This window comes from Clostridium massiliamazoniense (genome assembly GCF_001403635.1).
GTDB lineage: Bacteria > Bacillota > Clostridia > Clostridiales > Clostridiaceae > Sarcina > Sarcina massiliamazoniense.
In genome coordinates this window covers 922,743-980,413 of the sequence record NZ_LN879468.1, presented here as the reverse complement: position 1 = coordinate 980,413, position 57,671 = coordinate 922,743, and the positions used below count along the sequence as shown (strand labels likewise).

Annotated in this window: 60 protein-coding genes, 1 tRNA gene and 1 pseudogene (2 of these 62 cut by a window edge); 57 read left to right on the top strand and 5 right to left on the bottom strand. The window is 27.7% G+C overall.

Annotated features, from left to right (window positions below):
• Together ARA19_RS11550 and ARA19_RS11545 are read right to left on the bottom strand one after the other, a co-directional pair.
• Positions 1 to 383: the 5' portion of a hypothetical protein gene (locus ARA19_RS11550; RefSeq protein ID WP_055071122.1), read on the bottom strand. The gene continues 574 nt to the left of window position 1, outside the view; 383 of the gene's 957 nt are visible here — the first part of the coding sequence; it begins with the start codon at positions 381 to 383; its stop codon lies beyond the left edge, outside the window.
• 802 nt (positions 384 to 1,185) lie between these two features.
• Entirely contained in the window at positions 1,186 to 2,235 is a 1,050-nt protein-coding gene (locus ARA19_RS11545; RefSeq protein WP_055071121.1) for a helix-turn-helix domain-containing protein, read from the bottom strand.
• 232 nt (positions 2,236 to 2,467) lie between these two features.
• Here ARA19_RS11545 and ARA19_RS11540 point away from each other — a divergent pair, with 232 nt between their 5' ends.
• The 7 genes from ARA19_RS11540 (at position 2,468) to ARA19_RS11510 (ending at position 9,977) form a co-directional block, all read left to right on the top strand.
• Positions 2,468 to 3,199 (top strand): HAD-IB family hydrolase, encoded by a 732-nt coding sequence (locus tag ARA19_RS11540; RefSeq protein ID WP_055071120.1) that lies wholly within the window; start codon positions 2,468 to 2,470, stop codon positions 3,197 to 3,199.
• Positions 3,200 to 3,454: 255 nt separating this feature from the next.
• Entirely contained in the window at positions 3,455 to 4,027 is a 573-nt protein-coding gene (locus ARA19_RS11535) for a 50S ribosomal protein L25 (RefSeq protein WP_055071119.1), read from the top strand.
• A 352-nt stretch (positions 4,028 to 4,379) separates the two neighbouring features.
• On the top strand, positions 4,380 to 6,107 hold the full coding sequence (locus ARA19_RS11530) for a phospho-sugar mutase (RefSeq protein WP_055071118.1): 1,728 nt from the start codon (positions 4,380 to 4,382) through the stop codon (positions 6,105 to 6,107).
• A gap of 65 nt (positions 6,108 to 6,172) precedes the next feature.
• Positions 6,173 to 7,261 carry a tetratricopeptide repeat protein gene (locus ARA19_RS11525; RefSeq protein WP_055071117.1) on the top strand — a complete coding sequence of 363 codons (1,089 nt, stop codon included), beginning with the start codon at positions 6,173 to 6,175 and terminating at the stop codon, positions 7,259 to 7,261.
• A gap of 90 nt (positions 7,262 to 7,351) precedes the next feature.
• Positions 7,352 to 8,068, top strand: a complete 717-nt coding sequence (locus ARA19_RS11520; RefSeq protein WP_055071116.1) for a WecB/TagA/CpsF family glycosyltransferase — start codon at positions 7,352 to 7,354, stop codon at positions 8,066 to 8,068.
• A complete protein-coding gene (locus tag ARA19_RS11515) occupies positions 8,065 to 9,318 on the top strand; it encodes a glycosyltransferase (RefSeq protein ID WP_055071115.1) in 1,254 nt (417 codons plus the stop codon). Before ARA19_RS11520 ends, ARA19_RS11515 begins: the two co-directional genes overlap by 4 nt.
• A gap of 26 nt (positions 9,319 to 9,344) precedes the next feature.
• A complete protein-coding gene (locus tag ARA19_RS11510; RefSeq protein ID WP_055071114.1) occupies positions 9,345 to 9,977 on the top strand; it encodes a cyclodeaminase/cyclohydrolase family protein in 633 nt (210 codons plus the stop codon).
• Between the two features lie 492 nt (positions 9,978 to 10,469).
• Here the strand turns inward: ARA19_RS11510 and ARA19_RS11505 are convergent, their stop codons facing one another.
• The gene (locus ARA19_RS11505) at positions 10,470 to 11,300 is read right to left on the bottom strand and encodes a polysaccharide deacetylase family protein (protein WP_084764475.1); all 831 of its coding nucleotides are present in this window, start codon (positions 11,298 to 11,300) and stop codon (positions 10,470 to 10,472) included.
• A 224-nt stretch (positions 11,301 to 11,524) separates the two neighbouring features.
• Between ARA19_RS11505 and ychF the strand changes: the two genes are divergently transcribed.
• Positions 11,525 to 12,622 carry a redox-regulated ATPase YchF gene (gene ychF / locus ARA19_RS11500; RefSeq protein WP_055071112.1) on the top strand — a complete coding sequence of 366 codons (1,098 nt, stop codon included), beginning with the start codon at positions 11,525 to 11,527 and terminating at the stop codon, positions 12,620 to 12,622.
• Between the two features lie 187 nt (positions 12,623 to 12,809).
• Here the strand turns inward: ychF and ARA19_RS17630 are convergent.
• Positions 12,810 to 12,906 (bottom strand) — tRNA-Sec (locus tag ARA19_RS17630).
• A gap of 415 nt (positions 12,907 to 13,321) precedes the next feature.
• On the opposite strand from ARA19_RS17630, the gene rsmH reads away from it, so the two are divergent.
• From rsmH to ARA19_RS11420, 16 genes and pseudogenes are all read left to right on the top strand, one after another.
• Positions 13,322 to 14,254 carry a 16S rRNA (cytosine(1402)-N(4))-methyltransferase RsmH gene (gene rsmH / locus ARA19_RS11495; protein ID WP_055071111.1) on the top strand — a complete coding sequence of 311 codons (933 nt, stop codon included), beginning with the start codon at positions 13,322 to 13,324 and terminating at the stop codon, positions 14,252 to 14,254.
• Positions 14,255 to 14,286: 32 nt separating this feature from the next.
• Positions 14,287 to 14,715: a septum formation initiator family protein gene (locus tag ARA19_RS11490; RefSeq protein WP_055071110.1), complete on the top strand. Its 429-nt coding sequence runs from the start codon at positions 14,287 to 14,289 to the stop codon at positions 14,713 to 14,715.
• A 134-nt stretch (positions 14,716 to 14,849) separates the two neighbouring features.
• Positions 14,850 to 17,087 (top strand): stage V sporulation protein D, encoded by a 2,238-nt coding sequence (locus ARA19_RS11485; protein ID WP_055071109.1) that lies wholly within the window; start codon positions 14,850 to 14,852, stop codon positions 17,085 to 17,087.
• Positions 17,088 to 17,180: 93 nt separating this feature from the next.
• On the top strand, positions 17,181 to 19,361 hold the full coding sequence (locus tag ARA19_RS11480; RefSeq protein ID WP_055071108.1) for a stage V sporulation protein D: 2,181 nt from the start codon (positions 17,181 to 17,183) through the stop codon (positions 19,359 to 19,361).
• 96 nt (positions 19,362 to 19,457) lie between these two features.
• Positions 19,458 to 20,906 (top strand): UDP-N-acetylmuramoyl-L-alanyl-D-glutamate--2,6-diaminopimelate ligase, encoded by a 1,449-nt coding sequence (locus ARA19_RS11475; protein WP_055071107.1) that lies wholly within the window; start codon positions 19,458 to 19,460, stop codon positions 20,904 to 20,906.
• 12 nt (positions 20,907 to 20,918) lie between these two features.
• Complete coding sequence (locus ARA19_RS11470) at positions 20,919 to 22,274, top strand: UDP-N-acetylmuramoyl-tripeptide--D-alanyl-D-alanine ligase (protein ID WP_055071106.1); 1,356 nt, start codon at positions 20,919 to 20,921, stop codon at positions 22,272 to 22,274.
• Positions 22,275 to 22,332: 58 nt separating this feature from the next.
• On the top strand, positions 22,333 to 23,310 hold the full coding sequence (gene mraY / locus ARA19_RS11465; protein WP_055071105.1) for a phospho-N-acetylmuramoyl-pentapeptide-transferase: 978 nt from the start codon (positions 22,333 to 22,335) through the stop codon (positions 23,308 to 23,310).
• 21 nt (positions 23,311 to 23,331) lie between these two features.
• The gene (gene ftsW / locus ARA19_RS11460; RefSeq protein ID WP_055071104.1) at positions 23,332 to 24,513 is read left to right on the top strand and encodes a putative lipid II flippase FtsW; all 1,182 of its coding nucleotides are present in this window, start codon (positions 23,332 to 23,334) and stop codon (positions 24,511 to 24,513) included.
• A gap of 188 nt (positions 24,514 to 24,701) precedes the next feature.
• The gene (locus ARA19_RS11455) at positions 24,702 to 25,487 is read left to right on the top strand and encodes a cell division protein FtsQ/DivIB (protein ID WP_055071103.1); all 786 of its coding nucleotides are present in this window, start codon (positions 24,702 to 24,704) and stop codon (positions 25,485 to 25,487) included.
• A gap of 112 nt (positions 25,488 to 25,599) precedes the next feature.
• Positions 25,600 to 26,268 carry a YggS family pyridoxal phosphate-dependent enzyme gene (locus ARA19_RS11450; protein WP_055071102.1) on the top strand — a complete coding sequence of 223 codons (669 nt, stop codon included), beginning with the start codon at positions 25,600 to 25,602 and terminating at the stop codon, positions 26,266 to 26,268.
• A gap of 17 nt (positions 26,269 to 26,285) precedes the next feature.
• The gene (locus tag ARA19_RS11445; protein ID WP_055072112.1) at positions 26,286 to 26,747 is read left to right on the top strand and encodes a cell division protein SepF; all 462 of its coding nucleotides are present in this window, start codon (positions 26,286 to 26,288) and stop codon (positions 26,745 to 26,747) included.
• A gap of 6 nt (positions 26,748 to 26,753) precedes the next feature.
• Positions 26,754 to 27,521, top strand: a complete 768-nt coding sequence (locus tag ARA19_RS11440; protein WP_055071101.1) for a YlmH family RNA-binding protein — start codon at positions 26,754 to 26,756, stop codon at positions 27,519 to 27,521.
• 12 nt (positions 27,522 to 27,533) lie between these two features.
• Positions 27,534 to 28,040: pseudogene (locus ARA19_RS18005) on the top strand (DivIVA domain-containing protein); the annotation flags it as partial.
• 351 nt (positions 28,041 to 28,391) lie between these two features.
• Complete coding sequence (locus tag ARA19_RS11430) at positions 28,392 to 29,312, top strand: RluA family pseudouridine synthase (RefSeq protein WP_055071099.1); 921 nt, start codon at positions 28,392 to 28,394, stop codon at positions 29,310 to 29,312.
• A complete protein-coding gene (gene pyrR / locus ARA19_RS11425) occupies positions 29,302 to 29,838 on the top strand; it encodes a bifunctional pyr operon transcriptional regulator/uracil phosphoribosyltransferase PyrR (RefSeq protein ID WP_055071098.1) in 537 nt (178 codons plus the stop codon). Before ARA19_RS11430 ends, pyrR begins: the two co-directional genes overlap by 11 nt.
• Positions 29,839 to 29,856: 18 nt before the next feature.
• Entirely contained in the window at positions 29,857 to 30,972 is a 1,116-nt protein-coding gene (locus ARA19_RS11420) for a THUMP domain-containing class I SAM-dependent RNA methyltransferase (protein WP_055071097.1), read from the top strand.
• A gap of 104 nt (positions 30,973 to 31,076) precedes the next feature.
• Here ARA19_RS11420 and ARA19_RS11415 read toward each other — a convergent pair whose 3' ends face one another.
• Positions 31,077 to 32,798: an Rqc2 family fibronectin-binding protein gene (locus ARA19_RS11415; RefSeq protein WP_055071096.1), complete on the bottom strand. Its 1,722-nt coding sequence runs from the start codon at positions 32,796 to 32,798 to the stop codon at positions 31,077 to 31,079.
• Positions 32,799 to 33,036: 238 nt separating this feature from the next.
• Here ARA19_RS11415 and ARA19_RS11410 point away from each other — a divergent pair, with 238 nt between their 5' ends.
• The 33 genes from ARA19_RS11410 to spo0A form a co-directional block, all read left to right on the top strand.
• On the top strand, positions 33,037 to 34,080 hold the full coding sequence (locus ARA19_RS11410) for a hypothetical protein (protein ID WP_055071095.1): 1,044 nt from the start codon (positions 33,037 to 33,039) through the stop codon (positions 34,078 to 34,080).
• 108 nt (positions 34,081 to 34,188) lie between these two features.
• Complete coding sequence (locus ARA19_RS11405) at positions 34,189 to 35,547, top strand: GspE/PulE family protein (RefSeq protein WP_055071094.1); 1,359 nt, start codon at positions 34,189 to 34,191, stop codon at positions 35,545 to 35,547.
• Positions 35,528 to 36,559: a type II secretion system F family protein gene (locus tag ARA19_RS11400; RefSeq protein WP_055071093.1), complete on the top strand. Its 1,032-nt coding sequence runs from the start codon at positions 35,528 to 35,530 to the stop codon at positions 36,557 to 36,559. The genes ARA19_RS11405 and ARA19_RS11400 overlap by 20 nt, the downstream gene beginning before the upstream one ends.
• Positions 36,552 to 36,950, top strand: coding sequence for a hypothetical protein (locus tag ARA19_RS11395; RefSeq protein WP_055071092.1), 399 nt, complete (start codon positions 36,552 to 36,554; stop codon positions 36,948 to 36,950). The genes ARA19_RS11400 and ARA19_RS11395 overlap by 8 nt, the downstream gene beginning before the upstream one ends.
• 12 nt (positions 36,951 to 36,962) lie before the next feature.
• A complete protein-coding gene (locus ARA19_RS11390; RefSeq protein WP_055071091.1) occupies positions 36,963 to 37,352 on the top strand; it encodes a hypothetical protein in 390 nt (129 codons plus the stop codon).
• Entirely contained in the window at positions 37,352 to 37,813 is a 462-nt protein-coding gene (locus tag ARA19_RS11385) for a hypothetical protein (RefSeq protein WP_055071090.1), read from the top strand. Before ARA19_RS11390 ends, ARA19_RS11385 begins: the two co-directional genes overlap by 1 nt.
• Positions 37,797 to 38,228, top strand: a complete 432-nt coding sequence (locus tag ARA19_RS11380) for a hypothetical protein (RefSeq protein WP_055071089.1) — start codon at positions 37,797 to 37,799, stop codon at positions 38,226 to 38,228. Before ARA19_RS11385 ends, ARA19_RS11380 begins: the two co-directional genes overlap by 17 nt.
• Positions 38,212 to 38,757 (top strand): hypothetical protein, encoded by a 546-nt coding sequence (locus ARA19_RS11375; protein ID WP_055071088.1) that lies wholly within the window; start codon positions 38,212 to 38,214, stop codon positions 38,755 to 38,757. The genes ARA19_RS11380 and ARA19_RS11375 overlap by 17 nt, the downstream gene beginning before the upstream one ends.
• Complete coding sequence (locus tag ARA19_RS11370; RefSeq protein ID WP_055071087.1) at positions 38,714 to 39,163, top strand: hypothetical protein; 450 nt, start codon at positions 38,714 to 38,716, stop codon at positions 39,161 to 39,163. Before ARA19_RS11375 ends, ARA19_RS11370 begins: the two co-directional genes overlap by 44 nt.
• Positions 39,160 to 39,534: a hypothetical protein gene (locus tag ARA19_RS11365; RefSeq protein WP_055071086.1), complete on the top strand. Its 375-nt coding sequence runs from the start codon at positions 39,160 to 39,162 to the stop codon at positions 39,532 to 39,534. The genes ARA19_RS11370 and ARA19_RS11365 overlap by 4 nt, the downstream gene beginning before the upstream one ends.
• A 358-nt stretch (positions 39,535 to 39,892) precedes the next feature.
• Positions 39,893 to 40,450 carry an elongation factor P gene (gene efp, locus ARA19_RS11360; RefSeq protein WP_055071085.1) on the top strand — a complete coding sequence of 186 codons (558 nt, stop codon included), beginning with the start codon at positions 39,893 to 39,895 and terminating at the stop codon, positions 40,448 to 40,450.
• Positions 40,451 to 40,511: 61 nt separating this feature from the next.
• Positions 40,512 to 40,874 (top strand): hypothetical protein, encoded by a 363-nt coding sequence (locus ARA19_RS11355; protein ID WP_055071084.1) that lies wholly within the window; start codon positions 40,512 to 40,514, stop codon positions 40,872 to 40,874.
• Positions 40,875 to 40,993: 119 nt separating this feature from the next.
• Entirely contained in the window at positions 40,994 to 41,878 is an 885-nt protein-coding gene (gene spoIIIAA / locus ARA19_RS11350) for a stage III sporulation protein AA (RefSeq protein ID WP_084764472.1), read from the top strand.
• Between the two features lie 18 nt (positions 41,879 to 41,896).
• Positions 41,897 to 42,415, top strand: a complete 519-nt coding sequence (gene spoIIIAB / locus ARA19_RS11345; RefSeq protein ID WP_055071082.1) for a stage III sporulation protein SpoIIIAB — start codon at positions 41,897 to 41,899, stop codon at positions 42,413 to 42,415.
• An 18-nt stretch (positions 42,416 to 42,433) separates the two neighbouring features.
• Positions 42,434 to 42,631, top strand: coding sequence for a stage III sporulation protein AC (gene spoIIIAC / locus ARA19_RS11340; protein WP_055071081.1), 198 nt, complete (start codon positions 42,434 to 42,436; stop codon positions 42,629 to 42,631).
• A gap of 9 nt (positions 42,632 to 42,640) precedes the next feature.
• Positions 42,641 to 43,024, top strand: a complete 384-nt coding sequence (spoIIIAD, locus tag ARA19_RS11335) for a stage III sporulation protein AD (RefSeq protein ID WP_055071080.1) — start codon at positions 42,641 to 42,643, stop codon at positions 43,022 to 43,024.
• 8 nt (positions 43,025 to 43,032) lie between these two features.
• Positions 43,033 to 44,247, top strand: coding sequence for a stage III sporulation protein AE (gene spoIIIAE, locus ARA19_RS11330; RefSeq protein WP_055071079.1), 1,215 nt, complete (start codon positions 43,033 to 43,035; stop codon positions 44,245 to 44,247).
• A 2-nt stretch (positions 44,248 to 44,249) separates the two neighbouring features.
• Entirely contained in the window at positions 44,250 to 44,801 is a 552-nt protein-coding gene (spoIIIAF, locus tag ARA19_RS11325; RefSeq protein ID WP_055071078.1) for a stage III sporulation protein AF, read from the top strand.
• An 11-nt stretch (positions 44,802 to 44,812) separates the two neighbouring features.
• A complete protein-coding gene (gene spoIIIAG, locus ARA19_RS11320) occupies positions 44,813 to 45,421 on the top strand; it encodes a stage III sporulation protein AG (RefSeq protein ID WP_055071077.1) in 609 nt (202 codons plus the stop codon).
• A 20-nt stretch (positions 45,422 to 45,441) separates the two neighbouring features.
• Positions 45,442 to 45,981 carry a SpoIIIAH-like family protein gene (locus ARA19_RS11315; protein WP_055071076.1) on the top strand — a complete coding sequence of 180 codons (540 nt, stop codon included), beginning with the start codon at positions 45,442 to 45,444 and terminating at the stop codon, positions 45,979 to 45,981.
• Between the two features lie 81 nt (positions 45,982 to 46,062).
• Positions 46,063 to 46,452 (top strand): Asp23/Gls24 family envelope stress response protein, encoded by a 390-nt coding sequence (locus ARA19_RS11310; RefSeq protein WP_055071075.1) that lies wholly within the window; start codon positions 46,063 to 46,065, stop codon positions 46,450 to 46,452.
• Between the two features lie 108 nt (positions 46,453 to 46,560).
• The gene (gene nusB / locus ARA19_RS11305; RefSeq protein ID WP_055071074.1) at positions 46,561 to 46,965 is read left to right on the top strand and encodes a transcription antitermination factor NusB; all 405 of its coding nucleotides are present in this window, start codon (positions 46,561 to 46,563) and stop codon (positions 46,963 to 46,965) included.
• 22 nt (positions 46,966 to 46,987) lie between these two features.
• Positions 46,988 to 47,812: a tetrahydrofolate dehydrogenase/cyclohydrolase catalytic domain-containing protein gene (locus ARA19_RS11300; RefSeq protein ID WP_055071073.1), complete on the top strand. Its 825-nt coding sequence runs from the start codon at positions 46,988 to 46,990 to the stop codon at positions 47,810 to 47,812.
• Positions 47,813 to 47,815: 3 nt separating this feature from the next.
• Positions 47,816 to 49,015 carry an exodeoxyribonuclease VII large subunit gene (gene xseA / locus ARA19_RS11295; RefSeq protein WP_055071072.1) on the top strand — a complete coding sequence of 400 codons (1,200 nt, stop codon included), beginning with the start codon at positions 47,816 to 47,818 and terminating at the stop codon, positions 49,013 to 49,015.
• Positions 49,016 to 49,028: 13 nt separating this feature from the next.
• Positions 49,029 to 49,247, top strand: coding sequence for an exodeoxyribonuclease VII small subunit (locus ARA19_RS11290; protein WP_055071071.1), 219 nt, complete (start codon positions 49,029 to 49,031; stop codon positions 49,245 to 49,247).
• Entirely contained in the window at positions 49,247 to 50,116 is an 870-nt protein-coding gene (locus tag ARA19_RS11285; protein ID WP_055071070.1) for a polyprenyl synthetase family protein, read from the top strand. Before ARA19_RS11290 ends, ARA19_RS11285 begins: the two co-directional genes overlap by 1 nt.
• A gap of 20 nt (positions 50,117 to 50,136) precedes the next feature.
• Positions 50,137 to 51,999, top strand: coding sequence for a 1-deoxy-D-xylulose-5-phosphate synthase (gene dxs, locus ARA19_RS11280; protein WP_055071069.1), 1,863 nt, complete (start codon positions 50,137 to 50,139; stop codon positions 51,997 to 51,999).
• 275 nt (positions 52,000 to 52,274) lie between these two features.
• A complete protein-coding gene (locus ARA19_RS11275; RefSeq protein WP_055071068.1) occupies positions 52,275 to 53,084 on the top strand; it encodes a TlyA family RNA methyltransferase in 810 nt (269 codons plus the stop codon).
• An 18-nt stretch (positions 53,085 to 53,102) separates the two neighbouring features.
• Entirely contained in the window at positions 53,103 to 53,930 is an 828-nt protein-coding gene (locus ARA19_RS11270; protein WP_055071067.1) for an NAD(+)/NADH kinase, read from the top strand.
• 15 nt (positions 53,931 to 53,945) lie between these two features.
• Positions 53,946 to 54,395: an arginine repressor gene (locus ARA19_RS11265; RefSeq protein ID WP_055071066.1), complete on the top strand. Its 450-nt coding sequence runs from the start codon at positions 53,946 to 53,948 to the stop codon at positions 54,393 to 54,395.
• Between the two features lie 20 nt (positions 54,396 to 54,415).
• Entirely contained in the window at positions 54,416 to 56,125 is a 1,710-nt protein-coding gene (gene recN, locus ARA19_RS11260) for a DNA repair protein RecN (RefSeq protein ID WP_055071065.1), read from the top strand.
• A 182-nt stretch (positions 56,126 to 56,307) separates the two neighbouring features.
• Complete coding sequence (spoIVB, locus tag ARA19_RS11255; protein WP_055071064.1) at positions 56,308 to 57,414, top strand: SpoIVB peptidase; 1,107 nt, start codon at positions 56,308 to 56,310, stop codon at positions 57,412 to 57,414.
• A gap of 164 nt (positions 57,415 to 57,578) precedes the next feature.
• Positions 57,579 to 57,671: the beginning of a sporulation transcription factor Spo0A gene (gene spo0A / locus ARA19_RS11250; protein WP_055071063.1), read on the top strand. It continues 726 nt past the right edge of the window; the window shows 93 of its 819 coding nt (coding positions 1-93); its start codon is at positions 57,579 to 57,581; its stop codon lies off the right edge, out of view.

Sequence of the window (57,671 nt, the reverse complement as noted above, 5' to 3'; positions counted from 1 at the left end):
TGAGGATTAGTTATGTTTTTAGAAGTATCACATTTTTTTATAACAGCATTTCCTAAGGAAGTAGCATTTTTTACATTAATATTAGTAAGTTTAGTTACGGATTCAATAGTTGGAATTAATTTTCCTGTTTCCATCGAAAAAGTTTCATTTATATATTTTTTACCATTTTTAGTTATCATTGATGAGGCGTTTTCTTTATTAATTAAATTTTGATTAGGTTCGTATAATATTACTGTTTCTTTTTTTACATTTTTTGTATTAGATATATTTTTTGCATAAACAGTATTGTTTATAGGTGTTGGTTTGCAGACTAAAGTAGCGCCAACAGCAGAAGCACCTAAAGCAGCTGCAATTGATATACCCATTATTATTTTTGTTTTCATGTTGTCATTCTCCTTTGATTGTTGTTGATAATTTAATTTTAATATAGGCAAATAAAGGATTAAACCATAATGATTTACAATTAATTAACATTAATATGATTGATATAGAATATATGGATAATTAAGTATATAAGTGCTTTTACTCTATATAGAGATTTATTAAATTAAGATTGAATATAAAAATAAAAGAAATAATATGTAATAACTATTAAATTAAAGTTACATAAATTAAATAATTTTTAACTATATGTAATATTTAGGAGTAACAGTTTTTATAAGTAGAAATGACTTGTTGAAAATTTCAAGGTGTTTTATGTGAGAATGGAAATAAATCTAAAAGATATAAAGAGGAATTAAATAAAATGATGATGTATCAAATTACAGATATATCTTCTGCCTTTTATCTAGCTATATAGGTTCATCATTTGTGACCACTCACTTACGTAAAGAAGCTCTAATATTTTTTCTACAACAGTTTCTAAAATTTCCAAACTCACTTTGTTCAAACAATGGAAATTTTTTTACGAAACTATTGTTCAAAAATAAAGAGCTTCTAGTACTAGTTCAATGGTCACAGCATTTTGTACCTATATAGCTATCTCGGCAGATAAAAAATACATTTATCTGATAGCTAGAGGCTGTAATACTCCTATCTTCTATAAGTAGGAGATAAACAGCCTCACGCTTCTAGATAACTTCGACTAATCATTCAGATGGAGTCAAAACTCCACCTGAATTAAGTCTACGTTTATAAAAGTAATATAAATTAAGGTGCTGATTTGATACAGCGCTATTTTATAGTTTATTTAGTACTGTATTCCTTTAATAATTCCCAAAATTCTTTATCTTCTTTTAAAAAACTTAATTCATTATTATCATTTTTTAGTGAGTCTATAAAGGCAGAGAGAAGTTGTTCGTTAAATCCATCTTTAGTATTTTTAGCTTTTATATGTTTGTATAAGGGAGAAGTAGATATATCCCATTTTTCTTTCATGGCAGGTAACATTTTCTTTAAAGTAGAGATACAATTTTTAGTATCTTTTTGTGCGGTATAAAATTGAAGATGTCCAGTATATGAATTGTATTCCCATAGGTCATATAAGTGGGTTGTTTTTTCTAGAACTTCAGCAAAGTATTTGGCATCACCATTACGGTTTTCTTTTAATGCAATGTCTATCATAAATGTTAAAATTGTAAATAATTCAGTTGTAGTAGATAATAATTTCTGTTCAAAAAGTTCAGCAGCTTTATGAAGTTGTCCAGATTGAATATAAAGGTTTCCTTGCAATAGTTTTTTATCATAAATAACATTTGGAAAATTATCAATACAAGTTTGAGCCTTTTCAAATTTTTTTCTTTCTAAATATTTATTAATTAACATAGGCATTGCTTGGTTTCGTACTTCTATGTCATTGCCATTGGAGACCCTCTCATATAATTTTTCTATATGTTCTTCGTAAAATTCTTTATTTTCTACACCAAACATGTATATACCTCCTTGTAATACTGCTGCAATAGTAAAAATTAGTTTATCACAAGTAGGGTATTCTTGAATTTTATCCATGGCTTTTTCAAAAGCAAGGTGAAACCCTTTAGTTCTAATTGTTGTAGAGAGTTCATTTGCAAAGTTACCTATCTCTTGCTCGGATAAATCTTCTTTAAAAGAAAGTAAAGTATTTAAATTTATCCTTAAAATTCTTGCTAAGGCTGGTAAAAGAGTAATATCAGGATAGCTAATTCCCTTTTCCCATTTATTCACTGCTGGTGTTGATACTCCTAGATAATTTGCAATTTGTTCTTGAGTTAATCCTTGTTTAGTTCGTTTTTCTTTTATAATGTCATTTATTTTCATAGAAATATATTCCCTTCCTTGATAATAAAAGTTGTTATGTTATTATTTTATCAAGCGAGTTATTTAGGAACAATTGAACCTTTGTTAATTTAAAATTAAATAAATTAACTGTGGGTTAAGTTTGCTTAAGATCAACGAAAAAAGTAAAAATAAAATTTCTTGTTGCTGAATTTTCATAAAGCTTGTATAATAGAGTAAATTTAAAAGAGAAAAGTACAAAGGAGGAATAGTTATGGAAAAGAAGATAGCAGCATTTTTTGATATAGATGGAACAATATACAGAGAAGGTTTAATAACTGAGGTTTTTAAGAAAATTGTAAAGTACGATTTAGTAAGTGATGATAAATGGATTAATGAAGTAAGACCAGCTTTTGAAAAATGGGACAAGCGTCAAGGAGATTATGACGATTACCTAATAAAAATGGTTGATATTTATATAGAAGCTATAAAGGGATTAAACCATTATCATATAGATCATATTGCTAAAACTGTTATTGAACAAAAAGGTGATAGAGTTTATACATTCTCAAGAGAGAGAATAAAATGGCATTTAGAGCAAGGTCATGTAGTTATAGCTATATCAGGTTCTCCTATAGAATTAGTTAAAGAAATGGCTAAGAAATATGGAATGGATGATTATAGAGGAACAATATATAAATTAAATGAAGATGGAACTTATAGTGGAGAAGTTATTCCAATGTGGGATTCTGAAAGTAAACAAAAAGCTATATTAGAACTTCAAGAAAAGTACAACATAGATTTAGAAAATAGCTATGCTTATGGAGATACATCAGGAGATTTTACAATGTTTAAAAATGTAGGAAATCCTCATGCTATAAACCCAACAAGAGAACTTTTAGGAAAAATTACAGAGGATGAAGAATTAAAAGAAAAAATAAATCTTATTGTTGAAAGAAAAGATGTTACTTATAAATTAAATGTAGATAGTTTACAAGTTATTTAAAAGGGGGAAGCTATTTAGTTAATTTTAGAATATAAAAGTATAAAAAAGCAATAATATCATTAGATTGGTATTATTGTTTTTTTGTTTTTAAAAAATATCATCTACTATTTACATATAAAAAATTTATTTATATTATACAATTATGTTTAAGTTTATATAATTGTATAGAAAATTTATAATTGTTGAAAATTCTGAAGTTAGAAATGAATAATTTTTTCATCTCTTGTTAAGAATAGGGGGTAGGAGGGATTAGTCATGAAAAATTTAGATATTCAAAAAAGAAAAGGTGCTTGTCACCATGAAGCAAAGAAAATAAGAAGAGAAGGCAAGGTACCTGGAGTATTTTATGGTAATAATATTAAAAGCTTTAATTTTGAAGTAGGAGAATTAGAGTTAAATGATTGTATTTCAAATGGAGGTAGAAATGCTATAGTTAATGTTTCCATGGAGGGAGAAAATCATAAGGCAATAATAAAAGAAATCCAAAGAGATCCTATTAATAGAAGAGTAATTCATGTGGATTTAGAAGATATAGATAATAAAAAAGAAGTTACTGCTAATATACCAGTTAAATTTGTGGGAAGAGAAAATTTAGCAAAGTCTGGAGCAGTTCTTCAAAGAGAAAAGGATACTGTTAAAGTAAGAGGAGCAGCTGAAAGTTTACCAAGGTCATTAGAAGTTGATGTATCAAAGGCTAGAAGAAGAGAAGTTATTAAGGTAGCTAACTTAGAAGTTGCAAGTGAATTAACAGTACTTGATGAAGCTCAAACTTTATTAGGTAGCATAAAGTTTGAAAAGAAATTAGCTAAAGGTTCAAATGAAATTTAATAAAAGCTAGGGATTTATCAAATGAATCTTTGAGTCTTTATACTATAAAGATAGTGTATGTTTGATACATTACTATCTTTATTTTTTTCTTTAAGTAAATTTTATCGGATAACTAGTGGCTATAATATTCCAATGTTCTATAAGTTTAGAGATAAATAGATAGAGAATCTTAAATAACTTCCATTAAAATTTACCTGGAGTCAAAGCTCTATGTAAATTAAGTTTCAATTTATACAAAAGTTAAAATTAATGAAACAATATAATAATTTTTAACAAAAGCTATAGAAAGGTGTATTATATTTATGGTTTCTATAATATAATAAGTTGTATAAAAGATTGGGAGGAGAGAACTATGTATAAAGAAAAGTATGAACAATGGATAAATTCCAACATAATATCAGATGAAATAAAAGAAGAGTTAAAGGCTATTAGTGAGGAAAAAGAACTAGAAGATAGATTTTATAAGGATCTAGAATTTGGTACTGGTGGTTTGAGAGGAATTATTGGTGCAGGAACTAATAGATTAAATATATATACAGTAGGAAAAGCGACTCAAGGATTTGCAAACTTTTTAAATGACGAGTATACTGGAGAGAAATCAGTAGCAATAGCTTATGATTCAAGAAATAAATCAGATGAATTTGCAAAGGCAGCAGCTTTAACTTTTGCAGCTAATGGAATAAAGGTTTATTTATTTGAAAGCTTAAGACCAACTCCAATGTTATCTTTTGCAGTAAGATATTTAAAATGCCAAGGTGGAATTGTATTAACAGCTTCACATAATCCAAAGCAATATAACGGATATAAGGCATATGACGAAAATGGTTGTCAATTAACAGACAAGCCAGCTGCAAGAGTAATAGGTTATGTTAATGATATAGCAGATTATGAAACTATAAAAACTATTTCTGAAGATGAAGCTAGAGAAAAAGGTTTATTAGTTTATATTGGAGAAGAAGTAGATAAAGCATTTACTGAAGAGTTAAAGGCTTTAACTATTAGAAAAGATTTAGTTAAGAATTATGCTAAGGATTTAAATATAGTTTATACTCCAATTCATGGTTCAGGAAATATTCCAGTAAGAAGAGTATTAAGTGAATTAGGATATGAAAATGTACATGTTGTAAAAGAACAAGAATTACCTAATGGTGAGTTCCCAACAGCTCCATATCCAAATCCAGAAGATCCAAAGGTATTTGAATTAGCTTTAAAATTATCTGAGGAAGTAAATGCAGATATAATCTTTGGAACTGACCCAGATTGTGATAGAATTGGTGTAGTTGTTAAGGATAATAATGGACAATATCAAATATTAAATGGAAATCAAACAGGTCTTTTACTTGTTGAATATATATTATCATCATTAAAAGAAACTAATAATTTACCTAATAATGGTGCTGTAATAAAAACAATAGTTACTACAGAAGCAGTTAAAAATATTGCTGCTGATTATAATGTAGAAGTTTTTGATTTATTAACAGGCTTTAAGTATATTGGTGAGTTAATGACTAAATTTGAAGAAACAAATTCACATAAATATTTATTTGGATTTGAAGAAAGTTATGGATGCCTTGCAGGAACTCATGCTAGAGATAAAGATGCAGTAGTAGCTGCTATGTTAATTTCAGAAATGACACTTTACTATAAAGAACAAGGAAAAACTTTATATGATGCTCTTATAGAACTTTATAATAAATATGGATTCTTTAAGGAAGGCTTAGTTTCAATTGCATTGGATGGTAAAGAGGGACAAGAAAAAATAGCTAACTGTATAGATAACTTAAGAAATACAAAGTTAGATGCTATTAATGGAGTAAAAATAAAAACTTCTTTAGACTATAAGTTAAGCACAGAAGTTAATAACTTAACTAAAGAAGAGAAAACTCTAGACCTTCCAAAATCAAATGTGTTAAAATATGTTTTAGAGGATGATTCATGGTTTGTTGTAAGACCTTCAGGAACAGAACCTAAAATGAAGGTTTACCTTGCTGTTAAGGGATCAAGCTTAGAGGATGCAAGCAATAAAATTGTAGACTTTGAGAAAAATGTAATGGAAATAATAAATGAAAAATTAAAATAATACTTTATAGGTTGTCCTTAATTGCAGGGCAACCTATAGTTTTAAAATAAGGAGTGAATTATACATTGAATTTCAATGAATTTTCAAAAGAAAAATTAGGAAAGTTAATTTTCGTAGAATTAAATGCTGAAAAATTTATAGAAGGGTTAGGTGGAAGTGCAAAAGAACTTTCTATAAATGAATTATACATACCAATAAACCCTAAATATTTAAATGAAGATGTTAAAAAAGGGTATAAGTTAGATAAGTTACCTATAACATATTTTATAGAAGGAATGTTTTATGCTATAGGTGGAGATAAGAATTTAAGATTTAATAAAGCTTATTTTAAAATTTTACCTCTTATAAAGGATTCAGTATATTGTGTTAAAGGTATTATAGCTGATAATGTAAAGAAAAATAATTTAGCTGATGCATTAATACTTTTAATAGGATTATGGGAATACGAAGGTGATAAAGAAGTTTGTGATAAAGCTCTTTATGTATGTGAAGCTTTAAGAGAATCTAATAGTGAGTATAATGATGTTCAATTAGAACTTGCAGAAAGAGCAAAGGAAAAGTGGGGAAATGAAGCATTCCCATATCTTTATAGTAGTTTAGCATATAAAGATAAAAATGAATTAAATAAATCATTTATAGAAATAAATGAGTATTTAAAAAATGGTGGAGAAAGAAGCAGTGAAATAGAAGGTTTATATAATGAGATAAGGGATGCACTTGCTTATGAAGAAGGAAAGGATGCTTTATTAGAAGATCCAAATAAAGCTTTAGCAAAACTTTTACCATTAGCTGATAAGTTTCCAGAGGATGCTATATTAAAGTATTATATAGGAACTTGCTACAGAAGAATTGATAATTTTGAAAAGGCTATTTATTATTTAAATGAGAGTTTAGAACTTAATAATAATATAGTAGAGGTTGTTAATGAGCTTGGAATAAACTATGCTTCTCTAAATGATTTTGATAATGCTATAAAATGCTTTAGAAAAGCCTTTGAAGCAACTAAGGATGTAGAGATTTGTACTAACTTAATAATGAGTTATATAAATATTGGAGATTTGGATAATGCTAAAAAACATTTAAAATTAGCCGAAGCTTTAAATAAAGATGATGAAATTGTAATTGAAATAAAAAAATATTTAGAAAAAATGTAATATTTATTGAAAGTCTGGTGAATTATAGTAATATAGTTTGCTAGGCTTTTTTTGCCTACTTATTAAATGGTTTAATAAGGGGATTAGGAAATGTTTAAAAAAATATTAGGATATGAAATTTTTTCAGGAACTAAAGATGAACTTTATGACGAGGTAATGAAAAGGGAAAAGGTACATATTATTTCAGGGAATTCAGAAATATTACATAGAGGGCTTAAAAACAAGGAGTTATTTGATATTTATAATGATAAAGATTCTATAATAATAGCAGATGGTATAGGAACTATAATGGCATCTAGGATTTTAAAAAATTCTGTAGGTGAAAAAATAGCTGGTATAGATTTTATGGAATATTTAATAAGAAAGTCTACAGAACATAATTTGTCTATATATCTCTTAGGAGGAGAAGAAGATGTAGTTAAAAGTTGTTTTTATAAGTTAAGAAAAAAATACAGAGAAGTTAACATTGTAGGTTTTCATCATGGTTATTTTAATGTAGAAAACTGTGATGAAATTATAAATGATATAAATTCTTTAGGGGCTAATATCCTCTTTGTAGCCATGGGAAATCCTAAGCAGGAGTTATTTATAGATAGATATAAGGAAAAACTTAATTGTAAAATATTTATGGGAGTAGGAGGAAGTTTTGATGTTTTTTCTGAAAAGGTTAAAAGAGCACCAAGGCTTCTTATAAAACTAAATTTAGAGTGGCTTTACAGAACTATAAAAGAACCAAGACGAATATCGAGACTTAAAGAAATACCATTATTTTTAATTTTAGCTTTAAAAGAGAGGAGAAGAGAATGAAAATATTAGTTATAGCAGCTTATTCACCAATAATAAATAATTCAGCAGCTATAGAAAGTCTTTCTTATTTAAACGCTTTGTGTGATTTAGGTCATGAGATTCATGTTCTAACTGTAGATTTTAAAAAAAATAGTGTTTATTATGATGAAAATATAGTTTCTATGTTAGATAAAAGGGTAAAAATGCATAAAGTATCTCCAGGAAAAATCTTTGAAAGAGCAGTGCCAAAGAAGAGCAGCCAAAGAGGAAATGAACAAAGAAATAAATTTAAACCTATAATAAAAGGAATAAAAAATAAAATTATGATTCCAGATGCTTACTGCTTTTGGATTAATAAAGCTTATGAGTATTATATAAGAAACTTAAGAAAAGAAAATTTTCAAGTAATATTTTCTATGCATGAACCTCCATCTAGCCATTTAGTGGCATTAAAAATTAAAAAAAGAGATAAGATTAAGTGGATAGCTTATTTTAGTGATCCTTGGGTTTTTGATAGTTCGAGAGAAAAAATAGGGGCTTTTAGAAAGAGCATAGAAAGTTCTATGGAGAAAAGAGTAATAAAAAATGCAGATAAATATATTTTTGTTACAGAAGAAAATAAAAATGATTTTATAAGAAGGTATGGTATAGATGAAGAAAATATAGAAGTTTTAAGACGTAGTTATAATGATAAGATCTATGATGAAATAAGGGCTAACTTAAAAAGAGAGTGGAATAAAGAAATAAATATAGTTTATACTGGAGAGATATTTACAAAACTTAGAGATATTACCCCTTTCTTGCAGTGTATAAAAAAGATAAAGGAAGAAGATTATGATTTATATAAAAGACTTAGAGTATATTTTTATGGTAATATAGATAGTACTTCTATTATTGAACATATAAATACAATAGATATAATAAAGCTTATGCCTAGAATTAGCTTTAAGGAAGCTATAGAAAAAATTTTAGGTGCAGATATATTGTTGATATTTGGGAATAAAGGTTCTAAGCAAATACCAGCAAAGATTTATGATTATCTAGGTGGAAATAGTCCTATTCTAGGGATTTTAGGTGATGAAAATGATCCTCTTAGACATATATGTAGTGGAATAGAAAAATGTTTTATAGTAAAAAACAATATTTTAGATATAGAAAAACAATTATATAATATAATAAAGGAACTAGATAGAGGAACTATTTACGAAGAACATAAGAAATATAGTTATAATAACTTTATGAAAAAATTACATAAGATAATAGAAAATTAAATTAATAAGAGTGGGAGGATATATATTTGAAGGATTTAAAAATAGAAAAATTTATAGAGGATTTATCATCTGATTTACCAGCACCGGGAGGTGGAGCTGTAGCATCTTTAGTAGCAGCTTTAGCTGGAGGATTAACATCAATGGTTTATAGCTTAACAAAAGGGAAAAAAGCTTTTGAAGATTTATCAGAGGAAGATAAAGAAAAGATGGAAAAGTGCATTGGGGACATAAGGGAATTTACTAATAATGCTCTAGTTTATGGAAAGAGAGATGAAGAGGCTTTTAATGAATTAATGGCATGTTATAAGCTTCCTAAAAATACTGAAGAAGAAATAGAAGCAAGAAAGAATAAAATTTCTATGTGCACGGAAAATTGTATGGCAGTGCCTTTAGAACTTGCAGAAAAATCTTTAGAGATATTTGAAAATATTAAATTTGCTACAGAAAAAGGGAACAAAAATTTAGTAACAGATGCTATGATAGGAGCAATACTTTTAGATAGTGCTATTGAGGCATCAATAATAAATGTGAAAATAAATTTAGCTTCTATAAAAAATGAAGAGCTAAAGTTAAATACTGAAAGTAGAATAAGAGAAATAGAAAAGCAAAGTAAATTCATAAAAGATGAAATACTAGCCTATGGATATAAGCAATTCTAATAAAGAAGAGGATGTATCGAATTACAGATACATCCTCTCTGCCTTTTATCTAGCTATATAGGTTCACCATTTGTGACCACTCACCTACGTAAAGAAGCTCTAATATTTTTTCTACAACAGTTGCTAAAACTTCCAAACTCACTTTGTTCAAACAGTGGAAGTTTTTTTGGGCAACTATTGTTCAAAAATAAAGAGCTTCTAGTACTAGTTCAATGGTCACAGCATTTTGTACCTATATAGCCATCTCGATAGATGAAAAAAATATATTTATCTGATAGCTAGAAGCTGTAATACTCCTATTTTCTATGAGTAGGAGATAAATAACCTCACGCTTCTAGATAACTGTGACTAAGCATTCAGATGGAGTAAAAACTCCACCTGAATTAAGTCTAGGTTTATAAAAGTAATATAAATTAAGGTGCTAATTTTGATACAGCTCCTTCTTTTAAAGATAATAATATATATTTAGAGGAAAATTTTACACGGTCCCTTTTATGATGTTTTTAATAATCTTCCATTGGTATTTTGGAATGTTTTTTTATTTAAAGATTCCTTAAGATAATTCAAATCTTTAAATTCATAGCCCTCAGCTTTAAGTTTTAATATTACTTCTTCAAGTACTTCAGCATTAGTTTTAGAACAAGCGTGAAGTAAAAGTATTTCACCATTATAGACCTTTGATGTTATTTTCTTTAGAGCAGTTTCTCTAGATGGTTGAGAATCAACAACCCAGTCTTTATAAGCAAAGCTCCAAAATACAGTAGCATAACCTAATTTCTCTGTTTCTATAATTGATTTATGGCTATATTTACCCATTGGTGGCCTAAAATATTTAGGGATTTCTTGACCTGTTATTTCTTTATAACAATCTTCAACATCAGTGAGTTCTTTTTTAAATTTTTCAAGATTCTCAACTACAACGGGCATAGATTTGTGACTTACTGTATGATTACAAACTAAATGTCCACCATCTACCATTTCTTTTATTATATCTTGATTAGAAGTCATGTAGTGTTTAGTAACAAAAAAGGCAGCTGGAACATTATTTTTGTTTAAAACTTTTATTATATCTTTTGTATATCCGTTTTCATAGCCTTCATCAAATGTTAAATAAAGAACTTTTTCATTTTGGTCTCCAGCATAAAATACATTATGGTTTTCTACAAAAGGAGTTTCTTTAGGAACATAAATTGTATTAGTTGCTTTATCAACAAAATAATACCAGTTAAACTCATGGTTTATATCAGTAGTAGAATTAGAAAATACTTTAAGTGGAGAAAATAACATTAAGGTGCTAAGAGTTAAGGATAAAAAATTAATCATAAATATCACCTCAAAGTTTAGTATTCCAAAATAGCCATAAGTTATATAGGATATTAGACCCTAAAAAGGTAGTAAAATGCATGTCTTGAAATATAATAGAACCTAGAGTATAATTTTAAGGTATAAAGTGAATTATAAACACTTAAGACCGTATTAAATAAGCATAAAGCAAAGGCTTTAAATAAAAATAATTTTAAATGTAAGTAAGAAAGGAATGTACATAGATGAAATTAGGAATTGTTGGGTTACCAAACGTAGGAAAAAGTACATTATTTAATGCAATTACAAAGGCAGGAGCAGAATCAGCAAACTACCCATTCTGTACTATAGAGCCAAATGTTGGTGTTGTTAGTGTACCAGATAAAAGATTAGATGTATTAGAAAAAATGTACGGAACAAAAAGAAAAGTTTACACAGCTATAGAATTCTATGACATAGCTGGATTAGTTAAAGGGGCTAGTAAAGGAGAAGGTTTAGGAAACAAATTCCTTTCTCATATAAGAGAGGTTGAATCAATAGTTCATGTAGTTAGATGTTTCAATGATGAAAATGTTGTTCACGTAGAAGGTTCAGTTGATCCTATTAGAGATATTGAAACAATAAATCTAGAGCTTATATTTGCAGATTTAGAAGTTTTAGAAAGAAGAATGGAAAAGTCAGCTAAATTATTTAGATCAGGAGATAAGGTTGCTAAAGTAGAATATCCAGTAATGGAAAAATTAAAAGCTCACTTAGAAGCAAACAAACCAGCAAGAACTCTTGAAGTAACAGAAGATGAAGAACAAATAATCAAAGGATTCTTCTTAATAACTTCAAAACCAGTTTTATATGCTTGTAACATATCAGAAGATGATGTATTAGCAGGAAATTTTGAAAATGATATGGTTAAGAAAGTTGAAGCTTATGCTGCTGCAGAAAATGCAGGTATAGTTGTAGTTTCAGCTAAAATAGAAGAAGAGTTATCAGGTCTTGAAGATGATGAAAAAGCTGAAATGCTTGGTGAATATGGATTAGAAGAATCAGGATTAGATAAGCTTATAGAAGCAAGTTATAAATTATTAGGACTTATGAGTTACTTAACTGCTGGAGTACAAGAAGTTAGAGCTTGGACTATAAAAGTTGGAACAAAAGCACCACAAGCAGCAGGAAAAATTCACTCAGATATCGAAAGAGGATTCATAAGAGCTGAAGTAGTAGCTTATGATGATTTAGTAGCTTGTGGTTCAGAAGCAGCTGCAAAAGAAAAAGGTCTTTATAGATTAGAAGGTAAAGACTATGTAATGAAAGATGGAGATGTAGTTAACTTTAGATTTAATGTTTAATAAAAACTATATTTTTTATGAATAACTGAATTGAATGGAACATCTGAAAGTAGAAACTTATTTCTATGGAAAGGTGTTCCTTTAATTTATATTTAATAATATATAATGAAGAATATTATAAAGAAAAAAAGAGATGTAACTGATTATTTTGTTACATCTCTTTTTGAAATATTAAATTTCGATTATTTGGCGGGAATATGTGGGAATCGAACCCACCTATGATAGTATTAGTACCACAACTAGGTTTTGAAGACCTGTAAGGACACCAGACCTTATCTACTCCCATAGTTTTTGAAGTCACTTATAAAGTTTACTACATGAAAAAAAGTGTGTCAAAACAGTATATTACATATTTGGAGGTTAAATGGTGAAAGGGACTTAAGAAATTTTTAAGTTGAGAATATAGTAAATATAAATATGGAAATTTAAAAAATATAAGAATTGAAAAGAAAAATTGATAAAAGTCTTTTAAACTCTTGTAAATATGTTGCAAAGATAAGTAAAAATAGTGTAAATTATAATATAGGTAATATTTTAAAATTGATTAAATTACTATTATATTTATTTAATTTTAAAAAATGATTATTTAAAATAGTTTTTATTTAATAAATTTTAAAATTAATTTAGAGAAAAATTTTAAAAGCAGATACTAAAGAAAACTTTAAATTTGAATAGCAAGAGAGCATAAGGAGAATAAAAATGGAATTTAAACATATATCAGTTCTTTTAGATGAATGTTTAGAAGGGCTTAATATAAAAGAAGATGGAATTTATGTTGATTGTACTTTAGGTGGAGCCGGTCATTCAAAAGAAATAATAAAAAGACTTAGTAATAAGGGAAGATTAATTGGAATAGACCAAGATAAGGATGCACTTAAAGCAGCGGGAGAGAAACTAAAAGATTATAATAATGCTACATTAGTTCATAGTAATTTTGAGAATATAAAAGATGTTGTAGAGAACTTAGGTCTAGAGGGTGTAGATGGTATATTAATTGATTTAGGAGTTTCTTCTTATCAATTAGACACTGCTGAAAGAGGCTTTAGTTATATGCAAGATGCACCACTAGATATGAGAATGAACAGAGAACTTGAATTTTCAGCTTATGATGTAGTTAATGGCTATTCAGAAGATGATTTATATAAAATTATTAGAGACTATGGGGAAGAAAAATTTGCTAAAAGAATAGCATCTTTTATTGTTAAGGCAAGAGAAGAAGGGGAAATAAAAACAACATTAGAATTAGTTGACATAATAAAAGCAGCTATTCCAGCTAAAGCGAGAAGAGAAGGGCCACATCCAGCAAAAAGAACTTTTCAAGCTATAAGAATAGAAGTTAATAGAGAATTATCTATTATATCTAAAACTATAAAAGATGGTGTGGAAAAATTAAATAAGGGTGGAAGAATGGCAATAATAACATTCCATTCTTTAGAGGATAGAATAGTTAAAACAACATATAAAGAATTAACTAATCCATGTACTTGTCCAAGAGAATTTCCAATATGCGTTTGTAATAATGAACCAATAGTTAAAATCATAACAAGAAAACCAATTGAGGCATCAAAGGAAGAATTAGAGGAAAATCCAAGAAGTAGAAGTGCAAAATTAAGAGTTTTAGAAAAACTATAAGCTATGTTTATAATTAAGGGAAGTGAAAAAAAATGGGATTAAGGGATTATAGAGGATATGAGCAGGTAAAACCACAAAGAGAAAAATCAGGTGTTGAGAGAAAAAGAAGTAAAGAACTATATTTAAGAAAACAAGCTAGAAAGAAGAAAATAAAAGATAAGAAGTTAAAAAACAGTGTATTATTAGTTGCGATGTTACTATTTATAACAGGAGCCATTACTATAAGTAGAGATATGAAAATATATAATGCTAAAAGTAAAGTTAATGAGTTAAAGGCAGATTCAAAATTAATTAGAGAAAAAAATGAAGATTTAAAAATAAAGCTCCTAAAGAATTCTTCTTTAGAAAAAATAGAAAAAATAGCAAAAGAGAAATTAAATATGGTTAAGCCAGAAAGTGATGATATAATGGATTTTAATAATATTAAAGGGGCAGAAAATAATATTGTCACAGGAAATTAAAATTAGAATATTTATTTAGGAGTTGTATTAGAAGTTAGATATTATATAATAATTTTCTTTTAATACAACTTTTTTGATTTTTAACAAATATAGAAATTAGTGAAAAAGGTTATAGTATTTTAGGGGGGACATTGGTGAGAAAACTTAATAGGAGTAAAAATAAAAGGGAAGATAAAAAAGCAGGTAGAAAGGTAACTAAGAAAAATAAAAAGAGAATTATACTTTGTAATTCTTTTATAGTTTTCCTTATGTTTTTTTTAATAGTTAGATTGACATGGATAACTTTAGTTCATGGTAATGAATATAGAAAAAAAGCAGAAGAGCAATGGACTAAGGAAGTTGAGATAAAAGCTAAAAGAGGAAAAATATTAGACAGAAATGGTAGTGAATTAGCTGTAAGTGGAGATGTTTATAGAGTTGATATAGATTTAAAAACTTTAGAAACAACTATAAAGAATAGAATTGAAAAGAGTATAAAAACTAAAACAGGAAAAATAGATAAAAAAGCTATAGAAAAAGAAGAAACTGATAAACTAGTTAAAGATTTAGGAGTGGCTTTAAATAAAAAGCCAGAAGATATTTTAAAGATAATAGATAAGAAGAATATAGTTGGGGTAGAGCTTGCAAGACAAATAGATAAAGCTACAGCGGATAAAATAAAAGCTTTAGATATAAAGGGAGTGATTATATCTGAAGATACAAAAAGATATTACCCAAATGATTCTTTATTAGCTCATACTTTAGGAACATTAGATTCAAATGGAAAGGGATTAATTGGTTTAGAATTAAAATATAATAGTGTCTTAGCTGGATTATCCGGAGTTAAAATAGGAGAAAGTAACCCTTTTGGAAAAGAAGATTATACAGAGCCAGTTCAAGGTAAGGATTTAGTGTTAACAATAGATGAAAAGATACAATATTTAGCGGAAAAAGAAGCTAAGCAAGCATTAAAAGATGAAAATGCTCAAAGTGTTAATATATTAGTTATGGATCCTAATAATGGTGAGGTACTAGCTATGGCTAGTGAAAAATCATTTAATCCAAATGAGCCAAGAAAGGGATTTGAAAGTTTTAGTGGGAAAAATGAAAGTGAAAAAATACAACAAATGTGGAGAAATAGAATAGTATCTAATATGTATGAACCAGGATCAACTTTTAAAGTAATAACAGCAGCGGCAGCTATAGAAGAGGGTGTTGCAGGAAATGGTGAAAGTTATTACTGTCCAGGATATAAAGAAGTTGCAGGAAGAAGGATAAATTGTTGGAAAAGAGAGGGGCATGGAGCACAGACCTTTATGCAAGCTTTAAATAATTCTTGTAACCCTGCATTTATTGATATTGGAATGAAGCTTGGTAAAGAAAAGCTTCAAAAGTATGTTAAGGCTTTTGGTTTTGGTCAATCAACAGGAATTGACTTACCAGGAGAATCTAAGGGAATAATAAAGGAATTAGAGGAAATGAGTATAGTAGATTTAGCTACTATTTCATTTGGACAAACTAATGCTGTAACTATGGTTCAGTTATTGTCAGCTTTTAATGCTACAGTAAATGGAGGAACTTTAGTAGAACCTCATGTTATGAAGGAAATAACTCACTTAGATGACAGTGGAGTAAGAGTAATAGATGAGAAAAATGAGCCTAAGAAAAGTAAAGTAATAAGTGAAGAAACTTCAAAAAAAATAAGAGCTATGCTTCAAGATGTTGTAGATAATGGAACTGGTAAAAGAGCCTTTATAGAAGGTTATAATGTTGGAGGAAAAACTGGTACAGCACAAACTGTTAATTCTGACACAGGGGCTTATGGAAAAGAAAAAATAGCTTCCTTTATAGCAGAAGCACCATCTGATAATCCAAAGGTTACTATATTAGTAACTATAGATGGACCAAATGCAACTGCAGATAGTGGAGGAATAGTTGCAGCTCCAGTGGCAAAGAGGGTATTAGAAGGAATTTTTAATTACCAAAGTCCAGAAAAGATTAATTTTGAAACAAAATCAACAAATTCAACTATAGTTCCAGAAGTAAGGGGAAAGGAAGTAAAATCTGCTGAAGTCATACTTAAAGAGAATAATTTAGAATTTCAAAAAGTTGGTGAAGGAAAATTTGTTAAATCTATTAGTCCAATTCCAGGTTCAGTTATAGGAACAGGAGAAAAGGTAAAGATAGAAGTAAGTGAAAAACCAGCACATGAGAAGGAAGTTGTTGTTCCTGACTTTACAGGATTTTCAAAGGAAATGACAGAAAAAATGCTTAATAAAATAGGGTTAACAGGTATTTTTAAAGGTGAAGGTGATCTAATAAAAGAACAAAAAGAAAGACCGGGAACTAAGGTTAGTTCAGCTAGTAAAATAACATTTACTTTGAAAAAATAAAAAAAGAAATGAATTTATTATGTTTCAGAAACATATTATTTAAGGATATATCTATTTTAGGTATATCCTTATTTTTTTGGGAGGTGGTATAGGTTGAGTGGAAAGTTTGATAATAACATAACAATTAAAAAGAGAATTATCTTAATTTTAGTTATTATTACTTTTGTTTTAGTTACACTAACAGGTAGAGTATCTTATATAATGATATTTAAAAATGATGAGTATTCCAAAATGGCAGTGGAACAGTGGACAAGTGATGTTAAAATATCTGCTAAGAGAGGAAAAATATTAGATAGAAATGGAGTAGAATTAGCTGTAAGTGGTAATGTATATAGGGTAGATTTAGATTTAAAGGCTGTAAGTAAATATAATAAGGAAAAAGGAACCACTAATGAAACTTTAGCTAAAGACTTAAGTGAAGCTTTAGAGATGGAATATGAAAAAGTATTAAAGCAATTAAATTATAGATTACCTTCAGGAGCACCAGCTCAAGGGGCTATAGTGGCGAGAAGAATAGACAAGGAACATGCTGATAAAGTAAAGGAATTAAATATAGATGGTGTTATGGTTTCAGCAGATACTAAAAGATATTATCCAAATAATGAATTTTTAGCACATGTTTTAGGAAATACAAATTCAGATGGTAAAGGTCTAAATGGTTTAGAGCTTATTTATGATAATGTTTTAGCTGGAAAACCAGGGGTGAGAATAACTGAAATAGCTAAAGAGGGAGAAGATAAAGATGAAATAATTTCAAGTTTTACAGCACCAGTTGATGGAAAGGATGTAGTAACAACAATAGATGAAAAGTTACAGTCCTTTGCTGAAAAGTCTGCAAAATATACTCAAGAAAAAGAGCAAGCAGATGCTGTAAGTATAATAATAATGGACCCTACCAATGGTGAAATATTAGCTATGGCAAATTCACCTAGTTTCGATCCTAATAAACCCTTTGAAGGCTTTGAAGATTTTGTTGGAAATACAGATGGTGAAAAGCTACAAAAAATGTGGAGAAATAGAGCCGTTTCAGATACTTTTGAACCAGGGTCAATTTTTAAGGTAATAACAGCTACAGCAGCTTTAGAGGAAGGGGTAGCAAATAAAGGAGAGAAATATAATTGTGGAGGAAGTCTTAATATAGGTGGTAGAAATATTAAATGTTGGAAAAGAGGAGGTCATGGAGAAGAGACTTTTGAAGACATAGTTAAAAACTCTTGTAATGTAGGTTTTATGAAGCTTGGAGAAGCACTTGGAGCTGAGAAACTTACAGAATATATTAAAAAATTTGGATTAGGAACAAAGTCAGGTGTTGATTTACCTGGTGAGGCTAATGGAATAATAAAAAAAGCAAATAAAATAAGTGAAACAGATTTAGCAACAATTTCATTTGGTCAAACTAATACTATTAATATGATTCAATTTTTAACAGCTTTTAATGCAATTGCTAATGGGGGGAACTTAATACAACCACATCTTATGAAAGAGGTAAGACATGTAAATGAAAAGGGAGAAACTATTGTGGATGAAACCTTTGAACCAAAGGTAAAAGAAAATATAGTAAGTAAAGAAACTTTAGAGACATTAAGAGGGATATTAGAAAGTGTAGTATCTACTGGTGGTGGAAAAAAAGCTTATATAGAGGGATATAGAATTGGTGGTAAAACAGGAACAGCACAAAAGGTGAAAGAAACAGGGGGATATGGCGGAGGATATGTAGCTTCATTTATAGGTATGGCTCCTTGTGATAATCCAAAAGTAACAGTTTTTGTTTCTATAGATAATCCTACAGCAGGAGCTTATTATGGAGGACAAATAGCAGCACCTTTAGCTAAGACAGTATTCGAAGATATTTTTAATTATATGGGACCAGAAGCCTTTGGTGTATCAGACAATGATGAGAGCAATGATGTTATAATTCCAGAAGTTAGAGGACTTAAAACGGAAGAAGCTAAAAAGGCTTTAGAAGAGGCTGGTTTAAAGGTTAAGATTGAAGGGAAAGATGAATATATAGCAGATATGGTTCCAAAAGCAGGTTATACAGTTAATAGTGGCACAGAGATAAGTCTTTACAGTGGAGAGAGTTCAAACTATAATAAAGATGTTATAGTTCCAAACCTAATAGGCTTGACAAAAGATATGGCAGAAAGCATATTGGACAAGATAGGGCTTTATGGTAGCTTTGAGGGCGAGGGGGTCATTTCAAAGCAAAGTATTCAAAGTGGAGAAGTCATAAAGAGAGGTGACTCTATAACATTTACATTAACCGCAGATTAATTTAGAGTAAATTAGCATGTGGAGATACTTTCTTCACATGCTTGTGTTTTAAGAATTAATTCGAATGCTTAAGCATAGTATTTAAGGAGTGGAAGTATGCTTTTAAAAGATTTGTTAAAAAATAGCAAGTATAGTTTAGTAAAGGGTAGCGAAGATGTAGAAATAAAAAATCTTTGTTATGACAATAGGAAAGTTAAAGACGGTGATTTATTTCTTTGTGTAAAGGGATTTAAAGTTGATGGACATAGCTTCATAGAAGATGCTATAGAAAAGGGAGCTAAAGTTATAGTATTAGAAGAGGATAAAAATATAGATGCTGATGTTACCATAATAAAAGTGGATAATACAAGAAAGGCTCTTGCAGAAATGTCTTCTAATTTCTTTAATAATCCAAAAGATAAGTTAAAGATAATAGGGATAACTGGGACTAATGGAAAAACAACCTCTGCTTTTATTATAAAATCAATATTAGAAAAAGCAGGGAAAAAGGTAGGACTTATAGGAACTATTGCAAATTATATTGGTGATAAAAAAATCCATACAGAGAGAACAACACCTGAATCATTTGAATTACATGAGCTTTTTGCGGAAATGGTAAAAGAAGGTGTTGAGTATTGTGTAATGGAGGTTTCATCTCATTCTTTAGACCTATATAGAGTTTATGGAATTGAATTTGAAGTTGGAATATTTACTAACTTAACACGAGATCATTTAGATTTCCATAAGACTTTTGATAATTATTACAATGCAAAGTTTAAGTTATTTAAAAATTCAAAATTATCTTTAGTTAATTTAGATGATTCTTATGGTGAAAGAGTTTTAGAGGACTTAAATAAAAATAAATTAGATAAAGTTACTTTTTCTATAAATAAAAATTCAGAATTTAAAGCTTATGAGGTTAAAAGTAGTTCAAATGGGTCAGAATTTAAGTTAGATATAAACAATAATTCTGAAAAATTCATTATAAACATACCTGGATTATATAATGTTCATAATGCCTTAGGTTGTATATTAACAGCTTATAAGTTAGGAATAGACCTTGAGTTTATAAAAGAAGGAATAAGTAATGTAACAATTCCAGGAAGATGTGAAATGGTTGCAAAGGAAAGAAATTTACCTTATAGTATAATAATTGATTATGCACATACACCAGATGGTCTTGAAAATATATTAGAGACTATAAAAGGATTTGCAAAGGGCAGAATCATAACTGTATTTGGTTGTGGTGGAGATAGAGATAAGGTAAAAAGACCTCAAATGGGTGAAATAGCTTGTAAACTATCAGACATTGCAGTAGTAACATCTGATAATCCAAGAACAGAAGAACCTATGGCTATAATAAATGATATAATAAATGGCTTAAATTATGATAATTATATGGTTGTAGAACAAAGATATGATGCTATAGAAAAGGCTATGAGTATTGCAAAGAAGGATGATGTAATATTAATAGCAGGAAAAGGTCATGAAACATATCAAATATTAGCTACAGGTACAATAGACTTTGATGAAAGAAAAGTTGTTTATGAAATTTTAGATAAATAGGAGAAGGTTATTATGTTAGAATTAAGTTTTCAAGAAATAGTAAAAGCAACTGAGGGAGAAATAATTAAAAATCCTAAAAACTACGTTGGAAAAAAATTATTCACTGATACAAGAAAAATAGAAAAAGATAGTATATTCCTTGCCTTAAAAGGAAAAACATTCAATGGTAATGAATATGCAAAGGCTGCTATAGAAAAGGGAGCTTCTTTAGTAATCGTAGATGAAGTTTTATTAGACACTACAGAGTTAGATGAAAATATTGGTGTTATTAAAGTTGAAGACGGATTAAAAGCTTTAGGTGATATAGCAAGATTTTATAGAGAAAAGCTTGGAATAAGAGTTGTTGGAGTTACAGGTTCTGTTGGTAAGACTTCAACTAAGGATATTGTTACTGCTTTATTAAGTGGAAAATACAATGTGTTCAAAACAAAAGAGAATTTTAATAATCATATAGGGGTTCCTCTTATGGTTTTAGAATTAGATAGTTCTTATGATATTGCTGTTATCGAAATGGGAATGAACCATCTAGGTGAAATAGAATATTTAGCAAGTATTGCTAAACCAGAAGTAGCTATGATAACTAATATTGGAACTGTTCATTTAGAACACTTAAAGACACAGGACAATATTTTAAAAGCTAAAATGGAAATAACTAAGCTTTTTGGAAAAGAAAATTTACTTGTTGTAAATGGTGATGATGAAAGATTAGGAAAATTAGATAATTTAGGATTTAAACTTATCAAGACAGGATTCTCAGAAAACTTAAATTTAAGAGCAACTGAAGTAAAAACAGATAAATTAGCCTCAGAATTCAAAGTTATAGATAATGGTGAGGAAATAGAATTTTCTCTTCCAATGCCAGGAAAGCATAATGTAAGTAACTTTATGTTAGGTTATGCTATAGCTAAAGAACTTGGAGTAACAACTGAAGAAATGAAAAAAGGTCTTGAAAAAATAGACTCAACAGGAATGAGATTAGAACTTATTAAAGCTAATGGATATACAGTTTTAAATGATTGTTACAATTCAAGTCCAGAGGCTGCAAGAACATCTATAGATGTTTTCATGACAATTGAAGGAAAAAGACATATTGCTGTTTTAGGAACAATGAAGGAGCTTGGAACAAAATCAGAAAGCTGTCATAGAGAAGTTGGTGAATACGCTAAAGAAAAAAATATTGATGCATTATTTGTATTTGGTCCAGAAACTCAATATTTTAAAGAAGGTTTCGGAGAAAATGCTTATTACTTTGAAAGTAAAGAAGACTTAATAAAAAGTTTAAAAGCTTTTATTAAAGAAGATGATATTATATTAATAAAGGCATCAAGAGGATTAAAATTTGAAGAAATAACAAAGGTGCTAGTATAAACCTAATAGTTATTTTAAGGAGGTGTAGTTACCAATAAGCGTTTGGTAACAGAGTTCAATGAAGGCAATTACAGATTTTATAAACCCCACTATAGTTTGGGGATTAGCGCTAGGTTTTATAATATCAACTATTATAGGACCGCTATTAATACCAGTATTACACAAACTTAAGTTTGGACAAAACATTAGAGAAGAAGGTCCAAAAAGTCATATGAAGAAAGCAGGAACACCAACCATTGGTGGATTAATCTTTATAATTGCTACTACTATAGCAATATTGATAATGTATGCAATGGGTGAAGTAAAAGGCGAAGCTATAGCGGTATTACTATCATTTATAGGTTTTGGTTTTGTAGGATTTTTAGATGATTTACTAAAAATAATACATAGAAATAATTTAGGACTTAGAGCTTGGCAAAAGATGGTCCTTTTACTTATAATATCAGGTGCTTTATCTTATTATGCTTATTCAACTGTAGGAACAGAGGTTCATGTACCATTTACACATATATTCTTAGACTATGAATTTATATATATACCTTTTGTTATTGTATATTTCGCAGGAGCAACAAATGCAGTAAACTTAACAGATGGTTTAGATGGATTAGCAACATCTATCACTGTTTTAGTATCAACTTTCTTTGCCATAGTTAGTTATAGCATGGGACAAGAAAGTTTAAGTATTTTCTGTGTAGTACTTACAGGTGCTTTACTTGGCTTCTTAAGATTAAATGCTTTTCCAGCAAGAATATTCATGGGGGATACAGGATCTCTTGCTCTTGGAGGAGCAGTATCAACAGTAGCATTATTATTAAAAATGCCTTGGGTACTATTCATAGTAGGTGGAATTTATGTTATAGAGACATTATCAGTTATACTTCAAGTTGCATCATTTAAAATAAGAAAGAAAAGAATATTTAAAATGGCACCTATCCATCATCACTTTGAGTTTTATGGATGGAGTGAAGTTAAAATAGTGTCTGTATTCTCTATAATAACTGTAATACTTTGCTTTATAGGTTTCTTAGCAATTTAGAGTTTTTTAGGAGGGAAGTTAATGAGGGGGTTAAAATTAAAGAAAGGTAACGCTACGAGAAGTAATGAATCTAGTTCTAAGGGAACTATAGATTATTACTTATTAAGTACTATAATAATACTATTAGCTATTGGAATAGTTATGGTTTATAGTGCAAGCTCTTATAAATCTATGTTAGAAAAAGGAAATAGTATGCATTTTTTCATAAGACAAGCTGCCTTTGCAGTAATTGGGTGTGTTTTTATGTATATCGCTTCTAGAGTAGATTATAGTAGATTAAGGAAATTTTGTATTCCTTTGATAGTAATCTCAGCTATATTATTAGGAGTAATAATATTAGTTAAGATTGGGGTATTACCAGAAAAGGTAGCACCAAACATTAATGGTGCTAGAAGATGGATATATATAGGTCCAATATCATTCCAACCATCAGAAATAGCGAAATATTCTGTTGTTCTATTTTTAGCCATAGCGCTTTCAAATAAAGGTGAAAAAATAAAGGAGTTTTGGAATGGAGTTGTTGCTGTAGTATTAGTTCCTGGATTTATAGCATTTTTAGTTATAATGGGAAAAAGTATGAGTATAACAATGGTAATTCTTTTAACAACATTTATAATGCTTGTAGCAGCAGGAATGAGAAGGTTGCATATTGGGTTATTTTCAGCACTTGGAGCAGCTTTAGTTTTCTTCTTAATAAAAGGAGCAAGCTATAGACAAGATAGATTTTCAAGTTTTATAAATCCGTGGGCAGATCCAAAAGGCAAAGGATATCAACTTATACAATCCTTTTATTCCTTAGGGGCAGGAGGAGTTACTGGCCTTGGTCTTGGAAAATCAAGACAAAAGACTATGTACATGCCAGAACCCCATAATGATTTTATTTTTGCAATAATAGGTGAAGAATTGGGGCTTTTAGGATGTATCTTTATAATTGCATTATTTATTTTCTTTATACATCGAGGAGCTATTATTGCTTTTGGAGCTAGAGATACTTATGGTATGCTTTTAGCAGTTGGAATAACAAGTATAATAGCAATTCAAACAATTATAAATATTGCAGTTGTAACAGGCTCAATGCCAACAACAGGTGTACCACTACCTTTTATAAGTTATGGAGGAACATCTCTTGTTATTAACTTAACTGCCATGGGAGTTTTACTTAATATATCAAAAAATTCAAAAAAGAGCTTAAAAAATATTTAGGATGGCTGAGGCCATCCTTTTTTTTATTTTAGTTATTGAGCATAATATTTTAAAATAAATAAAAAGTAAAAGATGAAATACCAACTGTTAAAATATGATTAACAAAATTTAACAAAAAAGCAATAAAAATATGAGGCTAAAATGGTATGATATTAGTATATAGTTAGGTTACTGATGAAAGGAGAGTTATGGAAGATAAAGTTCAAGATTTTATAGCAAGGAAGAAAAGACAAAAATTAAGAAAGAAATTAACCATAATTTGTCTTTTGCTAATTGGAATAGTTTTAGGGGTAATATTTAAAGCCAGTTTTTTTAATATTGATACAGTAACAGTTTCAGGAAATACAGTATTAAGTAAAAAGAAGGTAGTTGATGAAAAGAATATAATTGGGCAAAATATATTTTTATTTGATCAAAAGAAATTAGAGGGGATGATTTTAACCAATCCTTACATTAAGGGAGTAACTATAAAAAAACAATTTCCTGATAAATTAGATATAAAAGTTGAAGAAAGAAAAATGCTTTATAAAATTAAGGAAGGGAATAAATATTACTTATTAAATAAATCTTTAGTTTTAATGGAAGTTAAAGAAGATGTATCAGGTTTGTCTTTAATTGAATTAAAGGGAATTAAGTTAGAGGATAAAACTATAGGAAAAGCTGTTATTAAGGATGCTAATAAAATTAAAGTTGCTGAAATATTAGGTGATAATAATCTTTTAAGTAAAGATGCATCTATAGATAGTTTAGAAATAAATAGTATAAATAATATTCTTTTAAATAAAGGAAAAATAAAAATAATATTAGGAAATATAGAGAATTTAGAGGAAAATTATAAAAAGGCTATTGATATACTAAATTCAAAGGCCATTAATATGGAAAGTGGATATATAGATGTTAGTTTTAAAGGAAACCCTGTAATTAAAGAAAATGAAGTTAAAAAAGAACAAGAGGAAAATGATAAAGCGAATTAATGGAATTAAGTTCACTTTTTAGATTAAAATATATTTGAAAAATAGCATTAATTTATTTTTAAATTTTTGAAAAATGTTATAGAATATATTTAAAGAGGAAGGTGGAGAAATTATGGATATTAATGAAAATATAACAAAGACACTAAGAACAATTAAAGAAGGGGTCACTCTAATAGCCGTTTCTAAAACCAAGCCTATAGAAATGTTAGAAGAAGCATATAAATCTGGTATAAGAGATTTTGGAGAAAATAAAGTTCAAGAATTATGCAAAAAGTACGATGAATTTCATAAAGATGTAAGATGGCATCTTTTAGGTCATTTACAAAGGAATAAAGTAAAATATATTGTTGGAAAAGTTAACTTGATACATTCAGTGGATAGTATAGAATTACTTAGAGAAATAGAAAAAAGATACAAAAAGGAAAATTTAATTGCCAATATATTGATACAAATAAATATTGGAAGAGAAACTCAAAAATATGGGGTTTTAGAAGAAAATATTTATGATATAATGGAAGAGATAAAATCCTATAATAATGTTAAGGTAAAAGGCCTTATGGCGATAATACCAAAAGGTAATAAAGAAGAAAATAAAGTTTATTTTGACAAGATGTACAATATATTCAGAGAATTAAAAACTAAACAGTTTAATAATGTATCTATGGATATACTGTCAATGGGGATGACACATGATTACTTAGAAGCCATAGAGGCTGGGAGTAATATGGTTAGAATAGGTGAAGGAATTTTTGGAAAAAGAGATTATAGTAAATTAAGTTAAAAATAATAAGAATGGAGTTGAAAAATTTGTTTGGTAAAGTAAAAGAGTTTTTAGGATTTGAAGAAGAAGATGACGAATTTGAAGAAGAGGTTGACGAAGTAGTTGAAGAAGAGGTTAATTATGAACCTGTAATTAAAAGTACACAATCAACAGCAGCTAATAATGCAAGTAGTAAAATAGTTAATATTCATAGTGCATCATCAGCTAAAATAATGATAACTAAACCAATGTCTTATGAAGATGCAGCTGAAATTACAGATGCTTTAAAAAGCAGAAAAATAGTTGTTGTTAATACAAGCGCATTAGAAACAAGAACAGCACAAAGACTATTAGATTTCATAAGTGGTGCAATATATGCATTAGGTGGTGAACTTCAAGACGTAGAAAATAGAATATATATAGTATCTCCTTCAAATGTTGAAGTAAATAATGAATTAAAAAATGAGTTAACTTCAAAAGGATTATTTGGTTGGAAATAGTATTCTATGAATAAAGAGCAATTTATAAATAGTTTTAAGGATGAAGATGAATTTGAAATAGTTAAATTATATAATCTTTATATAAAAGCTTTAAAGACAGGTGTAATGATGTATACTGATGATTTTTATTCACCATCAGTTTGGTCAAAGCTTGAAGAATTAAATTTAAGTGGAGTAACTATAGATTCCTATGGTGTTTTTGAAGAATGTGATAGAAGAATTATTGTCTTTAACAAAGAGGAATATATAGAACCTCCACTTTCTTTAGTAAAAATAGAGTGTAATACTAAATTTGTAACTTTAGAGCATAGAGACTATTTAGGTTCAATTATGTCTTTAGGAATAAAAAGAAATAAATTAGGTGACTTGATTTTAGACAGCGATGGAGTATGTTATTTTGCTACAAACATTAGCATGGCAGAGTACATAATTGATAATTTACATAAAATAAAAAAACTAAATTGTAAATGTAAGATCTTAGAGGACTTCTCAGAGGCACCAAAGCCTAATTTAAAAGAGAGTATTATACTTTGTACGTCACGAAGATTAGATAATATAGTAGGTGCAATAACTAATAGTTCTAGAAGTAAAGCTTCGGAATTAATAGAAAAAGGTTCAGTACTTTTAAACTATAAAATTCAAAGCAATAAAAGTTTAGAGGTTAAATCAGGATCTAGATTGACTATAAGAGGCTTTGGTAAGTTCAAGGTTATGGATACTATAGGAAAAACTAAAAATAATAGAGAAAAAATAATAATTTTAATGTATTCTTAGGGGGAATGTTATATGAAACTGACACCAATGGAAATAAGTAATAAAGAGTTTAAAAAAGTACTAAGAGGATATTCTACAGAAGAGGTAGATGAATTTTTAGATAGAGTAGTTGAAGAATATGAAGCTTTATTTAAAGAAAATTCACAGCTAAAGGATAAGTTAGATAGTACAGTAGAAAAATTAAACCACTATACACAAATAGAAAATACTATTCAAAATACTTTAATTTTAGCTCAAGATACTGCAGAACAATCAAAGAGATCTGCACAAGAAGAAGCTGATAGAATTATAAGAAAAGCTAATGATACAGCTCAAAAAATTCTTGATAAAGCTCATAATGATGTACTTCAAATTAATGATGATTATGATAGAACTAAACAAGAATTCTCTAAATTTAGAGCTAAATTTAGAAACTTTATGAGCTTCCAAATGGAAACTTTTGATGATTTAGAAAAAGATTTTGTGAAAAACTTCAATATTTCTAAGCCGACAGAAAACTTTGATGAAAAAGGAATAGAAGTTGAAGAAATGGAACCTGTAAGAGAGCAAAGTGTAAATTATAATCAATCATATAATAACACTTATGATGAGAGATCTTACGGAAGTAGTTATATAAATGATGAAGAAGATGAAGAAGATTTAGGATTAACTACTCAAATTAATTTCAACTCAAATGAAATAGAATTTGGAAATGATGATATTGAGGCTACTCAAAAAATAAATATTAATGAAATAAACGATGAATTATTATTAGATGATGATATGAAAGAAATAAAGAGTTATTTCGCTAAAAACTAAGTAGATTAAAAGAGGCTGTGTCAATGATGCAGTCCCTTTTTAATATTATGAGCAATAGGAGAAATTAGTTATATGGAAAAACTAGAATTAGTTATAGAAGAAAAGGATAATGGGGGAAGAGCAGATAAAATAGTATCCTCAGAAATAGAAACCTTATCAAGAAGCTTTATTCAAGGACTTTTTGAAGAAGGAAAAGTATTAATTAACGGAAAAGTTGGAAAGGGAAAATCTAAGGTTAAAACTGGTGATAAAATAGAACTAGAAATTCCAGAACCAGAGGAACTTACAGTAGAACCTGAGAATATACCAATAGACATAATATATGAAGACAAGGATATAATAGTTGTAAATAAGGCTAAAGGTATGGTTGTTCATCCAGCACCGGGGAATTATACAGGAACTCTTGTAAACGCTCTTTTATATCACTGTAAAGATTTATCAGGAATAAATGGAGTTATAAGACCAGGAATAGTTCATAGAATTGATAAAAATACATCAGGAGTGTTAGTTGTTGCAAAAAATGATTTCGCTCATCAAGAATTAGCTGCTCAATTTAAGGAACATAGTATTAAAAGAGAATATTATGCTATAGTTGAAGGAAGAATGGGAAATTTAGAAGGTACTATAGATGCACCTTTAGGTAGACATCATAAAGATAGATTAAAGTTTGCTGTTGTAAAAGGTGGAAAAAGAGCTGTAACTCACTATGAAGTTTTAGAAGTTTATAATGGCTATTCTTTAGTTAAATGCAGATTAGAAACTGGTAGAACACATCAAATAAGAGTTCATATGGCATTTATAGGTTATCCTCTTGTTGGAGATGAAGTTTATGGATTAAAGAAACAAAAATTAGTTAAAGATGGGCAGGCACTACATGCTAAAAATTTAGGATTTATTCATCCAACAACTAAAGAATATGTTGAATTCAATTCAACTTTACCATTATACTTAAAAGAGTTAATAAGAAAGTTAGGAGGTAAGTATGAAGATTAAGGCAATTTTATTAGATGAAAAAGCTATAAAGAGATCTCTTATAAGAATATCTCATGAAATAATAGAAAAAAACAAAGGTGTAGAGGATATAGTTCTTATAGGAATAAAAAGAAGAGGTTATCCTTTAGCAGAGAGAATAAGTCAGTTCATTGAAAATATAGAAGGCGTAAAGATTCCTGTAGGAAGTTTAGATATAACTTTATATAGAGATGATTTAACTGATATAGTTGAAATGCCAAAGGTTAAAAATGCACAGCTTGATTTAGATGTAAAAGGAAAGAAAGTAATAATTGTTGATGATGTTTTATATACATGCAGAACAGCAAGAGCAGCTATTGATGCTATAATAGATGCAGGAAGACCAAGTGCTATCCAATTAGCTGTTCTTGTAGATAGAGGTCATAAGGAACTTCCAATAAGAGCAGATTATGTTGGAAAGAATGTTCCAACATCAAGAGATGAAATAGTTAAGGTTGAAATTGAGGAAATAGATGAAAACGACTCAGTAAAAATTTATGAACAGTAAACAAAAGGAGATTAAAATATGGATTATAACTTAATTGCTACTACTACCTTTGGAATAGAGGCAATAACAGCAAAGGAACTTAAAGCCTTAGGATATGAAGACCTTAAAGTTGAAAATGGTAAGGTTGAATTTGAAGGGGATGAAATGGATATAGCCATAGCTAATACATGGCTTAGAACGGCAGAGAGAGTTTTAATAAAGGTAGCTGAATTTAAAGCAGAAAGCTTTGAAGAATTATTTAATGGAACAGTTGAAGTAGACTGGGGCAGTATTATACCTGTTGATGGAAAAATGCATGTTATAGGTAAGTCTGTTAAATCAAAATTATTTAGTGTTCCAGATTGTCAATCTATAGTAAAAAAAGCTGTTGTTAAGTCTATGCAAAGAACTTACAATAAAGAAATTTTTACAGAGGATGGACCTGTTTATAAAATAGAAGTAGCAATATTAAAGGATATAGTTACATTAACTATAGATACTTCAGGAGAAGGGCTTCATAAAAGAGGATATAGAGAACATTCAGGGCAAGCTCCACTTAAGGAAACTTTAGCAGCAGCTATGATTTATTTATCAAAATGGGATTATGAAAAGCAACTAATAGACCCATTCTGTGGTTCAGGAACGATCCTTATTGAAGGAGCTATGATTGCTAAAAATATTGCACCAGGTTTGAATAGACATTTTGTAAGTGAAACTTGGCCAACTATGGATAAAGAAACTTGGGATCAAGTTAGAGAAGGTGCAAGAGCAGCAATAAAAAATAAGGATATTAAACTTATAGGTTATGATATTGATAGTTGGGTTTTAAAAACAGCTAGAAATAACATAATGAAAGCTGGATTATCAGATTGTATAGAACTTCAAAGAAGAAGCTTCCTAGATTTCTCTTCAAGTAAAAAAGAAGGATATATAGTAACAAATCCACCTTATGGAGAGCGTATAGGTGAAAAAAGAGAAGTTGAAGAATTAAATAGACATATAGCAGAAGTTAAAGGAAATATGCCAGGATGGTACATTAATGTATTAACAGCATTCCCAAACTTTGAAAAATTCATAAGATTAAAAGCTGATAAAAATAGAAAACTTTATAATGGTAGATTATTATGTTACTACTATCAATATTTTGGTAAATAATAAAAAAGAGGATGTATCTTGTATTTTTGATACTTCCTCTTTTTAATGTTTAAAATAAACTAAGCCGTAACTCTCATAGAATTTTGATTCAACCTAAATTAAAATTAGTTTATTCTTTGTATTGTTAGTTCTTTTGGTGGATCTATAAATAAAGTTCTATTTGTTGTGTAAATAACCATTCCAGGTTTAGCACCAGATGGTTTTTTTACATTTTTAACTAGGGTATAATCTACAGGAACCTTTGTAGAACCAGCACCTTTACTATAGAAAGCAGCTAAAGTTGCAGCTTCAAGTAAAGTTTCATCTGATACATTGAAAGAAGCTATAATAACGTGAGAACCTGGTATTTCCTTAGTGTGAAGCCAAGTGTAGTTATTTTCAGCAAACTTTAATGTTAAATAATCATTTTGTATGTTGTTTTTCCCTACATAAATATCAGTTCCATCAGATGAAAGGAAATGCATTGGTTTGCTAAGTTTATCTTTTTTCTTTTTATTATTTCTTCTGAATTTTATATAAGAACTTTCAATTAATTCTTTCTTTATTTCTTCTATATCCTCATAAGTATCAACATTATCTAAGTTTGTAGCTACAGAATTTAAATATTCAAGCTCAGATTTTGTTATTTCTAATTGTTTTGTAGCTTCTTTTTCTGCTGTTTTAAGTTTATTATATTTCTTAAAGTATTTTTGAATGTTTTCAGCAGGAGTTTTATTTACATCTAGTTCTATATCTATATATTCTTCCTCTTCACCATTATAGTAATTTAAAAGACTTACTTTCTTATCTCCTTTATTTATACTATATATATATGAGGTTAGTAATTCTCCCTTTATTTGATAGATATCTTTCTTGCTACATTCTTCTAGAGTATTATTTAATATTTTAATTTTTTTCATACATCTATCTATATTAGTGTTTATTAATTTTTGTAAATCAACACTTTTCCCGTGAAGTCTATCTTGTTTATCCTTTTTAGAGTAGAAATTATCTAAAAGTTCACTGTGATTTGGATATTCTTCAACCTTATAATCTTCAAATACTTTTAAATCTTTAAAATAGAAGTCTACTATTCTATCATCTTTTAAAAAGATTAGATGTCTTTTTTCATTAAATATATTTTCATTAACTTCCTTTAGAAATTCAAAAACATTAGAACTATTAAAAGTGTCATATTTATTATTAAAGTTTACGAATAAATCCTTTGATAAATTTTTACCTACACCAGTTACTATTTTTGAGAAGAAACCTTCAGTGAATTCATCATTATCTTTTATAATATTATCTAAATCTTCCTTTGAAAAATCTGATAAATTTAATTTTTCAGATGCAGGAGGATAGACATAATCAACACCAGGGTATAATACTCTGTAACTATTTTTATTTGGAGTTATATGTTTTATTGATTCCATTACCTTATTGTCACGGGCTCTAACAAGAGTTATATTACTGTGTCTTGACATTATTTCAATAATTAAATCATAAATACTTTCAAATCCAAGTTCATCTGTTGTTTGAACAGAAATTTTAATTATTCTATCAAATCCAACTTGACTTACATCAATGATTTTTCCACTTGTAAGATATTTTCTTAAAACCATACAAAATACTGGAGGTTGTAATGGATTATTCTTACTTATTGTAGTAAAATGTATTCTAGGATAGGTAGAACTGGAAGAAATAAGAAGCTTCTTATTCTCTTTACCTCTAATATTTAAAATTATTTCATCCTTTTCTGGTTGATTTATTTTATCTATTTTAGAACCTATTAAATTAGATTTTAATTCATCTATTAAACTGTGTATATAAATACCATCTAAAGCCATAAGTATCATCCTTTCTTGACTAATAAAGCTTTATTCTACATATGTTAGTAATAACAATACTTTAAAGCTATATATTAGAGTATAACATTTAAGGTCAATGATAGGCAATAAACTAAAGTTTTATTTGAATTTTAGTGAAGATTATATAATTATACAAGGTGGTATATCTGTTTATTTCAATATTGGAGTATTACAGGTACTAGTGATTAGATAAATCATAATACTTGGAGGAGAAGTAATGAAAAAAAGCTTTTTTTTAGGGGGATTTGTAGCTTTTTTTGTTATCCTATTTATCAACATTCCTGTTAAGAAAGAAAATAAAGTGGAAAATAAGCCCTTAGAGTGGCAGGAAAATGTAATAATTAAAGTTGATGAGAATGGAATAAAGCATAATACTATTACTGATGAAGAAATAATTGAATTGAATATTGAAGAAAAGGGAATTTTGAAAACATACAATGTATCAGAAAATATATTTGTGTTTTTGAGAAATAAAGATAATAAATTTAAGTTAGATGTATACATAGGGAAAAAATTATTAACTACATTAAATCTTTCAGGAGACCTAGAGGATGTTAAAATAAGTCCAACTGGAGACTATATAATTTTTAAGTCTAAAAATTATAATTATGAAATATTTGATATAAAAAACAATAAAAGAGAACAATTAAAAGATGATGTGTTACCATCAGGGAATATGATTAAATTTTTAGAAGATGGAAGACTAGTCATTTATGGAACGAGAGAAAAAGATAAAAAGGATGCTATATTTATTTATAATCTAGAGGAAAAAAACTATAAATTAATAAGAGAAATAAATGGAGTTGTTAAATATATGGATGTCCTAAGGGACTATGAGGTTTTAATTTTGAAAGAAAATTCAAAAGATAATAAAAAACTTATGAAAATTAATGTAGAGAGCAAAAAAGTAGAGGAATTAACAGAGGAAATAGAAATTATAGATAATGGAAGGTACCTAGATAATAAATATTATTTTTTAGGAAGAAAGAAAAATAATGAGGAATCCATATATTCCTATGATTTAGGAAATAAAAGATTAAATAGATTAACATTTAATTTCCCAAAGAATATTAATGTAAAAGCTGGAATGGAAATAATCAATAGAGAAATATATTTTGAGGGATATGATAAGGAAATAGAAAAGGGGTATATATATAAGGTTAATCCAAAAGATAGTTCTGTATCCATAGTGGAAGGAACAGAAGGATATTATATTATTGCAGAAAGAGCAGATAAGCCATGGAGCTTATCTGCTTTTTAATTATTTAGTCAAATAAATTTAAAAAAAATTAAATATTGTGAGATAAAAATTATTTTATATGTTTTAACTTTACATAAAGTGTCAATGATTGTTATAGGGGGTGAATTAATGAAGTTAAGGGACATAGATGTAAAAGCTATGGAACAATTGAATAAAGAAATAGCTGTGGAAATGAATTTAATATCTGTTAAGAATGAAAGTGAAAATACTTTTTTCACAAATAAAATAACTGAAGAAAAATTATCTTACTTAAAATTAATATTTAATGATGAATTTCAATTAAAAGAAATAGAGCTTGAAACAGTGAAGAAATTTATTGATGGTTATTACATTAAGAGGAATGAACAACTAGAAGAAGATGAATTAGATTATATCTTAAAAAGTGCCATAGAAGAAAATAGTAGTGATATACACATAGAACCTTATGAACATTATGCTTATATTAGATTTAGAACAGATGGAAGGTTATTTATAAAAAATAAGATAACTACAAAACTCTATAATAAAATTGCAAATAGAGTAAAGGTTTCAGGGAATTTAGATATTTCAAAAAAACTAGAGCCACAGGATGGAAAATTAAGATTTTATAAAAATAATAAATATTATGATATAAGAATTTCTACTATGCCAACTATATGTGGTGAAAAAATAGTTATGAGAATATTATACAAAAATATGGATTTAATAAATTTAAATAATTTAAACTTTACCAAAGAGCAAAGAAGGAGTATTGATAAATTACTTAATTTAAATAATGGAATAATATTGGTAAATGGACCTACTGGAAGTGGAAAATCTACGACTTTATATGCTTTCGTGAATTCCTATAATAAGGAAAGTAAAAATATAAGTACCATTGAAGATCCTGTTGAATTTACTATAGATGGAATTGTACAAAGTAATGTTAATGAAAAAATAGGTTTTAATTTTTCAAAGGGGTTAAAGCAACTCTTGAGACAAGATCCAGACATAATATTAATAGGTGAAATAAGAGACGAGGAAACAGCTAAAATAGCAGTTAGAGCAGCAATAACAGGACATAAGGTTTTAGGGACAATACATACCAATAGTGCAATGGATGTTTATTATAGGCTTTTAGATATGGGAGTAGAACCATATTTATTAAAACAGAGCCTAAAAGGTGCTATAGCACAGAGGTTAGTAAGAAAATTGTGTAGTGAATGTAAGGAAAAAATAAAAATAAATGATCCAATAGATGAAAATAAGGTTATAGATGTTTATAGGGCAAAAGGATGTAATAGTTGCTCCCATAGTGGTTATAAGGGAAGGATTATGATTTCTCACGTAATGGACTTTAGTAATGTAGATTTTGATGATTTATCTAACATTAATAACACTCAACTTGTGAATTCAGCAGAAGAAGCCATGAGAAGAGGGGAAGTTTCTATAGATGATTATTTGGTATTTAGAGAGGGAGAGTTAGAAGATGAAATTTCAAAGAGATAAACCTCATTATGAAAGTATTTTTTTAATAGCCAATGGATTAAGTTTATATATAAAGTCAGGGATATCTATAAGAAAGTCTTTAGAACTTATAAAGGTTACTATTAAGAGAAAGGAATATTTAAATGCTATAGAAAGAATAGAAAATTCTATTAATTTAGGTGAAGGAATAGGTGAGGCATTTTCAAAGGAAAGAACATTATTTACTGATAATTTTGTGGACATGATAATAATGGCAGAGGAAAGTGGAAGGCTAGAAGATATATTAACTATTTTATCTAATCATTTTGAGAAAAATAATAAAATGAAAAAAGAAATTAAGAAGAATTTAGCTTATCCAGTAATGCTCATAAGTACTATGATAGGTGTATTTTTTCTTATAGTTATCTTTGTAATCCCAACTTTAGCAGATATGTATAAGGATATGAATGGAGAGTTGAGTATTTTTACAAAAGCAATGCTATTTATAAGTAGAGTTGTAGAAGAAGTAAATCCAATAATAATGATTTTATCTATAATTTCTTTAATAGTTTTAATATTTTTACTGTTTAAAGAAATTTTTTCAGAAAAAGATTTATTAGGACGATTTCATATTGTAAAAAACTATAGGGAAATGAATTTAATATTAGTAATAAATATGATAATCAAGGGAGGGCTAAGTATAACAGGAGCTATAAATAAATTAAAAAATTCTGTTAAGGATAAGCATTTAAAGTTTTCCTTAAACAATATAGATGAAGGATTGCATAGTGGGTTGTCCTTAACTGAAGCAATGATCAATACTAAGGGAATGTCTAAATTAAGTGAAAGTCTTTTAAGAACAGGTGAAGAAAGTGGAAATTTAGAAGAAAGTTTAGGGAAATTAAGTGAATTATTAGAGTATCAGCTAAATGGAAGAATAAACAAGGTTATTTTTTATATAGAACCTATAGCCATACTATTTTTAGGAATTATGGTGCTTTCATTAGTATTAATGGTTTTTATACCTATGTATGAGTACATGAATTATGTATAAAAAGAAGAAAGCAATGACCTTAATGGAGGTAGTAATATATTTAGGGTTATTATCCATTATAGTTACTTTATTTCCTCTTTCAACTATGTATTTAAAAAAACAAGAAAAAAAGGTGAAAATAAAGGATGAATTATTAGAAATAGAACAGTTTATTTTGGAGTCTAAGTTAATTTGCAAAGATTTTAATGTAATGGGTGAAATATTTTATATAGCAGAATATGATAAATTAAAACTTAGTAATCCTTATGAAAAGAAAGAACTTAATCTTAAAAATTTAAAAGCTAGACAGAGCTTTGAAATAAAAATAAATCAAAATGGTTTTATAAATAAAAATATTAGTGTTACATTTTTAGATAGCTTAGAGGAAAAGCATACTATAAAAATAAATTAGAGGATTTAAAATATGAAGAAAAAAGCATATTTATTAATAGATATAGCTGTAGGTTCGGCTATAATATCAATATTTACACTGGTGATATTTTCTATGTTTCAAGGCTATATAAATTTAAGGAAAAGAAAAGAGCATAATGAGTTGATTTATTTTATTGTACAAGAGTTAGAAAATAATAGTGATTATCATAGCTTAAGTAAATTTGAAAATGGAGAATATTATATAAATATCACTGAAAAAGAAGAAGTTAAAAATAAAAATATAATCCAATGTATAAGTAAGGAAAATATAGGGAGTTCTAGTAGGCTGATTATAAATAAAGAAGATAGATATATAGAATGCGACTTGCAATTTAATAATTGTAAAGATGAAGTTGGATTTATAAAATACAGAGGGATTTAATGAAAAGAAAAGGATATTTGTTAATGGAACTTTTGCTATATTTATCCTTAGTATCATTTTTAATAATTTTTGTTATGAATTTAAGTCTTTTTATAAATAAAGTCTATAAAGAAGAATTGAAAAATAAAAATAAGAAAATAGCTTTAGTCAATTTTGATTTGCATTTTGACGGGGCTTTAAGAAGTAGAGAAATAATAGACATAGAAGTTTTTCACACAACTATAGATATTTATTATAAAGAAGATAAATTAATATTAAGAGATAGATTTTCTATAAAAGATAAAATTATTTATAAAAGGCCTTATAAATACAATCTAGATGGAAGTTTATTTTATGTTGGTGAAGAAAAAACTTTAATTGAGTATGCAAAAAGTTTTGAAGTAGAAGAAAAGGAAAATTTAATATATATAACAATTGAATTTGAGGAAGGTGAAATGGAGAATCTTGTTTACAAAAAATAAAAAAGGCTTTGTAACAATTTCATTGGTTTTATGGTTAACCTTAATATTATCTATAGTAACTTCGTTATATATTTCAACACTTAGAGAAAGTAGTATCTTAAAAAGAGGAGATAAGTTAAATAACTATAAAAAGAACTATGCTTATTATGATGTAGTAAAGGAATTTGAAAAAATAATAAATGAAAAGTTATCAAAAGAAGAATTAGATTTTAAATCTGTTGTAAATGAAAGTTATTTCTTAGAAACTTCATCAAAAGTCTATGAAATGAAATTTAATGATAAAAGTGCTTTATTTCTTTTGATGGTTATAAATAAAAACACTAATAAGAAAACAGAAGTATATTATAAAGGACTTCTTAGAGAAAATGGAACTATATTTTTTGAAAGGAGAACAAGCCGTGTTAAAGAGGTATAAAGAAAAAAGTCAATTAAATGAAAATATTTTTATAAAGATAATATCTTTAGATAAAGTAAAGAGAAAGAATATGAAAGATGTTTTAGAAGATGCTTTTAGAGATTTTAATGGTCTTACACATTATGAAATTATAAAATTTCAAAGGAAAAAATATTTAGTTGTATATTATATAAATAAAAATAGTAGAGAGCCCATAAAAACTAAAGAAATAAAAATGCCTTTCCCTAAAAATTTAATTAGTTTGTTTAGTAATAATATTTATCTAGACTTGGTTGAAGAAAATAATGATTATATATTTAAATTTTACTTGAAAGGAAAGCTTATTTATGCAGCTGGTTGCAGGGAGAAAAATTTATATAATTACTATATTGGTCTTATAGAAGACATAAAGAAAAACGTTAAGGAAAATATAAATATTATAGAGAGTAAGAAAGATGCTTTTTTAATATATAGTCACAAGAAAGAAAAGTTAAGTTATATATTGAGTGGAGGGGATAAAAATATTTTTAAAGAAAAACAAAAACTTTAATAGTAATGAATATGTTGAAAATTTTAATCGTAAGAGAATAAAGTTTGCAAAAATAATGATTATTTTAATTTTAATGGTGAATATAATGCTATTAAATATAAATGCTATGAATAAAAAGAGAATAAAAAGCTTAGATGAAAAAACAGATATTGAAAAAGTAACAGAAAATATAGAAATAAATAATAATGAAATTACTTTAGAAAAGATAAAATTTTTAGAAAATATATTGAAAGAAAGTAGAGTTTATGATCTAGATTTTCAAGGAAATAATTTATCATTTAAAATTGATGGTATTTATAGTGACTGGTTTATTTTAGAATTATCAAATTTAGATAAATTTAATATTACAAATATTAATTATAATAATGATGAAAGTTATATCCAAGTGAGAGGAGAAATCGTGTGAAAGGTGAAAAGATTTATATATTACTTATAGCTCTATTAATGCTTCTTTTTTATGAAGCAATTACTTATAATTCTTTATTAAAAAAAGAAAATGAAAAAATGGCTTTAAAAGAGAAGAAAGAAGTAATAAAGGAAAAAGAAGATAAAAGTATGTCATTAAAAGAGTTTAAGGGAATAATAGAACATAAGAATATTAAAATAGAAAGTATAAATAAAAATAATAAGACTTATAAAGCTACTGTGAGCTTTGAGGGAAATTATGAAGACTTAAAGGAATACTTAAATATTTTATCAAAAAAGGAAATAACTATAGAAGATTACAAGATAAGTGGAGATATAGAGAAAATAGTAGGGACACTGAACTTAACATAAGGTAATATTTAATTTAAATAAAGGGTATATCTATTCTTAAGAAAGTAATTTTAGCAGAGAAGCAAAAAAGACTTAGTATTTTTAACTAACTATTTAATTTGGAAAATTATTAGTTAAAAATGCTAAGTTGTCAATTATAAATATATATGTTAACTAATTCGTAGATAATATAAATTTACTGAAAATAATTGCATTTATATGTAGCATTTGATAAAATAATGGTTGTTACATTTATGTAAGCAGACAGTAAAGCGAATACATTTATAGTAAATATGTCAGATATATAAAAGTTTTTGAATTATTTATATTAGATGGGGTTATACTATAAAGGAATTAATAGATTTTGGAGGGATACTCAATGATATCAGCAAGTGATATAAGAAAAGGAACAACTTTTGAATTAGATGGACAAGTTTTCACAGTATTAGATTTCTTACATGTTAAACCAGGAAAAGGTGCAGCTTTCGTAAGAACTAAATTAAGAAACGTTATTTCAGGTGGAGCTATAGATAGAACATTCAACCCAACTGAAAAATTACAAGAAGCAGTTATCGAAAGAAAAGAAATGCAATACCTTTACTCAGATGGAGAGTTATACTACTTCATGGATAACGAAACTTACGAACAAATCCCATTAAACTACGAAAAAGTTGAAGGGGCAATTAAGTTCTTAAAAGAAAATATGACAGCAATAATCAAATTCTTCAAAGGTGAAGCATTCTCAGTAGAAGCTCCAAACTTTGTTGAATTATTAATAACTCAATGTGACCCAGGAGTTAAAGGAAATACTGCTACAAACGCATTAAAACCTGCAACTGTTGAAACTGGAGCAGTTGTTAACGTTCCTATGTTCGTTGAAGAAGGTGCTACTATAAGAATAGACACTAGAACTGGCGAATACATGGAAAGAGTTTAAAATAAATTTTGTGCTAAGTTCTTTACGGACTTAGCATATTTATTATAAGGAAGTGTATAGAGTGGATAATGTACGAAAAAATCTAAAGAATTTGAAAGAAATTCTAGAAAGTAATAAAGAATTAAATAATCCCTTCAATAAGAAATTATTAGAAGTAGTTAATGAATTATTTGATGAAGTAGAAGCGATTCAAGTAAATGTTGAATCAGTTACAGAAGATCTTTCTTTAATAAATGATGATTTATCAGAGGTTCAAGAAGAGTTATTTGAGGAAGTAACTTTTGAAGAGCTTGAAGAGTATGAAGATGAATATGTTGAAATCAAATGTTCAAACTGCAATAATCCTTTATATGTTGAAAAATCAGCTTTAGATAATAAAGAAAGTTTATCATGTCCATATTGTACAAAAGAAATACAACTTTAAACCTGTGGCTTAAAAGCCATGGGTTTTTTTTTATTCTCTTTTTAGGGAATTTTTTTATTTAAGTAATATTTTCTTATGTAAAGTAATATTAATTATTGTAGTAAGAAAGGAGGGATATTTTGGATAGAATAATTAGATTTTTATCCAAACCTATAATTGATGAAGTGAAATCTGATAGGGATTTTAAATCTATAGAAGAAATAAGAATTGCTATAGGAAAGCCCATAATTGTACTTAAAAATAATAAAGAGATAATAAAGAATTACAGAGTTACAGCAGAAGATATGAAAAGTATTATACAGAGAGTGAGTAATTACTCCATTTATGCATTTGAGGAAGAAATAAAACAAGGATATATAACTATAGAGGGGGGACATAGAATTGGAATTTCAGGGCAGTGTGTAATTGAAAATGGAGCAGTAAAAACTATAAAACATATAGGTTCTATAAATATAAGGGTAGCAAGAGAAGTTATAGGTTGTTCAAATAAGCTTATGAAAGAAATAATAGATGGAAATAGAATTAACAACACTATAATAATTTCTCCCCCTAAGTGTGGAAAAACAACATTATTGAGAGACATAACAAGAAATATTTCCAATGGATATGCACCTCTTAAATTTGAAGGGAAAAGAACTACTGTAATAGATGAAAGAAGTGAAATAGCTTCTTGCTATAGAGGAATTCCTCAGATGAATGTAGGAATAAGAACCGATATTTATGACAATTGTATAAAAAGCCAAGGAATAATAATGGCTATAAGAACTATGGCACCAGAGGTAGTAGTGTGTGATGAAATAGGAACTAATAAGGATATAGAAGCATTAATAATGGCATATAATTCTGGAGTTAATGTTATAGTAACAATCCATGGAAATGAGGTAGAGGATATTTATAAGCGCCCTGTCTTTAAAGATATATTAGACAATAAAATGATAAAAAAAATTATTGTTTTAAGTAATAAAGATGGAATTGGAACTGTTGAATCAATAATTACTCTATAGAGTAAAAGGGGTATAAAGATGTTAAAAACATTGATATTAGGTCTAATAGTAATAATATGTTCACTAATAGGATATATATATGGAGAAGGTTACAAAAGAAGATTTTTAGAGTTAACAGAATTAAAAAGAATACTAATAGATATAGAAAATGAAATTATTTATAACTATAGTAGTCTTCCAGAAACAATTATAGAAATGGGACAAAGAGCAAAGGACCCATTGAATAAATTATTTATATCTGTTGGAGAAGAACTTACTAAGGGGACAAGTAGAAGTGTGTATGATACTTTTCAATCAATAATTAGTAAAGAAAGGGAAAATTTCAGCTTAAAGGATGATGACTTTACTATTTTATTAGATTTATCTAAATCTCTTGGAGAAACAGATATTTATGGACAAGAACAGATTTTTAGGTTTGCAAAAGAAAAAATGAATAGAGTAATAGAAGAGGCACATAAGGACTGTAATAAAAATACTAAAATATATAGAGCTTTAGGCATTGGTTTTGGAGTTATGTTAGTAATATTTTTGGTGTAGAAATTTGGGAGGAGAGAAATGGTAGATTTAAGCTTAATATTTAAAATAGGTGGGATTGGAATAATATTGCTTATATTAGATAAGGTTCTTACAGCAAGTGGAAAGAATGAAATAGCAACAATATTAAATTTAACAGGAATAGTAATAATTTTAACTATGGTTGTAGTTTTAATAAGTAATTTATTCAATTCAGTGAAAACAATGTTTATGTTATAGGTGTTTATTATGGATATATTAAAGATTGTAGCTTTTGCCTTAGTAGTTTTATTTTTCTATATGTTTTTAAAAGAACATAAGCAATCTTTTGCAGTTAATATTTTAATTGTTGCAGGGATAATGATTTTTATATTTATGGTTCCTAAAATAAGTGAAGTTTTAGGATTTGTAAGAGAAATAGCAACTGATTCAGGGGTTGACATAGCTTATATAGAAATAGTTTTAAAAATACTTGGTATATCATATTTAGCATCTTTTTGTTCAGAATTATGTAAAGATGCCGGAGCTGGTAGTTTGGCAGCAAAGGTTGAGTTTTCAGGAAAAATAATGATATTAATATTAGCCATTCCAATACTTATGGCTGTATTAAATTCAATTTTAAAAATAATGTAGGTGTAACCATGTTTAAAAAAATAATAAACTTAATTTTAATTTCTTTTTTAATTCTTAATTTTAATGCTTCTAGGGTAGAAGCAAATGAGAAAGAAAGACAAAATAATAAACAAGTGGAAGAACAATCAGAGGAACTTAATAAGGCTAAAGAAGATATTGAAAATAATAGTACTATAGAAGAATTTTATAACTATGTAAATGGATTAAATTTAGACAGTGAATTAATTGGAGATATTTCAGTTAAAGAATATGTGCAAAATTTCTTAGCTAATGGAGAAGGAACTATAAGTTTTGGGGCTGTAGTGAAAACTTTAATAAACTATAGTTTGAGAGAAATTAATGTAACAATAAAACTTCTAATGTCTGTTTTAATAATAGCTATAATAGGAGCACTTATGAAAAATCTACAGGATGCTTTTAAAAACAATAGTTTATCTAATGTAGCTTTTTTTGCTTGTTACTCTGTTATGATGATGTTGCTCACAAGTAGTTTCTTAGTGGCTTTAGGAATTGCTAAGGATGTTTTGCAAAATTTAATGGATTTTATGGCTGTAATGATGCCAGTATTAGTCTTCTTAATAGGAACAGCTGGAGGGGCTGTAACAGCATTAACATTAGATCCTATAGTACTTATGCTTGTATCTTTAACACCTCAGATCTATATGTATGTAATTTTTCCTTTAATTCTTGGTTATTTTGTTCTTCAATTTGTTAATAACATTTCTGAAACTTATAAGATAGACAAGTTATGTAAACTTATAAAGCAAATTGCTATGTGGCTTCAAGGAGGAGTTCTAACAATATTTGTGGCTCTTATAGCCATAAGAGGGATAACTTCAAGTACTATAGATGCAGTGACCTTAAAAACTGCAAAATTTGCTATAGATAATTTTATACCCATAGTAGGTAAAGCTTTTTCAGATGCTATTAGTACTATTGCAGGATATTCTTTATTACTTAAAAGTGCTATAAGCTCAGTGGGGTTAATTGTAGTTATAGGAATATTAGTATATCCACTTATAAAGTTAATAGTTATGATATTTTCCTATAGAATAGTAGCTGCTTTAGTAGAGCCTGTAGCAGATAAACGAATGGTTAATTCTATAAGCTCTGTTGGTGATTCTATGACAATGCTATTTTCAGCTGTTTTAAGTGTTAGTGTAATATTCTTTATAGTCATAGCCATAATGGCATCAGCAGGGAAGTTTATAGTTGGAGGTTAAAGATGGAGAACTTAAATAGTTTTATTATAACTCTCACTACAATAATAGTTTTTATATCAGCAGTAGAACTCATATTTCCAGATAATAGTTTTAAGAAGTATCAAAGTTTTGTTTTAGGACTTATAGTGTTAGCTGTTATATTAACTCCTATTATAAAAGTTTTAACCTCAAGTGAAAATATAGGAGAGCAGGTAAAAATGGCATTAGAGGAAATGGAAAGGTCTACGGAAGGAAAGGAAAGTTATAAGAGTGAGAGAAGTAGTGAGTATGTTTTATATAGTTTAAAAAATAATTGTGAAAAATTCTTAAGAGAGAAATATGAAGATAAAGATTTTAAAGTAGAAATGGATGGAGAAATAGATTTTAAGAACTATGAAACTACTATAAAATCAGTTACGGTTATATCTAGAAATAAAGGAACCTTTGAACCTATAATAGTTAATCCAAATGAAAAAATAGAAATAAAAGAAACTGCATTTAGTAATGAGATAAAGAAAAGTCTCAGTAATGAATTAAAAGTAAATGAAGATTTAATAAATGTTATAGAAAAATAAGGGGTGTAGAGATGGATAAAAATTCATTAAATAAGTTTCTTGAAAAAATAATGAAGAATAAGAAAGTAGCACCATTAATAATTGCACTTTTAGTATTGCTTCTTATATATTTTTCATTGTCATATTTTATTAATGTAAATAATATATCTAACAATAAGAATACCAATCCTAATAATCAAGCAACAGTTGTTGATGCACAGGGAGAGGAAATAACAAAGGAAGAGTATGAAAGAGTTCAAACAAAAGAACTTGAAGAAATCTTAGGAAAAATAAATGGTGTTGGTAAGGTAACTGCTAAGCTAACCTTTGATGGAAGTGAAGAGAAAATACCAGCAGTAGATAAGAATACACAAACAAATAATGTAGAAGAATCTGATAATTCAGGGGGAAAGAAATTTACAAAGCAAGAAACAGGAGGAGAAAAAGTAGTTGTTACTTCAGGAAGCAAAGGTGATGAACCTCTAATTTTGAAAACAGAAAAACCTAAAGTAGTAGGAGTTATGATTGTTGCAGAAGGAGCTAGAGAACAAAAAATAAAATATGAAATAACAAAAGCAGTAGCTAGCTTATATGACATAAGTTTAGAAAAAGTAAGTGTATTACCTATGGATATGAATTAATTTTAGGAGGGGTTTAAGTTATGAATAATGGTATAAAACCAAAACAAGCAGGGATATTATTAACATTATTAGTTGGAATAATTTGTGTTGGGCTTTTAGCTCATAGAGTAAATACTCAATTGGTTGAAAATGGACAATATACAGCAGCAGTGAAAGAAACTGATAAGAATCAAGATAAAGGAAATACAGAGAACAAGAAAAGTGAAGAAACTTCAAATGATTATTTTTATGAGCTAAAGAGTACAAAGGAACAAGAAGATCAAAAAGCAGTTCAAACTCTTAGAGCAATAATAGCTGATGAAAATACATCAAAGGAGCAAAAGTCAAAAGCTACAGAGGAGTTAACTAAGAAAACTACTAATTCGAGCAATGAAAGTAGAATTGAGTTAAATATAAAAAGTAAGGGCTTTGCTGAGGCAGTATGCTTCATTCAAGATGATAGTGCAAGAGTAGTTGTTAAGGAAGATGGAAAGCTAACAGAAAAAGAAACTATAGAAATTCAAGATATGGTAAAGAATGTTTCACAAATATATGATGTTCAAATAGAACTAGCTAAATAATTAATTGTATTGTAATAATATATTTGTTATAATGAACCTATAATTAACAGTTTTTATTGAAACTGATAGGAGGGTTCACTTATGGATGAGTTAAATAAAGACAATGCTAATTTAGGGATAGTAAAAATTTCTGATGAAGTAATAAGTGTTATAGCCGCAATAGCTGCATCAGAGGTTGATGGAATCTTTGATCAAGAAAGTATGGCAAAAGGATTAACTCAAAAGTTAAAGGGTAAAAAGCATTTAGGAAAGTCTGTTAAGGTAAGCATGGAAGATGAAGAAGCTATAATAGACATAGCAATAACAGTCCAATACGGTGTAAAAATACCTGACATAGTATCTCAAGTGCAAGATAACGTTAAGAGGACAGTTGAAGCAATTACAGGATTGAAAGTAAGAACTGTAAATGTTTTGGTACAGAACATAATTGTTTTGAAAGAAGAAGAAAACAATGAAATAGACAATAAATAATTATCACCCTCTGAAAAAAAGCAGAGGGTGTTTCATTGTTGACAAAAATAGATTTTATATATATAAATAAAACAGTATAAAAATAAGTTTAAAACTTAGGAGGACAATATGAACAGAAAAAAATCAAGAGAATATCTACTACAATTAGTTTATCAAATGGGAATTACAGGAGACAGTGCACAAGATGTTTTTGATATGTTCATGGAAGATGAAGAAATATCAAAAAACAATTTAGACTTAGAATACATAAAAACATCTCTAATTGGAATTGCTGAAAATAAAGAAATAATAGAAGAAAAAATAAGTGCACAATTAGTAAATTGGAAAATAAACAGAATAGCAAAAGTTAATTTAGCCATTTTAAAGGTAGCAGTTTATGAAATGATGCATAAAGAAGATATTCCAGCTAAGGTTTCAATAAATGAAGCTATAGAACTTTGTAAAAAGTTTTCAGAAGAAAAATCTATATCATTCATAAATGGAGTTTTAGATAAAATATATAAAAATTTATAATATTTAGAAGGGAGGAGAGTTTATGGGACAAATAATTAATGGAAAAGAAATAGCATCAAAATTAAAAGAACAAATAAAGAATGATATTAGCAATAAAGTTAATAATAAAAGAATAAGTTCAATACTTGTTGGAAATGATGGAGGTTCAATATACTATCAAGATTTTCAAGAAAAATTAGCAAAGAATTTAAAGATTGAATTTGAAAAAATAAGATTAAAAGAAGATACATCTAAAGAGGAGTTAAAAGAATTAATAATTTCATTAAATGAAAATGAAGAGGTAGAGGGAATAATGCTTTTATTACCGTTACCTAAACATTTAGATGAAGAAGAAATTACTAATTTAATAGATCCATCTAAGGATTTAGATTGTCTTAGTGATGCTAGTGTTGGAAAGTTTTACAAGGGTAAAAAGAGTTTTGTTCCATGTACTCCTTATAGCGTAATAACTTTATTAAAAGAATACAATGTAAAAATAGAAGGTTCAAATGTTGTTATAATTGGAAGAAGTAATATAGTTGGAAAACCACTTGCTCAAATGTTTTTAAATGAAAATGCAACAGTAACTATATGCCATTCAAAAACTAAGGATATTAAAGAATTTACTAAAAAAGCAGATATACTAGTTGTTGCTATAGGAAGACCTAAGTTTATTGATAGTTCTTATGTAGGTGAAAATTCAATTGTCATAGATGTTGGAACAACTCCAGTAGATGGAAAAATAACTGGTGATGTTGACTTTGAGGATGTTATTGATAAGGTTAAATTAATAACACCAGTACCTGGAGGAGTAGGGGCATTAACTACTACGTTATTATTTAAAAATTTTTGTGAGGGACTAAAATAAGTTATGAAGCTAAAAACTTTAACTGTTACAGATGTGAATAGTTATTTAAAAAGAAGTTTAGATAATGACTTTATATTAAATAATTTATCTGTAAAGGGAGAAATATCAAATTTAAAATTCCATTCAAGTGGTCATATATATTTTTCATTAAAAGATAAAGATAGTAAAATAAATTGCATAATGTTTAGAAATGATGCTGAAAATTTAAATTTTCTAATGGAAAATGGTATGGAGGTTACTGTAAAAGCGAGGTTATCTGTTTATGTAAAAGATGGTTCTTATCAGCTTTATTGTAAAGAGATAAGTAAGTTTGGAATTGGTGAATTGTTTGAAAAGTATGAAGCAATGAAAAAAGAGCTAGAAAAAGAAGGTGTTTTTGATTTAGCTTATAAAAGAAAGATAAATAAATTTCCTAGTAGAATAGGGGTTGTAACTTCACCAACAGGAGCAGCTATAAAAGATATAATAAGAGTAATTAAGAGAAGGAATAAATCTGTAGATATTGTTTTATATCCAGCAAAAGTACAAGGAGAAGGTGCTGAAAATACCCTTATAGATGGAATAAGATTTTTTAATGAAAGTAAATCTGTTGATACCATAATAATAGGTAGAGGTGGAGGTTCCATAGAGGAACTTTGGGCTTTTAATAGTAGAGACTTGGCTTATGAAATATACAATAGTAATATACCAGTAATATCTGGTGTAGGTCATGAAACTGATTTTACCATATGTGATTTTGCTAGTGATTTAAGAGCAGCAACACCAACAGCAGCTGGGGAAGTTGCTGTGGCAAGTTTAGAAGATGAAGTTGAAAATATTAATAAAATAAAGCTTATACTAAAGAAAGATATGGATAGAATAATAGAAGCAGAACTCTCTAAATTGGAAAAATATAAAAGGATAATTGAACTTAATAATCCTAAGAAAATTATAACTAATAAGTCTGAGGATCTTTTAAGAATGAAGGAACATTTAGATAGATTAATAAATTTTAAGATTGATTCAGAGAAAGAAAAAATAAAATATAAAAATAATATTTTAATTAATCTAAATCCACTTAACATATTAAATAGAGGATATTCTGTTATTAAAGACAATGAGGGGAACATCATAAATAAGCTTTCACAATTAAGTGATAAAGCAGAATTAGAATTAAATCTTTCAGATGGAAAAGTAAGTGGAACTTTTGAAATTTTAAAGTAGAGGTATTTATAATATGGCAAGAAAAGCAGAAAGCTATGAGGAAGTATATAAAAATTTAGAAGAAATAATAGAATCAATGGAATCTGGTGAGTTATCATTAGAAAAATCTATAGAAAGTTATGAAGAAGCAGTTAAACTTTTAAATAAGTTGTATAAAAAGTTGAATTCTATGGAAGGTAAAATTAAAATAGTAAGTAATGGAGTAGAACATAATTTTGGAGGAGAAGAGTAATGAATCTACAAGTATTAAAAGAAAGGGTAGACAAAGCTCTTGAGGATTATTTTCATCAGAAGGGAAGTTTCAATAAGCTTATTTATGAGGCAATGGCTTATAGTATCAATGTAGGAGGAAAGAGAATAAGACCTATATTGAATTTACTGACCTATTCTATTTACAAAGAAAATACATTAGAGATTTTAGATATGGCAATGGCTATAGAAATGATTCACAGTTATTCTTTAATACATGATGACTTACCAGCCATGGATAATGATGAACTAAGAAGAGGAATGCCTACTAACCATATAAAATTTGGAGAGGCTATTGCTATATTAGCAGGTGATGCGCTTTTAAATGAAGCCATGATAATCTTAATGAATTTTGCTTTAGAAAAAGGTGAAAAGGCTATAAAAGCAGGAAAGATAATTAGTGAAGCTGCTGGAGCTAATGGTATGATTGGAGGGCAAGTAGTTGATATAATAAGTGAGGGTAAATCAATAGATTTAGAAACATTAAACTACATGCACTCTAAAAAAACTGGTGCTTTAATTAAAGCATCTATATTATCAGGAGCTATTATGGGAGAAGCTAGCTTAGAAGACTTGAAAATCTTAGGAGACTTTGGGGAGAAACTAGGATTAGCATTTCAAATAAAAGATGATATTTTAGATGTAACAGAAAGCACAGAGGTTTTAGGAAAACCAGCAAAAAGTGATGAAGAAAATTTAAAAAGTAATTATGTGTCAATTTATGGTATAGAAAAATGTAAAGAATTATGTAGTGAATTAACAAGTGATTGCATTAAGTTGTTGGATAGAATAGATGGAAATGTAGAATCTCTAAAAATGTTAACTTCAATGTTATTAGTAAGAAAAAATTAGGAAAAAGGATTGATAATTATATGCTAGAGATATTAGATAATTCTAAAGGACAATCCATAATTAGAAATTTAGACAACCATAAATTAGAAATTTTATCACAGGAAATTAGAGAGTTCTTAATAGATAATATATCTAAGACAGGTGGACATCTAGCTTCAAATTTAGGAGTTGTAGAACTTACATTATCTTTATTTAAAAATTTTAATTTTGATAGGGATAAAATTATTTGGGATGTAGGTCACCAAAGTTATGTCCACAAGATGTTAACAGGAAGAAAAAATCAATTTGATACTTTAAGACAATATGGTGGAATAAGTGGATTTCCGAAGGCTTGTGAAAGTAAATATGATTTCTTTGATACAGGTCATAGTAGTACTTCTATTTCAGCAGCTGTAGGTATGGCAAGGGCTAGAGACATTCTAGGAACAAAAGAACATATAATTGCAGTAATAGGAGATGGTGCTTTAACAGGAGGAATGGCTTTAGAAGCCTTAAATGATGTAGGTTATAATAAAACAAAGATGATAATTATATTAAATGACAATGAGATGTCCATTTCAAAAAATGTTGGAGGACTTTCAGTTCATTTAAATAAACTTAGAGTTGACCCTGGATATAAAAAACTTAAAGCAGATATTCATGCTACATTAAACAATAGCAATGTTGGAAAAAATATAGCACAATCATTAGGGAAAATAAAGGGTGGCATCAAACAATTAGTGGTGCCAAGTATGCTTTTTGAAGATATGGGACTTAAGTATTTTGGTCCTATAGATGGGCATGATATCAAAATGTTAAATGAAGTTTTAAAAATAGCCAAGGAAGATGATGGACCAGTAGTTATACATACCATAACTAGAAAAGGAAAAGGTTATGACTATGCAGAAAAAAATCCTAATAAATTTCATGGAGTAGGACCATTTGATTATTCAACAGGTGCAGTTGTAAAGAGTGGTTCTGAAAATTATTCTAATGCTTTTGGAAAAGCTATGATTGATATAGCAAAAGAAGATCAGAGAGTAGTAGCTATAACAGCAGCTATGCCTGATGGAACTGGACTTAAGAATTTTGCAGGACAATATCCAAAGAGATTTTTTGATGTTGGAATTGCAGAACAACATGCAACTACAATGGCAGCGGGAATGGCCAAAGCAGGCTTAAAACCTGTATTTGCAGTCTATTCAACTTTTTTACAAAGAGCTTTTGACCAAGTAGTCCATGATGTTTGCATACAAAATCTACCTGTGGTTTTTGCTATAGATAGAGCAGGAATAGTTGGAGAAGATGGAGAAACTCATCAAGGTGTATTTGACACTTCTTATTTAAGTATTGTTCCTAATATGACAATAATGGCACCTAAGCTTATGTCAGAAGTTAAACCAATGTTAAAATGGGCATTAGAGCAAAATGCTCCAGTAGCTATAAGATATCCAAGAGGGGGAGATTATATCAATATAAAATTAAAACCTCTTGAAGAAGTAGAATTAGGAAAATGGGAAAGAATAAAATCGGGTGAAAAGATAGCTATTATAGCTAATGGTAAAATGCTTCAACATGGTCTTTTAGCTTGGGAAAAAATAAAAGAAGAAAAAGGTATAGAACTAGAACTTATAAATGCTACATTTATAAAGCCTATAGATGAAAAGCTTATAGATGAATTAGCAAAGAGAAATTTAAAAATAGTTACTATAGAGGATAGTATTATAAAAGGTGGATTTGGTGAAAGTGTACTTTCATATTTAAATTCAAAGAAATATAATAATACTATTGTAAATTTAGGTTATAATGATAAATTTATAGAACATGGAAAAGTAGATATACTATATAGAGAAAATGGTTTAGATCCAGAAAGTATTAAAGATATAATAATTAATTTATTATAATAATAAATTAATGTTTAAATATCATAGCTTAGCCCTAAAAATTACTATTTAATAAAAACTTGCTTTAAAATCTTATGAAATTTTTAATTTAAGTTTTTAATTAGTTATATTTTAGGGCTTGTTTATTTTTAAAATTTAAATAAAAATTATATTTATAATTAAAAAAATGTTATATAATATTTTAGTTAAATAAATGATATTAACTGTATATTTATAAGTGAACAAGAAATAATTAAAATAACAATAGAATTTTGTTCTATTTAAGGAGAAAAAGTATGGCAAGTAAAAAAGAAAGATTAGATGTTCTTTTAGTTGAAAAAGGTTTTTTTGAATCAAGAGAACAGGCTAAAAGAAGCATAATGGCTGGAGAAATTTTTGTAGATGATAAAAGAATAGACAAAGGTGGAGAAAAGGTTGATAGAGAAGCTCATATAGAGTTTAAAGGAGAAAAACAACCCTATGTAAGTAGAGGTGGCTTTAAGTTAGAAAAAGCTATAAAATCTTTTAATATAAATTTAGAAGGCAAGTATTGTATGGATATAGGAGCTTCAACTGGAGGATTTACAGATTGTATGCTTCAGAATAATGCAAAAAAGGTTTATTCTATAGACGTTGGATATGGACAATTTGCTTGGAAATTGAGAATTAATCCTAGAGTAGTTTGCTTAGAAAGAACAAATGTAAGATATGTAACAGAAGAACAAGTAAAGGAAAAATGTGATTTTGCATCTATAGATGTTTCATTTATTTCATTAACAACAGTAATGCCAGCAGTATTAAATCTATTAAATGAAAAAGGCGAAGTTATGGCACTTATAAAGCCACAATTTGAAGCTGGTAGAGAAAAAGTTGGTAAAAAGGGTGTTGTAAGAGAAGCTTCAACTCATATAGAAGTTATAGAGAAAATAGTAAACTTTGCAAAGGAAAATAACTTAGCAATAAAGGGTTTAGATTATTCTCCTATAAAAGGCCCTGAAGGAAATAGAGAATATCTAATTTATTTATCAAAAGATAAAGATGAGAAAATAGACTTTAGTAATGATATAATATTAGAGATAGTAAATAAATCACATGAAAATCTATAACAAAAAGAGAGTGATTAAATGAAAAAGATAGGAATTATAATTAATAAAAGTAAGGATAGTACTGGGGTTATAGAAAAGATTGTTAGAGATAAGGTGAAGGAATATTTAAATCCAAAAGAACTTTTTGTAATGGGACATTTAGATACTTATAATGTAGAGTGCATGGAAACTTTGGATTTAGTAATAGTATTAGGTGGAGATGGAACAATATTAGGAGTAGCTAGGAATTTTTCTAGATATATAAATTGTCCTATATTAGGTGTAAATATAGGTAATCTTGGATTTATATCAAGTGTTGAGTTTAAAGATTTAGAATTAGCACTTAAAGCAATTAAAGCTAAAAATTATAAAGTTGAAAAAAGAATGATGATAGAAACAAGTATAAATGAAAAAGAATTTATAGATAATAAGGCTTTAAATGATGTTGTAATTGCAAGAGGAACACTATCAAGAATGATACATTATACTGTGTTAATTGATGGAGAAGAATATTCATCTTTTAAGGGAGATGGAGTAATAATTTCGACACCAGTTGGTTCTACTGCCTATTCCTTATCTGCAGGAGGACCATTAATAACTCCAGGACTTAATTTAATATTAATAGTTCCTATTTGCTCTCATGGATTAAATGGAAAACCCTTAATAGTGAGTGGAGAAAGTGAAGTTGAAATTATTCCTTGCATTAAAGAAGAAGCATATTTAACTATTGATGGACAAAAATCAGTAAGATTAAATAATTGTGATAGTATAATAATTAAACAATGTAAAGAACAATTTAACATCATTACTCTTAAAGAAGGGAGTTATTTTAAAATATTAAAAACAAAAATACTTGATAGGAAATAAATTGGGAGGCATAAAATGAAATCTAATAGACATGCAAAAATTATAGAAATAATAAATAAGAAGGCTATAGAAACTCAAGAAGATTTAGCAGAGGAATTAAAATTAGCTGGTTTTGATGTAACTCAAGCAACTGTATCTAGAGATATAAAAACATTAAAATTAATAAAGACTCAAGATGTCACTGGTAGATATAGATATTCTTTAATAAAAGATGAAAAGAATGATGTAGTAAATAAATTAACTAATATATTTAAAAGTACAGTTATAGATGTTGAAAATGTAAATAATATGGTTGTTGTTAAAACTTTAAGTGCATCAGCTAATGCAGCAGCTGAGCTTATTGACAGTTTAAGCTTAGGAGAAATAGCAGGATCAATTGCAGGAGACAATACTGTATTTGTATTATTAAGAGATGAAGAAAAAGCTTGTGAGTTAGTTAAAAGAATAAAGGATATGATTAACTAAGTATTTGTCGGAGGTGTGCAATGCTTTTACAAATATCTATAGAAAATTTTGCTTTAATAGAAAAATTAAGCTTAGATTTTAAAGAGGGATTTAATATTTTATCTGGAGAAACAGGAGCAGGAAAATCTATACTAATCGACTCTATAAACTATGTCTTAGGGAGTAAATTTAATAAGGATTTAATAAGAATTGGTAGTGAAAAAACTTTCGTTGAAGCTGTTTTCTTATTAGAGGATAAGAATACTTCCTTAAAAGAGGTTTTAGATGAATTAGAAATTGAATATGATGATATTTTAATAATATCAAGAGAAAGTTTTTCAAATGGAAAGAATATAAGTAAAATAAATGGTAAATCTATAATTTTAAATAACTTAAGAAAAGTAACTAATAAACTAATAGATGTTCATGGACAGCATAATAATCAAAATCTTTTAAATAAAGAAAATCATATAATTTATTTAGATTCTTATTATAATGAATTTTTAGATTCAGTAATAGAAGAATATAAAAAGGATTATTTAGAACTTAAGACAATTGAAAATAAAATAAATGAATTAAGTAAAGAAGGAAAAAATGAGAAATTAATAGACTATTTAGAATATCAAATTAAGGAAATAAAAGATAGTAAACTTTCTATAGGAGAAGATGAAGAACTTAATGAAAAGTTTAATATAATGTCTAATGCAGAAAAAATAAGTTTAGCTCTTAATAATTCCTATAATACCTTAAATGGTTCAATAATGGGAGGGAGTTCTATTATTGATTATATTGGTAATATAAATAGAGATTTAGGAGCAGTTGAAAAAAATTCAAAAAATATAGAAAGAATAAATAGTCAAATAAGTAGTATTTTTTATGATTTGCAAGAAATAGCACGAGATTTAAATTCAGAATGTTCAAATATATCTTATAATGAAAGTGAATTAGAATCTATAAATTCGAGAATTTATGAGATAACAGCCTTAAAGAGAAAGTATGGAGAAACTATAGAAGAGATTTTAGCCTATGAAAAATCTTTAGAAACTCAATTGGAAGAAATGGTTGATTCAGAACGAATAATTGAGGAATTAAAGAAAGCGAAAGAAAAATTACTAAAGAAAATGGAAGAAAAGGCTAAGAATATACATGAATTAAGAGTAGATGGTGCAAAAATTTTAGAAGATAAAATAAAAAGTGAATTAGTTTACATAGGTCTTAATAAATGTGATTTTAAAGTAGATGTAACCTATGAAGAAAATTTCAATCAACGCGGAAAAGATTGTGTTCAATTTCTAATTTCTACAAACCCAGGACAACCAATGAAACCTATGGAAAAAATAGTTTCTGGAGGAGAACTATCTAGAATAATGCTAGCTTTAAAAATTGTATTTACAGATAAAGATAATATTCCTACAGTAATATTTGATGAAATAGATACAGGAATAAGTGGACAGATAGCACAAAGTGTAGCTGAAAAAATGTATGAGTTTTCTGTAAAACATCAAGTGTTTTGTATAAGTCATTTACCTCAAATAGCGAGTATGTCAGATAATCATTATTTTGTTTATAAAAAAGTAATTGATGGAAAAACATCATCTAAAGTAAAAAAAATAAATGAAGAAGAAAAAATTAGAGAGCTAGCTAAGATGTTAGGTGGCGTGGAATTAACAGAAGGAACTTTATTAAATGCTAGAGAAATGGTTGCTCTTGCAAAAAATAAAAAAGAATCTATAAGAAAGCACATAAAATAGAATAAGTTGGTAAAAATAGAACTGAGAAGTTCTATTTTTTTTGTTTATATAATTTATAAATAAAAATTTATATTAAATGAGAAAATTTATATCAATAATATTTAGTTGGATATAATAGCAGAGTTACTATAGGATAATACGCTTTTAAAAGGGAAAATTATTAATGAAAAGGAGGAGATAAAATGAAAAGAATAAATAACAAGAAAAAATTCATAAAAAAATTTATAATTTTGTCTATGGTTTTATCTTCTATATTTTTCTTAAATAATTTTTTCTTAGGAAAAAGCGAAAGTATAGAAAATGCGATTGCAACTGAAAATTATTTAAAAAACAAAGATGGTAAAATAAAGGTATATGCAGGGGGAGAAAATGTAGGAATAAAAATTTCAACAAAAGGAGTTTTAGCAGTTGCTTTTTCTGATATAGAAACAGCAGAAGGAAGTTTTACTAAAAGTCCTAGTGATAATTGTGGTATAGAAATAGGGGATGTAATTCTAAAAATAAATGGAAAAGAAGTAAATAGCTCAAAAGAACTGAAAAAAATAATAAATTCAAGTAATGAAAATTTAACTGTTCTTGTACTTAGAGATGGAAAAGAATTAACTAAATCAATTAATATTTTAAATGATAAAAATAATAATAAGAAAATAGGATTATGGGTAAGAGATTCCACAGCAGGTATAGGAACTTTAACATTTTATGATAAAAATACAGGAAGCTTTGGGGCTTTAGGCCATCCTATTACTGATAGTGAAACAGAAAAAATACTTACTGTCGACAAAGGAGATATATTAAACTCTACTGTAGTAAATGTTAGAAAAGGTAAGGTTGGAAATCCAGGTGAGTTAAAAGGTTTATTTATAAATGAAAAAGAAAGTTTAGGTACAGTTGAGAAAAACACTAATTGTGGTATATTTGGTCATATAAATAGCAGAAGTTTTGCACCTGATGAAAGTAAGTTATATGAAGTAGCTGGAAGAGGAGAAGTAAAATTAGGGCCAGCTCAAATCATAACAACTATAGATGAAGATGGACCTAAATATTATGATGTAGTAATAGAAAAATTATTAAATCAAAATACTAAGAGTGCTAAAAGTATGGTAATTAGAATAACAGATGAAGAGTTATTAAGAAGAACAGGTGGAATTGTGCAAGGTATGAGTGGAAGTCCAATTATCCAAAATGGTAAGTTAGTTGGAGCAGTAACTCATGTGTTAATAAATAAACCTGACGTAGGCTATGGAATATATATAGAATGGATGTTGAAAGATACAAATATAATAAAATAAGTTAATTTTTATCAGAAATATGTTATAATATACATATCTATATAGAGTAAAACAATATAATTTATAAAATTTTTGAAAATTAAAAGGAATTTTAAGCTCTTTGTCGAATTTAAATAATGTAAATAAATGGAATAAAGAGGTATATAGGTTAAGGGGAGAGAAATATGAGTAATTCAAAAATTTCAGTATTAATAGCCGATGATAACAAAGAATTTTGCAACATATTAAATGATTATTTATTAAATCAAAGGGATATA

Coding starts and splice junctions, on each gene's coding strand:
- xseA (WP_055071072.1), top strand. CDS start 47,816: ATGAAGCTAAAAACTTTAACTGTTACAGATGTGAATAGTTATTTAAAA.
- ARA19_RS11535 (WP_055071119.1), top strand. CDS start 3,455: ATGAAAAATTTAGATATTCAAAAAAGAAAAGGTGCTTGTCACCATGAA.
- ARA19_RS11390 (WP_055071091.1), top strand. CDS start 36,963: ATGAAGAAAAAAGCATATTTATTAATAGATATAGCTGTAGGTTCGGCT.
- pyrR (WP_055071098.1), top strand. CDS start 29,302: ATGAAGATTAAGGCAATTTTATTAGATGAAAAAGCTATAAAGAGATCT.
- dxs (WP_055071069.1), top strand. CDS start 50,137: ATGCTAGAGATATTAGATAATTCTAAAGGACAATCCATAATTAGAAAT.
- ARA19_RS11505 (WP_084764475.1), bottom strand. CDS start 11,300: ATGATTAATTTTTTATCCTTAACTCTTAGCACCTTAATGTTATTTTCT.
- ARA19_RS11395 (WP_055071092.1), top strand. CDS start 36,552: ATGTATAAAAAGAAGAAAGCAATGACCTTAATGGAGGTAGTAATATAT.
- ARA19_RS11430 (WP_055071099.1), top strand. CDS start 28,392: ATGGAAAAACTAGAATTAGTTATAGAAGAAAAGGATAATGGGGGAAGA.
- ARA19_RS11490 (WP_055071110.1), top strand. CDS start 14,287: ATGGGATTAAGGGATTATAGAGGATATGAGCAGGTAAAACCACAAAGA.
- ARA19_RS11385 (WP_055071090.1), top strand. CDS start 37,352: ATGAAAAGAAAAGGATATTTGTTAATGGAACTTTTGCTATATTTATCC.
- ychF (WP_055071112.1), top strand. CDS start 11,525: ATGAAATTAGGAATTGTTGGGTTACCAAACGTAGGAAAAAGTACATTA.
- ARA19_RS11300 (WP_055071073.1), top strand. CDS start 46,988: ATGGGACAAATAATTAATGGAAAAGAAATAGCATCAAAATTAAAAGAA.
- ARA19_RS11475 (WP_055071107.1), top strand. CDS start 19,458: ATGCTTTTAAAAGATTTGTTAAAAAATAGCAAGTATAGTTTAGTAAAG.
- ARA19_RS11315 (WP_055071076.1), top strand. CDS start 45,442: ATGAATAATGGTATAAAACCAAAACAAGCAGGGATATTATTAACATTA.
- ARA19_RS11405 (WP_055071094.1), top strand. CDS start 34,189: ATGAAGTTAAGGGACATAGATGTAAAAGCTATGGAACAATTGAATAAA.
- efp (WP_055071085.1), top strand. CDS start 39,893: ATGATATCAGCAAGTGATATAAGAAAAGGAACAACTTTTGAATTAGAT.
- ARA19_RS11270 (WP_055071067.1), top strand. CDS start 53,103: ATGAAAAAGATAGGAATTATAATTAATAAAAGTAAGGATAGTACTGGG.
- ARA19_RS11290 (WP_055071071.1), top strand. CDS start 49,029: ATGGCAAGAAAAGCAGAAAGCTATGAGGAAGTATATAAAAATTTAGAA.
- spoIIIAE (WP_055071079.1), top strand. CDS start 43,033: ATGTTTAAAAAAATAATAAACTTAATTTTAATTTCTTTTTTAATTCTT.
- ARA19_RS11400 (WP_055071093.1), top strand. CDS start 35,528: ATGAAATTTCAAAGAGATAAACCTCATTATGAAAGTATTTTTTTAATA.
- spoIIIAB (WP_055071082.1), top strand. CDS start 41,897: ATGTTAAAAACATTGATATTAGGTCTAATAGTAATAATATGTTCACTA.
- ARA19_RS11410 (WP_055071095.1), top strand. CDS start 33,037: ATGAAAAAAAGCTTTTTTTTAGGGGGATTTGTAGCTTTTTTTGTTATC.
- nusB (WP_055071074.1), top strand. CDS start 46,561: ATGAACAGAAAAAAATCAAGAGAATATCTACTACAATTAGTTTATCAA.
- ARA19_RS11285 (WP_055071070.1), top strand. CDS start 49,247: ATGAATCTACAAGTATTAAAAGAAAGGGTAGACAAAGCTCTTGAGGAT.
- spoIVB (WP_055071064.1), top strand. CDS start 56,308: ATGAAAAGAATAAATAACAAGAAAAAATTCATAAAAAAATTTATAATT.
- ftsW (WP_055071104.1), top strand. CDS start 23,332: ATGAGGGGGTTAAAATTAAAGAAAGGTAACGCTACGAGAAGTAATGAA.
- ARA19_RS11470 (WP_055071106.1), top strand. CDS start 20,919: ATGTTAGAATTAAGTTTTCAAGAAATAGTAAAAGCAACTGAGGGAGAA.
- ARA19_RS11415 (WP_055071096.1), bottom strand. CDS start 32,798: ATGGCTTTAGATGGTATTTATATACACAGTTTAATAGATGAATTAAAA.
- ARA19_RS11530 (WP_055071118.1), top strand. CDS start 4,380: ATGTATAAAGAAAAGTATGAACAATGGATAAATTCCAACATAATATCA.
- spoIIIAD (WP_055071080.1), top strand. CDS start 42,641: ATGGATATATTAAAGATTGTAGCTTTTGCCTTAGTAGTTTTATTTTTC.
- rsmH (WP_055071111.1), top strand. CDS start 13,322: ATGGAATTTAAACATATATCAGTTCTTTTAGATGAATGTTTAGAAGGG.
- ARA19_RS11265 (WP_055071066.1), top strand. CDS start 53,946: ATGAAATCTAATAGACATGCAAAAATTATAGAAATAATAAATAAGAAG.
- spoIIIAF (WP_055071078.1), top strand. CDS start 44,250: ATGGAGAACTTAAATAGTTTTATTATAACTCTCACTACAATAATAGTT.
- ARA19_RS11420 (WP_055071097.1), top strand. CDS start 29,857: ATGGATTATAACTTAATTGCTACTACTACCTTTGGAATAGAGGCAATA.
- ARA19_RS11310 (WP_055071075.1), top strand. CDS start 46,063: ATGGATGAGTTAAATAAAGACAATGCTAATTTAGGGATAGTAAAAATT.
- ARA19_RS11275 (WP_055071068.1), top strand. CDS start 52,275: ATGGCAAGTAAAAAAGAAAGATTAGATGTTCTTTTAGTTGAAAAAGGT.
- ARA19_RS11440 (WP_055071101.1), top strand. CDS start 26,754: ATGAATAAAGAGCAATTTATAAATAGTTTTAAGGATGAAGATGAATTT.
- ARA19_RS11520 (WP_055071116.1), top strand. CDS start 7,352: ATGTTTAAAAAAATATTAGGATATGAAATTTTTTCAGGAACTAAAGAT.
- ARA19_RS11540 (WP_055071120.1), top strand. CDS start 2,468: ATGGAAAAGAAGATAGCAGCATTTTTTGATATAGATGGAACAATATAC.
- ARA19_RS11450 (WP_055071102.1), top strand. CDS start 25,600: ATGGATATTAATGAAAATATAACAAAGACACTAAGAACAATTAAAGAA.
- spoIIIAC (WP_055071081.1), top strand. CDS start 42,434: ATGGTAGATTTAAGCTTAATATTTAAAATAGGTGGGATTGGAATAATA.
- ARA19_RS11515 (WP_055071115.1), top strand. CDS start 8,065: ATGAAAATATTAGTTATAGCAGCTTATTCACCAATAATAAATAATTCA.
- ARA19_RS11545 (WP_055071121.1), bottom strand. CDS start 2,235: ATGAAAATAAATGACATTATAAAAGAAAAACGAACTAAACAAGGATTA.
- mraY (WP_055071105.1), top strand. CDS start 22,333: ATGAAGGCAATTACAGATTTTATAAACCCCACTATAGTTTGGGGATTA.
- spoIIIAG (WP_055071077.1), top strand. CDS start 44,813: ATGGATAAAAATTCATTAAATAAGTTTCTTGAAAAAATAATGAAGAAT.
- recN (WP_055071065.1), top strand. CDS start 54,416: ATGCTTTTACAAATATCTATAGAAAATTTTGCTTTAATAGAAAAATTA.
- ARA19_RS11455 (WP_055071103.1), top strand. CDS start 24,702: ATGGAAGATAAAGTTCAAGATTTTATAGCAAGGAAGAAAAGACAAAAA.